The following is a 57030-nucleotide window of genomic DNA, read 5'->3' on the forward strand; positions in this document are numbered from 1 at the left end:
GGATCATGGGGCTGTGTCGTGGCCACAGGCAGAGCCTCCCATCACTCCATGATCAAGATCTAGCCCTGTAGTACTAGGTCTTCCGTCCTGGGTCGGGGCGTCTGAGACCATAGGCGATGTGAATGAGATTCGGCGCGGCACGCTTCAGGAGCAGACCTTCTACGAGCAGGTCGGCGGGGAGGAGACCTTCCGCCGCCTCGTCCACCGTTTCTACGAGGGTGTCGCCGAGGACCCGATCCTGCGGCCGATGTACCCCGAGGAGGACCTGGGACCGGCCGAGGAGCGCCTGACGCTCTTCCTGATCCAGTACTGGGGCGGCCCGACGACGTACAGCGAGAACCGCGGCCACCCCCGCCTGCGCATGCGCCACGCCCCCTTCACCGTCGACCGCGCGGCGCACGACGCCTGGCTCAGGCACATGCGGGACGCCGTCGACGAACTCGGCCTGTCCGAGGAGCACGAGCGGACGCTGTGGAACTACCTGACGTACGCGGCGGCGTCGATGGTGAACACGGCGAGCTGAGCGCGGCCTAGCGGGAGACGCTGACGTCCAGGACGCCAAGACCCGCCCGCCGTACGGCGATCGACCCGTACGGCGTGCGCAGCCGCAGCCACGCACCCGACGAGAACAACGCCGGATCCCCGGAGCCCCGCAGGAATCCCAGCGCCTGCGCCGCGTGCACCGCCCGTACCGGCAGCGGGGTGTCGCCGACGGTCCGGGACCAGATGTCCCGCCCGATCCGGTCGAGTTCGGCCCTCGTACGGCCCTCGGGGCCCAACTCCTCGGTGCGCGCCCGGAATTCGGCCACCGCCGCGCCGACCATCGCGCGCAGCGCGTCCGGTGCGGGCAGCCCCGGCTCGGAACGCCAGCCGCCGCGCGGCGGCAGCACCCCGGCCCAGGGCGGGCCGGTGACGGCGCCGGGGACGACGGCCGTGGCCGCCGACTCGTCCACCGCTTCCAGGAGTTCACCCGCGGACACGGTCAGGTCCAGGGTGACGTCGAGGCCGTTCTCGTACGGCTTGGCCAGGCGTGCCGTACGGATCGCCAGCACCTCGAAGGAGGGTGGGCGCCCGAAGACGGCGAGTGCGGTGCCGGCCGCCTGGAGGCGCACCGCGGCCGCACGGTCGTAGTGGAGCAACCGGGAGAGGAAGGCGACGAGATCCGCCGCCTCCCCTTCGTCGGCGAGGTGGAGCACCGTCATGCGGCGACGGCCTCCTCCTCTTCGTCGTCCCGGTACTCCGCGAGGAACTCCCGTTCCTCGGCGGTGATCCGACGGGGCCGCTGCGTCTCGAAGTCGAACGGCACTATCACCGTCGACGCCCGGACGTAGACGAGGTCGTCGTCCTTCACCTCGTAGGCGATGGTGAAGGACGCGGCCCTGATCTGCGTGACCCACAGCTCGATGTCCACGGGGTGGTGCCGGTGGACGAGCTGCCGCTTGTAGTCGATCTCATGGCGCGCCACCACGGACCCCTGCTGGAAATCCTTGTCCGGGCGGAACAGGAAGTCGATACGGGCTTCCTCCAGGTAGCGGAGGAACACCACGTTGTTGACGTGGCCGTACGCGTCCATGTCCGCCCAGCGCAGCGGGCAGCGGTAGATGTGCCGCAAGATCGATCAGCCCCGGGTCAGCTTCTTGTAGGTGGCTCGGTGCGGACGCGTGGCATCCGCACCGAGCCGCTCGATCTTGTTCTTCTCGTACGACTCGAAGTTGCCCTCGAACCAGAACCACTTGGACTCGCCCTCGTAGGCGAGGATGTGCGTGGCGACCCGGTCCAGGAACCACCGGTCGTGGGAGACGACCACGGCGCAGCCGGGGAACTCCAGCAGCGCGTTCTCCAGGCTGGAGAGCGTCTCGACGTCGAGGTCGTTGGTCGGCTCGTCGAGGAGCAGCAGGTTGCCGCCCTGCTTGAGGGTGAGCGCGAGGTTGAGCCGGTTGCGCTCACCACCGGAAAGGACACCGGCCGGCTTCTGCTGGTCGGGCCCCTTGAACCCGAAGGCGGAGACGTAGGCGCGGCTGGGCATCTCGACCTGACCGACATTGATGTAGTCGAGCTCGTCGCTGACCACGGCCCACAGGGTCTTCTTGGGGTCGATGTTCTCGCGGCTCTGGTCGACGTAGGAGATCTTGACGGTGTCGCCGACCTTGATGGTGCCGGAGTCAGGCGTCTCCAGACCCTGGATCATCTTGAAGAGGGTGGTCTTGCCGGCGCCGTTGGGGCCGATGACCCCGACGATGCCGTTGCGCGGCAGCGTGAACGAAAGATCATCGATGAGGACCTTCTCACCGAAGGCCTTGTTGAGGTTGTTGACCTCGACGACGATGCTGCCGAGCCGGGGACCCGGCGGGATCTGGATCTCCTCGAAGTCCAGCTTCCGCATCTTCTCGGCCTCGGCGGCCATCTCCTCGTAGCGAGCGAGACGGGCCTTGGACTTGGCCTGACGCCCCTTGGCGTTCGACCGCACCCACTCCAGCTCTTCCTTGAGCCGCTTGGCCCGCTTGGCGTCCTTCTGCCCCTCGACCTTGAGACGGGTCTGCTTGGTCTCCAGGTACGTGGAGTAGTTGCCCTCGTACGGGTAGGCGCGCCCGCGGTCGAGCTCAAGAATCCACTCGGCCACGTTGTCGAGGAAGTACCGGTCGTGGGTGATGGCGACCACGGTGCCCGCGTACTTGGCGAGGTGCTGCTCCAGCCAGTTCACGGACTCGGCGTCGAGGTGGTTGGTGGGCTCGTCGAGGAGCAGCAGGTCAGGGGCTTCCAGCAGCAGCTTGCAGAGCGCGACGCGGCGCTTCTCACCACCGGAGAGGTTGACGACGGGCCAGTCGCCGGGCGGGCACCCGAGCGCGTCCATGGCCTGCTCCAGCTGAGCGTCCAGGTCCCACGCGTTGGCGTGGTCGAGCTCTTCCTGGAGCTTGCCCATCTCGTCGAGGAGCGCGTCGGAGTAATCGGTCGCCATGAGTTCGGCGATCTCGTTGAACCGGTCGAGCTTGCCCTTGATCTCGGCGACACCCTCCTGGACGTTCTCCAGGACGGTCTTCTCCTCGTTCAGCTTCGGCTCCTGCATCAGGATGCCGACGCTGTAACCCGGCGACAGGAAGGCGTCACCGTTGGAGGGCTGCTCAAGCCCCGCCATGATCTTCAGCACGGTCGACTTACCGGCACCGTTCGGACCGACGACGCCGATCTTCGCCCCCGGCAGGAAGTTCAGGGTGACGTCGTCGAGGATCACCTTGTCGCCGTGCGCTTTGCGCGCCTTGCGCATGGTGTAAATGAACTCAGCCAAGAGAAACCGTCCGGCAGCTTGAAATCTGGCAGTGGGCAGATACACCCCATCTTGCCGTACCGCCACCCTCGGGAGGAAACCCGTTCCTTCCGGGGCCCCTGACCTGGGGTTTCGCAGCCGTACGGCGCCGCGCTCCGGCGGCCGGCCCCGAGTGGTCAGTCGCGCTCAGGAGTCTTCTTCCTCCGGACGATCAACAGAGACGCTCCGCCGATCAGCACCAGCCCGATCGCCACCCCCGCGATCACCGGGGTCGCGTCGGAGCTGCCGGTCGCCGCGAGGTTGGTGTCGGGGGACGTGCCGCCCACTGTCGCGGGGCTCGGTTCCGTCAGTGTCTGGGTCGAGGTGTTGTCGGCCTCCGCTGCCTGCGTCATGCAGTCCAGGACGCCGGTGAAGCGCTGGGCGAAGCCGCCGGGGCCCTCGATCGTGAAGTCGTAGGCCTGGTCCTCCTGGAGCGGGATCGTCACCGTCCGGGACTCGCCCGCGCCGATCGTGTACTCGGCGCCCAGCAGCTCGAAGGAGAAGCTCTCGTCGCCCTCATTGGCGGCCATGATGTCGACGCCGCCCTTGGCGCAGTTCTTCGCCGCCGACAGTGCCGGTATCGCGCCCTTCTTCGCCCAGGTCGCACGGGCCGTGGCCGACACCGTCGACTCGCTGGAGCCGGCCAGGATCTGCGTCTGGCTGCGGCTCTCGGAGGTGAAGGCGCGGCCCACGGGGACGGTCGTGGAGGCCTGCACCGTCAGCTCCGCCGTGCCGGCCGCCGCTTCCTCGGGCACGTCGACGTAGATCTGGCCGCCGTCGGAGGTCGAGGTCACGGGCTTGCCGGCCTTGTCGACGATCCGTAGACCGCTCGTGGCCGCGTCCGCCGGCGGCTTCACCGTCACGGCGGACGCCCCCGTGTGTACCGTCACCGGCCCGAGCCGCTCGCCGGGGCGCCCGGACAGCGCGGGCGGGTCCAGCGTCAGGGACGGCGCCGGCTCGGCCACGTCGCGGGCGCTCTCCTCCAGATAGTCGGCGAGCTTCTCGGCCTGCGGGTCGACAGCGTCGACGTCCGCGTCGTCCGAGTAGCGCCAGACGGCCACCTGCGTACCCGCCGCCGCGTCCTGCTCGGTGAGCCCGCCCTGGAGTCCCGCCTTCTCGGCCAGCGCCGCCAGATCGTTCACCTGCGGATAGGAGTTCTGCAGGATCCAGCGGATCTTGCCCGCGTTCTCGTTGACCCCGAGGGAGGTCCCGCTCCACGGTGTCTCGCGGTACTTGGCATCCTTCTGCGTGGGGTTGTACAGGTCCACGCAGTACGTCTGCAGGGTCCCGCCGCCCTCGACGGACATCTCGAACAGGCCCGCCGAGACCTCCTGGTCGCCGGCCTCGCCGTGTATGACCGCCGCGCCGTACGTCTTCAGGCCGCCTATCGTCGCGGTCGCCCCGCCCTGGTTCTGCGCCGTGCCGTCGGCGGCGGCCTGGCCGGCACCGGCCACCAGCACACCGGCGGCGACCAGCCCGGACACCAGCGTCGCGGCGGCGAGTCGGGCCGCCCCTCGTCCGCGCCCGGACAGCGCGGAGAAAGAAGAAAGCACAGAATTCCCCTTCGAGCAGGACCCGTTGACGTGGGGGGTACGGTCCCACCAGCAGAACTACAAGCCCCGAGAGCCTTGTTCGGCATCCTAAGGACCGGGCGTCCCACGCTTCCCAGGGATCCCGCGGGACAAGCGATCCGACTCGCAATCGTTATCGCGGGACCCGCTGCGAACAGGGCTTATCGACAAATCAACCCGGGGTGTTCGGCACTCATTCGCCGATAAGCCGCAGTTCGGTCAACGATCACGGGTGCCCTGACGTCACGTCACCGCCGCCGGTTCCGGTGCCTGTTGAGCCGCCGACTCCGGTGTCTCCCAGTCCGGCTCCGGACGCGGGGGCGCTCCGCTCACCGCAGGTTCCGGCCTGCCCGGGCGGCGGAAGGCCGAGGTGCCCCGCGCGAGATCGTGGCCGATCGCCACCGCGTCGATGTCGGCCGAGGTCCACGTCTGCTGCTCGCGCACCTCCGAGCGGACCTTCAGCCTGCCCTGCACCAGAACGGGGTCACCGACGGTCAGCGACGCCGCCGCGTTCGTGGCGAGCTGCCGATTGGCCCACACCGTGAAGAAGTTGGTGTGCCCGTCCGTCCACTCGTTCTTCTCGCGGTCCAGATAGCGGGCGGTCACCGCCAGCCGGAACCGCGCCGACGGTCCCGTCGCGACCTCCCGGTACACCGGCTGCGTCGCGACGTTCCCCACGACCGAGATGATCGTCTCGTTCATCCTGAACCCCTCCCGTACACGCCGACGGGCCCGTCCCGTACGGCTGCGTCTGTCGTGACGACCGCGTTCCTCGCGAATCGCCGCGAAGCCAGACTGCCTCCGCCGGGCCGAGCCCGCCGCGCGCTGTGGATCAGCCCTGGGTCTGTGGATAACCTCGCCACTCGAACGGGGCGCTCCGCATCACCCCACGCCCACCCCCGTGACGCGGCTGTACTGCTCCCGGACCTCCCGGTACCGCAGCAGCTCCGCCGCCAGCGGATCCAGCACCCGCGCCCTCCCGCACCCCGCGGCCGCCTCCCGCAACCGCCGTTCCGCCTCCATGCCGTATCGCCGCGCCGGCCCCCGCGCCGCCATCCGGCAGCTCCACTCCACCAGCGGCCCGCCGATGATCCCGGCCGCCATCAGCAGCACCGGCACGCCCAGATTCGGCGCCATGACGCCCACGATCTGGCCCGCCAGCCACAGGCCGCCCACCACCTGCAGCAGCGTCATCGACGCCTGCACCAGCACCGCGGCGGGCCACCACCCCGGCCGCGGCGGCCGCCCCGGCGGCAGCCCCGCCCGCGCGGCCAGGTCGTCCAGCGCCTCAGGCAGCCCCTGCGAGCCGCGTACCGCCGCCTCGCGCACCGCCTGGGCCCACGGCGCCGGAAGCCCGCCGGACGCCCGCTCGGCGACCGTGCGCACCGCCTGCTCCACACGCTGGCGCGCGGTGGCCTCCTCGTCCGCCTGCGCGCGCAACGGGAGCCGTCCCGTGGGAGGTTCGCGCCGGTCCTGGTACCAGCGCCACAGCCGTAGCCAGGGCGTCCCGCACGCGCGGTTGGCGTTGCGCAGCCACGCGCGCTCGGCGGCCTCGCCCGCCGCGGTGGCGCCCACGGCGTCCGCGAGCCGGGCGGCGAACTCGTCCCGGGCCTCCTCGCTCAGCCCGGTCCGCCGGGAGGTGGCGTAGACGGGCCGCAGCCCCCACGCGGCGGCGTCGACGTCGGCGGAGATCCGGCGCGCGGCGGCCCCGCGCTCCGCCACGAACTGCCCGAGCGCCTCGCGCAGTTCGCCGATGCCGTCCCCGGTGAGCGCGGACAGCGCGAGCACGGTCGCGCCCGGTTCGCCGTACTCGCCGAGCGCGATGCCGTCCTCGTCCAGCAGCCGCCGCAGATCGTCGAGGACCTGCTCGGTCGCCTCGCCGGGGAGCCGGTCGGTCTGGTTGAGGACGACGAACATGACCTCGGCGTGGCCCGCCATGGGCCGCAGATAGCGCTCGTGCAGGACGGCGTCGGCGTACTTCTCGGGGTCCACGACCCAGATGACGGCGTCGACAAGGGCAAGGACCCGGTCCACCTGTTCGCGATGCGCCACGGCCGCGGAGTCGTGGTCGGGCAGGTCGACCAGGACGAGGCCGCGCAGCTGTCCCTCGGCGTCCGTGTGCTGGGCGGGGCGCCGGCGCAGCCGGGGCGGGATGCCGAGCCGGTCGATGAGGCTGGCCGCGCCGTCGCTCCAGCTGCACGCGATGGGCGCGGCGGTGGTCGGCCGGCGGACGCCCGTCTCCGAGATCGTCACCCCGGCCAGTGCGTTGAACAGCTGCGACTTGCCGCTGCCGGTGGCGCCCGCGATGGCGACCACCGTGTGCTGCCCGGAGAGCCTGCGCCGCGCGGCGGCCTCGTCGAGCACCCGTCCGGCCTCGGCGAGGGTGCGGCTGTCGAGCCGGGTCCGGGACAGCCCCACCAGCTCGCGCAGCGCGTCGAGCCGCGACCGCAGGGCGCCGTCGTACGCCAGCGTGGTCGCCGTCTGCGGGGCGGAGGCCCGGCTCTCCACGACCGGTGCGGGCTGCTGCTCCCCGGCGGTCTCGTTCACCCGCCGCGCGATCAGCCCGTCGTCCCAGGCGGTCCCGGAGTCGGTGTCAGGAACGGCGTCGTCGGGGTCGTCGGCCTTCTCGGGTTCCACGGCCTTCTCCTCGTCGGAACCCGTGGGACTCGCGCCGGAGGCCTCGGTCTCCTCGGGAGGGCTCTCGGCGGCGCCGTCCTCGGCGGGTTCCGGGTGTCCCTGGTCGTGGTCCTGGTCAGTGACGGCGGTCACCGGTCACCTCTCCTTCTGCAGTACGGACAGCGCGGCGATGAGTTCGGCCTGTGGCTCCGGGTGGACGTCGAGGGCGTCGAGGGGGGCGAGCCGGCGCTCGCGTTCGGTGTGCATGACCCGGTCGAGATGGTCGGCGAGCAACCGCCCGCCCCGGTCGCGCAGCCGCAGCGCGCCGTGGGCGCCGATGCGCTCGGCGAGCCCCTCACCCGCGGAGCGGGCCCTGCGGCCGCCCAGGAGCGCGGTGGCGACCAGGGCGGCGACCACCTCGGGGTCGGGCGCCGCGCTCCGGTCGAGGTCGCGGACCTCGTCCTCGGCGTACTCCTCCAGCTCGCGCCGCCATCGCCGTACGGCCAGACCGATGCGGTGCTCGGCGCTCTCCAGGGTGGTGTCGCGGGCCCGGAGGGTGGGGGCGGCGGCCGCCGGTTCGCGGCGCCAGGCCTCGTCGACGCGCTCGTCGGCGGCCGTGACGGCGCACAGCAGCAGGGCCGCGAGGCTCTCCACGAGGGCGTCCAGGAGCTCGGCGGCCGTGCAGTCGAGGGGGAAGGCGCGCCAGCGTTTGAGGGCGTCGCCGGCGAGGACGGCGCCGGACTGGAGACGGCCGCGTACGCGCGCGTGCTCGCTGTCGTACGCCGAGTCGACGGCGGCGGTGAGCCGGAGCGCGGCGGCGTACTGGGCGGCGGCGGCGCTGGCCAGCTCGGGCATCCGGGACTTGAGGGAGTCGAGGACGCCGTAGGCCGTGCGGGCCATGACGTGCTGGCGGGCGGCCGGGTCCTGGGCCTGGTGGACGAGCCAGGTGCGCAGCGGTGCCACGGCGGTGGCGGGGAGGAGGCCGCCGCCCCAGGCCGACTCGGGCAGCTCGGGGACGGTGAAGCGGGGGACGTGGCCGAGGCCGGCCTTGGTGAGCAGGGCGCCGTACTGCCGGGAGACCTCGGAGACGACCTGGTGGGGGACCCGGTCGAGGACGGTGACGAGGGTGACGTCGTACTCCTTGGCGGTGCGCAGCAGGTGCCACGGGACGGCGTCGGCGTAGCGGGCGGCCGTGGTGACCATGACCCAGATGTCGGCGGCGCAGATCAGCTCGGCGGCCAGGACGCGGTTGTCGGCGACCAGGGAGTCGACGTCGGGCGCGTCGAGGAGGGCGAGGCCGCGCGGGAGGGTTTCGGCGGTCTCGACGCGCAGCACGCGCGTGGGGTCCTCGCCGGGCAGCAGGAGCTCGTCGCCGGCGTCCTGCTGGGGCACCCAGACGCGGGTGAGGTCGGGCAGGACGCGCATCCCGCTGAACCAGTGATGATCCTCCGGATGGCAGACCAGCACCGGCGTCCGGGTGGTGGGCCGCAGCACCCCCGCCTCGCTGACCCGCTGGCCCACCAGGGAGTTGACCAGCGTCGACTTTCCGGCCCCGGTGGAACCTCCCACGACGGCCAGCAACGGTGCTTCAGGTTCTCTCAACCGGGGCACCAAGTAGTCGTCGAGCTGCGCGAGGAGTTCGTCGCGGTTGGCACGCGCGCGTGGCGCCCCCGCCAGGGGCAGCGGAAAGCGTGCGGCTGCGACACGGTCGCGCAGAGCGGAGAGTGCGTCGATCAGCTGAGGCCGTACGTCCAAGGTCACCACATGCGAAGAATGCCCAATTTTAGGGGAATTCTGAAGCATATGAGCATGTCTGCGCGCCGACGGAACGCAAGGGACGGAAGGGACGACTGGGACACCGGCACAGTCCAGGCATAACGAGTGCACAACACCCGGTGCGCCAGACGCCAAAAGCGGTGCACGATTCGTACCTGCCTGCGATTATCAGGACCGCTTCACCGAACCTCCACATCGAGCCACGGAGGCGAAGCAACAGAGACAAGGACGCGGGAGCCCCTATCCTTGTCCCGGCAACGTCACGGATCAGCCCACACCCGGGCACCACGACAGAGGCCACCACACCGGCCCCCGTAGCTCAGTGGATAGAGCAGGCGCCTTCTAAGCGCTTGGCCGCAGGTTCGAGTCCTGCCGGGGGCGCCCAGTCTCCGCCCTCCCCTCGGGAGGGCGTTTTTGCTGTTCGGGGCGGGTTCAGAGACCGAAGAAGCCGTATTCCGCCGGGCGTAGAGTCGAGAACCCCTGCCCCGCGGAAAGGACTTCACCGTGCCGCTGCGCTGTGCCGTGCTCGACGACTTCCAGCAGGTCGCGACGGAGCTTGTCGACTGGTCGCCGATCGCCGAGGACGTGGAGGTGGTCTCCTTCGGCTTCCACTTCGCCGACGAGGACGCCCTGGCCGCGGCGCTCGCCGAGTTCGACATCGTGATCACGCTGCGCGAGCGCGTCCCCTTCCCGGCGTCCCTGTTCGCCCGCCTCCCCCGGCTGCGCCTCCTCGTCGCCTCCGGTATGCGCAACAGCGTCATCGACTACGCCGCCGCCGAGGCCCACGGCGTCACCGTCTGCGGTACGGCCAGCTCCTCCACCCCGCCCGTCGAACTGACCTGGGCCCTGTTGCTGGGCCTCGCCCGTGGTGTGGTCGAGGAGCACAACCACCTGCGCGGCGGCGGCCCTTGGCAGTCCACCGTCGGTGCCGACCTGCACGGCCGCCGCCTCGGTCTGCTCGGACTCGGCAAGATCGGCGGCCGGGTGGCGCAGGTGGGCCTCGCCTTCGGCATGCACGTCAGCGCCTGGAGCCAGAACCTCACAGAAGAGCGGGCGGAGGAGGTGGGCGTCGAAAAGGCCGCGACCAAGGAGGAGCTCCTCACCCGCAGCGACGTCGTCTCCGTCCACCTCGCCCTCGGCGACCGCACCCGCGGCCTGCTCGGAGCCCCCGAGCTCGCCCTCCTCAAGCCGACCGCCTACCTGATCAACACCTCCCGCGCCGCCATCGTCGACCAGGACGCCCTGCTCGCCGCCCTCCACGCGGGCCGGATCGCCGGCGCGGCCGTGGACGTCTTCGACACCGAGCCGCTCCCCGCCGACCACCCGATGCGCACGGCCCCCCGTCTGCTGGCCACCCCCCACCTCGGCTATGTCACCCAGGCCAACTACCGCACGTACTACGGCCAGGCCGTCGAGAACATCAAGGCCTTCCTCGCGGGTTCGCCCGTACGGCAACTCCCCTGATACCACCGGTTGGGTTAAGGAACCGGGTGATCCCCGTGACCAGCCGCAGGCACCGGCGTTGAACGGGAGTGCGGCGGCGCACCCTGCCGCCGAGCTCACCGAGTCAAAGGAGAACGTGATGTCGCGCATCGCGAAGGCAGCCGTTGTCGCCGTCGGCACCGGTGCCATGGTGGTCGGCGGAGCCGGACTGGCCCTGGCGGACGCGGGCGCCAACGGCAAGGCCGTCAAGTCGCCCGGCGTCGGTTCGGGCAACCTCGTCCAGGTCCCGGTCCACGTGCCCATCAACCTGTGCGGGAACACCGTCAATGTGATCGCCCTGCTGAACCCGGCCTTCGGCAACACCTGCGCCAACGTCGACGACAAGGACAACGACGACAAGAACGGCGGCTACGGCAACGGCAAGGGCGACCACGGCAAGGGCGGCAAGGGCGGCAACGGCGGCAACGGCGGCTACGGCGACTGACGCCCCCTCCGTCTCCGCACGCCCGTACTTCCCCGTACGGAACGAGCCCCGGCACCTCCGAGCGCCGGGGCTCTCCCCATGTCCCCTCACGCGTACCGGTAGATCCGGCTCACGTCCTCCAGCTGGTCCGGCGTCACATCCCACGGCGGCAGCTTCTCGTGCCGGGCGACGATCCGCCCCCGCTGCTCGTCGCCGATCGCGGGCGGCTTCGCCGGAAGGTAGCGGTGTACGCGGTGCCGCCGCTGCCAGCGGGTCCAGCACAGGTCGATGAAGGCGTGGTGCATCCAGAACACCGGGTCGTTGACGGAGGCGCCGCCGACCATGTCGCCGCCGACCCAGCGGTGCACCCGGTTGTGGTTGCGCCAGGACACCGGACCGCGCCCCTCGCCCCACCCCTCCAGCTTGTTCCGGAACCCCTTGCGGGCGGTCGAGTCCCACGGCGAGGCGTCGTAGACCGGATCGGCCAGCGCCCCCTCCAGATCCTTCTTCGTCGGCAGCGCGATCGGATCGCGCGCCCGGCCGAGGTCCCGGGTGAGGAACTTCCCGTCCCTCACGCTCTCCTTGATGGTCCAGTTGCCCTCCGCGTAGGCGAACGGCCCGGTCATCACCTGCCGGTCCACCCGCCGCCCGGTGCCCCCGAGCAGATCCGCGGTCCAGGGCGCGGCGGCCGCCGTACGGTCCTTCGTCCAGTCCCAGTACGGCAGCGTCACCGAGGAGTCCACCCGGCGCAGCGCCCGCTCCAGCTCCAGCAGGAACTGCCGGTGCCAGGGCAGGAAGGAGGGTGTCATATGGGCCGTACGCAGTCCGCCCTCGCCGTCGGAGACGTAGTACTCGATGTGCGTCCGCACGAACTCGTCGTACACGCCCCGCCGTTTGAGCTCCAGCAGCGCCTTCACCAGCCGCCGCCGCTCGGTCCGGGTGAGCGTGCTGACGTCCTTACGCGTGTACGCCATGGTGGTCCCCCCTGTCCGTCTTCCGGTCCCGCAGCCGCTCCCCCGGCCCCAGTTCGTCGACCGCCGCCCGGGCCGCGTCCAGCGGGGTGTCGTACGAGCTGTAGTGGTCGAGCATGCTCAGCCAGGTGCCGTCCGCCCGGCGCATCAGATGCAGTCGTACGCCGTCGACCGTGACGTACCACTGCGCGGCGCCGAAGGCGCGGCCCGCCGAGGTCCGGATGCCGCGGAGGCGCCGGCCGCGGTAGGTCTCGTCGAAGGTGACCTCACCGGGGTTGTCGCGGCCCTGCGCCGGGGCCGGCGGCCGGGAGGCCGCGACGATGGGGGCCAGCGCGAGGGCGCCCGCCGCCGCGAGCAGCCCGCGCAGGACGTCCCGCCGCCCACCGGGTCTCGCCTTTCGCTGTGCTCCCGGCTCCGCACCCACTGCCACTGTGCCGACGCTGACGACCATCGTGTGCTCCTCATCCGGTTCGCTTGTCACAGCGGTAACCCCCGGCCGGCCCGCCCGGTCACCGCGCGTGCCCCGGAAAGCCGAAGGGCCCGGTCGGCGGCGCGCGCCCCGGGCCCTTGCGAAGTCGCGGCTACAGGCCGGGCCCCGCCACCAGATCGGCACCCGTCACCGTCTGCACGACCGGGGCCAGCACGCCCGCCTCCGGCAGCTTGAGCTCGGGCAGACCGAAGTTCTCCGGGTTCGGCGGGGTGAGCGGGGCGTCCAGGGTCAGGCCCGGCGCCAGGGTGCGCAGGTCGGAGGCCGGGGCGTTGACGCCGACGTGGTCGAAGTCGTCGCCGAGGATGTGCGGCAGCGGAGCGCGCAGGCCCACGCCCGGCAGCCCGCCGGTCACCGGCAGCTGCGGGATGACCCGCTCGGGGATGAGCCGGCCCTCGACGTACCGCGGGCCCTCGGGCGCGCCCGGCATCGGCACCGGGATCTCGCCGCCGAGCTTGGGCAGTTCGATGTTGAGGGACTTCTCGACGCCGTCCAGCGGCACCGGGACGGGGACCGTGCCGACCGCGGCGGCGGGGGCGGCGCTGGCCACCGCGGCCGCGACGCCGGTGACGACGGCGGCAAGGGTTCCTCGGGTGGTCGACTTCATCTCAGCTACGGTCCCTTCCAGGGGTTCGGTGGATCGAGGTCCGTACCGCACAACGACTCCGGGATCACCACCAGCGCACAATTCGCCCGACTGCCGCAGTAGTACGACCTACGTCCTGTCAGCTCGTCCAGAAGTCCCACCAGCGGGTCAGGATCAGCATCCCGACGATTCCGATGTGCAGCACCGCGACCACCCAGGTGAACTCGCCGAAGAAGGACGCCAGCCAGCCCGGGGCGGCCACCAGCTGAGAACGCACGACGAGCGAAGTGACGTACCAGAAGAGGATGATCGTGGCGATCCATGCCAGACAGCACCACAGGCACAGGGCGTTGATCCGGTACAGCGACTCGAACTGCAGCCACGACACGAACCCGACGCCGAACAGACAGCCCGCCCAGAAGGTCAGCCAGTACCAGCGCGGGAATCGGGCGCCGGCCAGCAGGCTGACGCCGACGCAGATGACGATGGCGTAAGTGACCAGGCCGAGCATCGGATTGGGGAACCCGAAGGCCTCGGCCTGGTCGCTCTCCATCACGCTGCCGCAGGACAGCACCGGGTTCAGACTGCAGCCCGGGGTGAAGTCCGGGTCCTCCAGCAGCTTGAACTTGTCGAGGGTGATGACCCAGGAGGCCAACAGCCCGGCGGCGCCGGTGAGCACCAGCAGCAGGACGAACCCCCGCCCCGCGCCCACGGTCCGCGTGGCCCGCCCCGCGGTGGCGGCCATCAGCCGCGCAGGCTGCGGGCCGGCAACACGATGTGCGCGGCGGCGTTCAGGGTCTCGTCGGCGCCGGCGAACACGGCCAGGGCCTCCGGCTCGATCGGCTTGCCCGGCTCGGCCTCGGGCCAGGGACGGCTGGTGAACACGAAGTAGGCGAAGCCGCGTTCGGCGACGGCCTCCAGCCACTCCGGGGGCGGGGTGCACTGGGCGTTGAAGCCCGGCATGCTGACGACGGCATGTCCGGCCTCGACGAGCAGACTGACCGGGAGGCTGGGCCGGGCGGCACCGTCGACGAGGTCGCCGCCGATCGGCAGGTCGTTGCTCTCCAGCAGCGCTTCTACGGCCTTGATCGAGCCCTCCGGGCCCTCGGCGCCGTCGCCGAGGGTGTAGGCGAGCAGATAGGGCATGTCGCCGCCGGGGGCCTCGCCGCTCCAGGCCATCACGACGAGCGTGCCGAGGTCGGCGGCGCGGAAGGCGCGGTTTTCGCTTGAGGTTGAGGTCACCGCGCGACCTTATCGACGCACCGCAACGGCCCCGCGGTCCTTCTCACCCGACCGGGCGACGCCCCGCGTCCTGTCCACACGAACGAGTTACCGTGCCTCGAACAGTGCCCAACCGGCAGACCCCGAGGGCCGATTCCGTGCGTCACGGAATCGGCCCTCTCGGCGGGAAATCGCGGAATTCAGCTCTGGAGAGGGAGGCCGCCGAGCAGTCCGCCGCCCTGGTTCAGCGCGGTGGTGGCGCCTTTCACGGTGTTGAGCACGGAGTCCTTGTTCTCGGTGTCGAGCGCGTCCGACTGTTGCTGCAGCGGCATCGCGTCGGCGGGTGTCAGACGGCCACTGGTGAGCGTGTTCACGGCGCCGTTGAGGCTGGTGGGCGTGAGGTCTGCGGCGTTGTGGGCGAACGCGGGCGCGGCGGCACCGGCGACGACCAGGGAACCGGCAACGACAGCGGCGGCCTTCAGGGACTTCATCGTGTTCCTTTCTTCGGCAACTCACAGTCACCACGGGGAATTCTGACGCCGTGCCTAACGACCTTGTGCCGGACCGGAAACCCCGGGTCCGCATCCTCATATGAGATCCAAGAAAGACGTGGAGAAATTCAGAAGGCCGTCGCACCGGCCGAATCGACCGGCACGACGGCCCTTTGAGGCCGCGTGTCCTACGACGTGGGCAGCAGGCCGCCCGTCGGCAGCGACGGCAGCGCGGGCAGGCCCGCCAGGTTCGGGGCGGGCAGGCCGCCGCCGAGCAGGGTGGCGGCGAGCGCGTTGACCAGGCCGGTCAGCGCACCGGTTACGGCCGGGACCACCTGGCCGACGTCCCCGGAGGTGATGGCCGTGAGCAGGGTGTTGACCGCCTTCTGGAGGGCGGCGAGGGCGTCGGCGACGAGGTCGGCGGGGAGCTGCGCGGACGGCGCCTTGGAGTCGTCGCTCTTGGTGAGGGCCGGCAGGGCCGGCGCGGCGGGCAGCGTGGGGGCAGCGGGCGCGGTGGGGGCGGCCGGCGTCGTGGGCGTGGTCGAGGTCGAGGTCGAGGTCGAGGTCGAGGTCGCCGGGAGGTTCGCCGACGGGGCGGCCGGGGCGGCGGCCGAGACCTTGGCGATGGCGTCCTTCACGGCCTGGCCGAGCTTCTCCGCGTCCGCGGCGGGCAGCTGGCCGTTGTCGGCCTTGAGCACGGCGTTCAGCAGGTCGGTGACCGGGGTGAGCACACCACCGAGGTCGCCCAGGGCCTTGGTCTGTTCGAGAAGCCCGTCCGCGCCGGGGACGGGCGCGGAGGACGCCGCATGAGTGCGCTCACGGGCGGAGTCGTCAGCGGCCATCGCGGCTGGCCCGGCGATCCCGAGCAGAAGGGTGGCGCAGAGCGCGGAGGACGCAATACGCCGTGCGGGCAGAGCACGCATGGGTGTTCCTTTCGGTGGTGCGTCGGATCTTGTGCCCACCGTGAAAGCGCTCACCGCGCTCTGCAACCGTTCGAACGCCCGCTGTCACCACCCGTACATCGTATCGCCGGCGTCGTGCCTGGTGAGGGGCGTGTCAAGGCGCCCTGCCCGGATCGCCGCGAGCATGCCCCATTCGGGGCAACGCGAACCGGCCGCCCCGCCGTGGCGAATCCACGGAAGGGCGGCCGGTCAGAGGGTCTCGCGGTGACGTCAGTCGTTGACGCAGGTGTTGCCGAACGCCGGGTTCAGCAGACCGATCACGTTGACCGTGTTGCCGCAGACGTTGACCGGGATGTGGACCGGAACCTGGACGACGTTGCCCGACAGCACGCCCGGGGAGTGGGCGGCGGCGCCGTTCGCGCCACTGTCGGCGGCAGCGATGCCGGCGCCGCCCGCAACGGCCGCAGCGGCAACAGACGTAAGGACCAGGCCCTTCGCGATACGCGACATGGAGAGGTGCTCCTTGGGGTTGACACAAACACCCGGGCGGGGATGCCCCGGCGCTGTGTCAACGCGCGATGCGCACCGGGGTTGTGCCGCCAATGGAGTGATCTCGCGACAGGCCCGGATTCACCATTCCGACACACTTGCCGGGTTTCGCCGGATTAATACGGATAGCGACTAGAGTTGCGGACCTTCCGACGCGCCCCTATTGCCAGCACATCGCACCTTCCCATCGCAGCCTTTCCGAAAGGGCATCGCCGGTGATGCGCCATTGTCCGGGCCCGCTGTTGCGCCGGGGGAGCGTACGCCCGCGTACGCGAACACCCTCGGCCACGACTCCGACGTGTTCGAACCGGACAAGGCCCTGCGAGCCGGTGGTGACCAGCTGGCCTTCCGGCTCGTTTCCCAGCGGGACGCAGTGTGGGCAGGCGTGTTCTTCGTCGCCGTCGACGCCCAGAGCCGAGGCGCGATCCCGCCCGTCCCGAGCGACACCCGTGAGCGAGGAAACCGCGCAATGCACCTGTCAGCCACCGACCCTCCGCCTCGGGTCCTGCATCTGACCCAGCCCGTGGACGGCGGGGTCGCCCGCGTCGTCACGGACCTGGTACGCGCCCAGCTCGCGGCCGGACTGCACGTCACGGTCGCCTGCCCGGACAGCCCCCTGACCGCGGAACTGACGGGGCTCGGCGCCGACGTACGCGCCTGGTCCGCGCGCCGCGCGCCGGGCCCGACACTCGTTCGAGAGGTACGGCGTCTTGCGCGGGTGATCGAGGACGTACGGCCCGATCTGGTGCACGCGCACAGCGCGAAGGCCGGTCTGGCCGGGCGGCTCGCGGTGCGGGGGCGGATCCCGACGGTGTTCCAGCCGCACGCCTGGTCCTTCGAGGCGGTCGGCGGCGCCATGGCGGCGTTCGCGCTCAACTGGGAGCGGCAGGGCGCGCGTTGGGCCTCACGCGTGGTGTGTGTGAGCGAGGCCGAGCGGGTGACCGGAGTGCGCGCCGGGATCCGCGGCCGGTTCACGGTGATCCCCAACGGCATCGACCCCGAGCGCTTCCACCCCGCCGCCGTCGGCACCGTACGCACAGGGCTGCTGCCGGACGTCGATCCCGGGGCGCCACTGGTGGTGTGCGTGGGGCGGCTGTGCCGGCAGAAGGGCCAGGACGTGCTGCTGCGGGCGTGGGCCTCGGTGGCGGAGCGGGTGCCCGGGGCCCGTCTGGTGCTGGTCGGTGACGGACCGGACGCCGGCTCGCTGCGGGCGCGGGCGCCGAAGTCGGTGCTGTTCGCGGGGCCCGTGGCCCATGCCGCCCCCTGGTACCAGGCCGCCGATCTGGTCGTGCTGCCCTCGCGCTGGGAGGGCATGGCGCTCGCCCCGCTGGAGGCGATGGCGTGCGGGCGCCCGGTGGTGGTGACCGACGTGGACGGCGCCCGGGAGAGCCTGCCGCCCTCGCTCGCGCCGCACTGTCTGGTGCCGCCGCGCGATCCGGCACGTCTTGCCCGGGCCGTCACCGAGCTGCTGCGCGATCCGCTGCTGCGCGAGTCCCTCGGCCACCAGGGGCGCCGGCACGTCCTGTCCACGCACGACGTGCGGCACACCGCCGAGGCGGTCGCGAAGGTCTACGGCGACCTGCTGGCGCACCAGGTGCCCACCGAGTACAGGGAGTCCATCCACTCGTGACCGCCGACAGCACCGTCCCCCCGCCCGGCGGGCAGCCACGGGATCCCGGACTCTCGCCCGTCTCCCTCATGCCGCCGCGCGGCTCGGCCGCCGGCTTCCGCTTCCCGGCCCGCAGACCCCGCCGACGCCCCGCCTCCCCCGTACCGCTGCTGGCCGCCGACACCGCCGCCGCCCTGCTGGCCGCCCTGGCGCTCACCGGCACCCAGCGCCGCCCGCTGCTGGTCGCGCTGCTGGTGGCCGCCTCGCTGCTGCTGCGCCCGCATCCGTCCAGGACCGCGACCGGTGTCCTGGACGAACTGCCCGCCGTCTGCGGCCGGATCGCGGTGGCCTGGCTGGCGCTCGCGACCGCGCTCGCCGCGTACGCCCCCGGCCAGGCGCTCTCCCCGCACACCCTCGCGCTCGGCTTCCTGATCCAGTCTGCGGCGAGCTGCGCGTGCCGCGGCCTTGTGCACCGGCGGCGGGCCACCGTACTGCTCGCCCGTCCGCGCGCCGCGCTCGTCATCGGCCCGGCGGCGGCCGCGCAGCGCGTGGCCGCCGGGGTGCTGCGCCATCCGCGGTGCGGGGTGCGGCCGGTGGGCATCGTCGCCGAGGACCCGGACGGCACCGAGGGCCTGCCCGTGCTGACCACGGGCGAGGAGGTCGAGCGGGCGCTGATCCAGAACGGCGTCCGTGACGTCCTGGCCGTGCACCCCTCCGTACGGTCCGAACGGGCCCCGCTGCTACGGGCGCTCGCCGAGTCGGGGTGCGCGGTGTGGGAGGTCGACGCGGACTCCCCGACGTACGCCACCCGGGGCCAGCTCGCCGGGTTCGCCTGCCGGCGCCTCGACATGGGCACGATGCGGCGGCGCGGCAGCGCGGGCAAGCGGGTGCTGGACGTGACGGTGTCCGGGACGCTGTTGCTGCTGGTCAGCCCGCTGCTGCTGGTCTGCGCGGTGGTGCTGCGGCTGACCGACGGGCCCGGGGTGGTCTTCCGGCAGGAGCGCATCGGCAAGGACGGGCGCCCCTTCACGCTGCTGAAGTTCCGCACCCACCGCCCGGTCGACGAGCACGAGGCCGCGACCCGCTGGAGCGTGGCCGACGAGGTGCGCATGTCGTGGTTCTGCCGCTTTCTGCGCCGCTCCTCGCTGGACGAGCTGCTCCAGCTGTGGAACGTGCTGTGGGGCGACATGAGCCTCGTCGGCCCGAGACCGGAACGCCCGTACTTCGTCGCGAAGTTCAGCCAGACCTACCCCGGCTACGCGGCCCGCCACCGCATGCAGACCGGCATCACCGGGCTCGCCCAGATCCAGGGGCTGCGCGGCGACACCTCCATCGAGGACCGGGCGCGGTTCGACAACGCCTACATCGACAACTGGTCGCTGTGGCAGGACATCTGCATCCTGCTGCGCACGGCCGCCGCCCTCGTCCGCCCGACGGGAAGCTGACCGGTGACCAGCCTCGCCCTCACCCCGCCCCGGGCCCGCCCCCTCTCCCCCGCGCTCCCCCTGGTGGCCGTCGTCGCCCTGCTCGCCCTGCCCATCGGGCCGGGCGGCGAGGGCGGCGCGGGTCCGGCCGACGCGCTCTCGGCGCTGGTGGTGCTGTACTGCGCGGTCCGTCTCGTACGGGACCGCAGCCGCCCCCTGTCGCGCACGGCCGCCGTGGTGCTGGGCCTGCCCGTGCTGGGGCTCGCGGTCGCCGCGATGGGCGCGGTCTCGCCGGGCGCCGGGCTGACCGGCATGGGCCGCTACCTCCAGGTCTTCGTGCTGGTCCCGGCGGCCGTCCTGCTGCTGCTGCGGGACCGGTCCGACTTCCGGCTGCTGGCCTGGTCGTTCGTCGCCCTCGCGGGATGGCAGGGGGTTATCGGCGTCCACCAGTACGTCACCGGCACCGGCGCCTCCTACCGGGGCGAGCAGATCCGGGCCGTCGGCACCTTCGGTGCACAGGACGTGATGGGGATGGCGACCGTCGTCTCCCTCGGTCTGGTCTGCGCGGTGGGGCTGGCGCTCGGCCGCACTCCGGTACGGCAGCGGGCGATCGCCACCGTCTGCGCTCTCGCGCTTCTCCTGCCGCTCGCGCTGTCCTTCAGCCGGGGCGCCTGGATCGCGACCGCGGTGACCTGCACGGTGCAACTGGCGCTCGCCGGGCCCCGGCGGGCGCTGAAGGTGGGGGCGGCGGTGGCCGCGGCGGCCGTGGTCCTGGTCGGCGGGTTCGGCGTCGGTACGGCGATGCTGCAGGAGCGCATCAGCAGCATCACCCAGGTCACCGACGCCCCCGACCAGTCCGTCACCGACCGGTACACGATGTGGGCGGCCGCCGCCGGCATGTGGCGCGACCAGCCGCTGACCGGCGTCGGGTTGAAGGGCTTCCCCGAGCACCGGGACACGCACGCCTCGCTGGCCCTGTCCGCCGGGAGCGACACCGAGGGCGCGGGCACCGCGTTCCGCAAGCAGCCGCTGCTGTCCCCGCACAACATGTATCTCCTCGTCCTCGCCGAGCAGGGCCTGATCGGGCTGCTGGCGCTGGCGGGCGGCTGGCTGGCACTGCTGGTGTGCGCGCTGCGCAGGCTCAGGCGCATGCCCGGCGCCGACTGCGGGATCGTCGCCTGCGGGCTGCTGGTGTGGCAGCTCACCGACTTCGCGTACGCCGACATCGGCGGGCCCTCGACCGTGCTCACGGCCGTCTGCCTGGGCCTGGTGGCGTGGTGGGGAGTCGGCAGTACAGCTCCGGGGGACCGATGACGGTGACGCCTCCTCGGACCGGCGCCGACGGCTCGGTGACGCTGCCCCCGGCGCGCTCCGGTGACGCCGGGCCGGTCCAGGACGGCATCGGACTCGCCCCCGTCTCCCGGAAGTTCCTCGCCCGCGCCACCCTGATCACCGCCGTGCTGTCCATCGCCGGTGCCCTGCTGGGTCTGGCCCGCGACCAGGCGCTGGCCCGGCTGTTCGGGGCGGGCAGCGAGACGGACGCCTTCCTTGTCGCGTGGACCGTGCCGGAGTTCGCCTCGACCCTGCTGATCGAGGACGGACTGGCCTTCGCCCTGGTCCCGGCGTTCAGCCTGGCGCTGGCCCGCCGCGCCCGGGGCGCCCCCGGCGACCCGGTCCGCGCCCTGGTCGCCACCACCCTGCCGAAGCTGACGCTCACCCTGGTCGGCGCCGCCGCACTGGTCGTCGCGACCGCCCCCTACCTGGTCGAAGCCCTGGCCCCCGGCCTGCCCGACCGTTCCCTCGCCGTCGACTGCACCCGCCTGACCGCGACCTGCGTCCTGAGCTTCGGGCTCGCGGGGTACTGCAGCGCGGCCCTGCGGGCGCACCGGCGCTTCCTGGCGCCGGCCGCGATCTACGTGGCGTACAACACCGGCATCATCACCGCCATGTTCGTCCTCGGCGGCCGCTGGGGGGTGCGCTCGGCGGCGGTCGGGGTGGCGGTGGGCGGCGCCTTGATGGTCGTACTCCAACTTCCTTTTGTGTTGAGGCAGTTGTGGCGGAAGGCGGCCGTGACCGAGGAGGCGGGGCCCGGCGGGGGACAGGCCGTGTCGCTCGCGCTGGTCGCGTCCGTGCTGCTGTTCGCGCTGTGCCGTCAGTCCCAGGTGCTCATCGAGCGCTTCCTCGCCTCCACGCTGCCCGCCGGGTCCATCTCGCATCTGAACTACGCGCAGAAGGTGGCCCAGATCCCGATGACGCTCTCGCTGATGCTGTGCACGGTCACCTTCCCGGTGGTGGCGCGGGCGGTGGCCGAGGGCGACATGGAGCGGGCGCGCAGCCGCGTGGAGCGGGATCTGGCGCTGGCCGCCTGCGTGGTGCTGCTCGGCGCCTCCACGGTCATCGCCTGCGCCCCGCAGATCATCGAACTCCTCTTCCAGCGCGGCGCGTTCACCGCCAAGGACACGGCGGCCACGGCAGGCGTCATGCGGGTGTACGCCCTCGGACTGCTCGGCCAGACCCTGGTCGGCGCCCTGATCCGCTCCTACTTCTCGGCGGGCCGCCCCACCTGGTACCCGCTCGCGATGATGGCCGTGGGCATCGTCGTCACGTCCTGGCTGGGCGCCTTGACCGTACGGCCCTGGGGCGTGGCCGGGATCGCCGCCGCCAACGCCGCCGGCATCACCGTCACCGCGCTGCTGCTGCTCGCGGGGATGCGCGGGCGGGCCGTCCCGGTCGGCACCCGGCGGGTGCTGCACGAACTGAGCAAGCCGGTGCGGGCGGCGGTGCTCGCGACGGTCGCGGGCGCGCTCGTCGCGAGCCGGTTCACCACGGCCCTGCCCGGTCTCACCGCCGGCGCCGCGACCGTGACCGTCGTGTTCCTCCTGCTCGGCCGGTTCCTCGACGCCGAAGGCCTCACCCCCGTCCGTACCGTCACACGAAGGCTCAAGGATGTCCGTTTCCGTTGACACCGGCCCGCGCCTCGGGCCCCGCCAAGGACCGGTCCCGTGGGTGGCGATGTACCACTCCGTGGGCGACTGCTCGGACGACCCCTACCGGATCACCGTCACGCCCGAGCGCCTCGACGAACAGCTCGGCCGGCTGCGCCGCCGGGGTCTGAAGGGCGTGTCGATGACCGAGCTGCTCGCCGCCCGCGCCCGAGGCGAGGGGAGGGCGCTGGTCGGGCTCACCTTCGACGACGGGTACGCCGACTTCGTCGACCACGCTCTGCCCGTGCTGCGCCGCCACGACTGCGGCGCCACCCTCTTCGTCCTGCCCGGCAGGCTCGGCGGCGACAACGCCTGGGATCCGTTCGGCCCGCGCAGACCGCTGCTGACCGCCGAGGGCATCCGATATGCGGCCGAAGCAGGAGTGGAGATCGGCTCGCACGGGCTGACCCATGTGGACCTGACGAAGGCCGACGACGAGGTGCTGAACGCCGAGACCGCCGAAAGCAGAGCAGTGCTCTCGGAGTTGATCGGTGCTCCGGTCGACGGATTCTGCTACCCGTTCGGCACCGTCGACCGACGCGTCATCGACGCCGTCCGCGCCGCCGGCTACACCTACGCCTGCGCCATCGACCCCGGCCCGCTCACCTCCCCGCACGCACTCCCCCGCGTCCACGTCGGCCAGAACGACACCGCCGTACGCCTCTATCTCAAACACCGTCTCCACTGGCTGCGCCGACGCCCCGTGGCGGGCCTGCGATGAAGGCCCTGCACATCATCACCGGCCTCGGCGTGGGCGGCGCCGAGCAGCAACTGCGGCTGCTGCTTCGGCACTTGCCCGTCGACTGCGAGGTCGTCACGCTCACCAACCCGGGCACGGTCGCCGACGGCCTGGTGGCCGACGGAGTGCGCGTCGTCCACCTCGGCATGGCCGGCAACCGCGACCTCGCCGCCCTCCCTCGCCTGACCAGCCTGATCCGCACCGGCGGCTACGACCTGGTCCACACCCACCTCTACCGCGCCTGCCTCTACGGCCGTCTCGCCGCCCGGATGGCCGGAGTCAGGGCGGTCGTCGCCACCGAACACTCCCTCGGCGACTCGCAGATGGAGGGCCGTCGGCTCAGCGCGGGAGTGCGCGCCCTGTACCTGGCGGGCGAGCGGCTCGGCCGGATGACCGTCGCCGTCTCCCCGACCGTCGCCGACCGCCTCAAGCGCTGGGGCGTGCCCGCGCCCCGGATCGAGGTCGTCCCCAACGGCATCGACCTGGACCGCTTCCGCTTCGACCCGGTCCAGCGCCTGCGCACCCGCCGCCGCCTCGGCCTGCCCGAGGACGCCTATGTCGTCGGCGGCATCGGCCGCCTCACCGCGGGCAAGCACTTCGGCACCCTCGTCCACGCCCTCGCCCAGCTTCCCGACGACCACTGGCTGCTGCTGGTCGGCGGCGGCCCCGAGGAGAGCGTCCTGCGTCGCACCGCGCACGAGGCCAAAGTCGCCGACCGGGTCCTGTTCACCGGCGAACGCCCCTACGTCCCCGACGGCTCCCCGGGCCCCGACCTGCCCTCGCTCACCGCGGCGATGGACGTCCTCGCCTCCCCGTCCCCGGAGGAGGCCTTCGGACTGGCCGCCGTGGAGGCGCTGGCGAGCGGACTGCCCGTCCTCTACAGCTCCTGCCCGGCGATCGAGGACCTCCCCGCCCGCACCGCGCCAAGGGCCCGCCGAGTCCGGGGCGGCCCCGAGGAGTTCGCGCACGCCATCGCCGTGACCCGAGCCGAGGGCCCCCGCCCACGCACCGTTCCCGAGGCCGCCCTGCACTACGGCATCACCCGCAGCGCCACCCGTCTGGTGGACGTGTACGCGGCCATCGCCTCCCCTTCGTCCCCGTCACCCCAGGAAGGCAGCTCCTCATGACCGAGCACCTCACCGGCCCCCGCCGCCCCACATCCCCCCTGGCCCGCGCCAAATCCCTGCCGCCCTGGTCCCTGATCGCGGCCGGCGCCCTCGCAGGGGGGCTGCTCGGCGGCGCGTACGGCCTGGTCAAGCCACCGACCTACACGGCCACCAGCTATGTCGTCGCCGTCCCGAACGAGAAGTCCGACCCCGCCTCCGCGCTCGGCTTCGCCCAGGCCTACGGCCGGGTCGCCACCCAGCTCGCGGTGCTCGGGGACGCCCAGGTGTGGGCGGGCGTCCCGGTGTCGACGCTGAAGGAGAGCGTGCGGACCGCGACCTCCCCGGACGCCCCGATGGTCGCCGTCACCGCCACCTCCCCACGCGCCGACCTCGCCGCCGACATGGCCAACGCCGTCTCCCGCGCCCTGACCCGGCACGCACAGGACGCCGAGAAGGCCACCAACGTCGAGCTCCGGCAGTTCGCCCGCGCCACCAAGCCCACCGCCCCCTCCTCCGCGTCCTCCGCGCTGACCGGCCTGGTCGGCGCGAGCGCGGGCGGTCTGCTCGGCGGACTGGCGCTGCTGGTCCGGCCCCGACGGGGCGCCGAGGAGCCGAGACGCCCGGCCGTGCCGGGACCGGCTCCCGCCGCCGACGTCCACGGGCAACTGTGACGTACACGACGGAACTCGTCACCGACGAGCGCGCCTTCGCCGCCCTGTCCCCCGACTGGTCGCGGCTCTACGGCAGTTGTGCGACCGCGACCCCCTTCCAGAGCCACCCCTGGCTGCACTCCTGGTGGCTGTCGTACGGCGATCCCGGCCGGCTCCGTCTGGTGCTGGTCCGCGACCGGGGCGAACTCGTCGCCGCCGCCCCGCTGATGCGGGTGCACCGCCCGCTGCCCGCGCTGGTCCCGCTCGGCGGGGCGATCTCCGACTACGGCGACGTCCTGCTGGACGACGAGCGTGGCGAGCGGGCGGTCGCCGCGCTCACCGAGGGTCTCGTGGCGGCCGCCCGCACCGCCCTGATCGACCTGCGCGAGGTCCGCCCGGGCGGCGCGGCCGAACGGATCTACGACCACTGGCCGGGCCCGCGCGGCCGGGTGGCCGACTCCCTGTGCCTGGAGCTGCCCGCGTTGCCGATGCCCGAGCTGATCACCCGGCTTCCGTTGGCGAAGACCCAGCAACGGGCGCGGGCCAAGCTGCGCAAACTGAACGCGCTCGGGATCCAGCGGCATGTCGTAGAGCCGGACGAGGTCGACAAGGCGCTGCGGCGGCTGCTGGAGCTGCATCAACTCCAGTGGCAGGGCCGGAAGGTGACCTCCGAGCACCTGCGCCCCCGCTTCCGCGACCATCTGGTGCGCTCGGTCGGTCCGATGGTGGCGTCCGGAGACGCGGTCGTCACCGAGTTCCGGCTGGACGACGACGTGGTCGCCGTCGATCTGACGCTGCTGTCCCGGCACCTGGCGGGCGGCTATCTGTACGGCGCCCATCCGTGCCTCAGGGAACGGAAGGCGGACGTGGCGGTGATGCTGCTCGACGCGTCCACCGAGTACGCGCGGGGCACGCTGAGCCTGCTGCGCGGCAACGAGCCGTACAAGCACCACTGGCGGCCCGAACCGGTCGAGAACCGGCGGCTGTTGCTGGCCCGGCGGCGCACCGCCCCGCTGCTGGCGGCGGCGCTGTGCTCGGTCGCCGCCCGGCGGCGGGGCAAGGACCTGGTGCGCCGGTGGAAGGAGCGCGACGGTGGCGGCAGGCACTGAGGGGCCCGCCGCCACCAGGGGCTCACCGGTTGCGCGAGAACCAGTCGAAGCGCAGGCACAGCTTCCCGCCGAGCCAGTACTCCACCCAGTCGCCCAGATCCAGCGGCGAACAGTTCGGCGGCGTGGTGGGCTCCACCGGGGTCGGGGTGGGCTTCGGCTGGTCGGTACGGCCGGACAGCACCGAGCGGTAGACCGCGGAGGACTCGGGGTTGTCCGCGCACTGCCACACACCGTGCGGGCAGTAGTCGGTCACCGTGTTGTACACCGGCTTGTACTCGTCCATCCAGGCCAGCATCCGCCGCATGTACTCGGCGTTGTCGCCGTTGCGGAAGAGTCCCCACTCGGGATAGGAAATGGGCTTGCCGTGGGATTTGGCGAAGTTCACGTGTTCCTGAAGTCCGTAGGGCTCTTTCACCTGTTCGTCGAACGACATTCCGCGCGGTTGGTCGTACGTGTCCATTCCGATGATGTCGACCGTGTCGTCCCCCGGATAACACTCCGTCCAGGGCACGGCGTCCCGCCCCCGGTTCGGGGTGAAGTCGAACCGGAATTTCTGACCCGGCACCGAACGCATGGTGGTGACGATCCTGTTCCAGTACTTCTTCCAGGCCTCCGGGTCGGGGCCGCAGCGATGGGTGTACGTGGCGCCGTTCATCTCCCAGCCGAGCGCGATCACCGTGTCCGGCACCTTCAGTTCCACCAGCCGTTCGGCGAGGGCGCGGAAGTGATGGTCGAAGGCGCCGGCCGCGCCCTGGCGCAGCAGCAGCCGGACCTCGGCGTCGGAGACACGGTCCTCGTTGCGCTCCAGCATGGGGACGTTGAGGACGAACATCCGGTCGTCCCGCTCGCGCCGCCAGTCGGCCCACGCGCCGAGGAAGCCGGGGGTGCCCTCGATGTTGCTCCACCGGTCACCCGGCAGATAGGTGTGCCCGACGCGCAGGTCGGCGCCGCCCAGCCAGCGGCTGAGCTCGGCGATCCGGTCGACGCCCCGGGCGCCGTAGTCGAGGTAGGCGCCGAAGGCGGGGACGTCCTTCTTCGGCTCGGCGGCCACGGGCCCGATGACCGCGGTGGGCGCCTGGGGTGCCGCCGCCGGGGTCTGCGCCGCGCTTGCCGTGGGTGTCGGAGACGGAGGGTCGGCGACCCGCACCACCCCCGCACCCGCGGCGAATCCAGGACCGGATGCCAGGGCGGCGGACGCGGCGACGATCACCGCGACACACGCCAGCCGCAGGCGGGACCGGGCCGGTCGCTGCTGAGGGGTCATGCCTGCTCCTTTCTCCACACTCGCGGGACTGCCCATGACTGACACTCAGTCATATGAACAGGAATTACGCCACCGTCGTTACGGCTTTCGAGTGCCCCGCTCGCCCGACAGAAGGAATTGAGTCCGTGTCGCTGTTCGACACCCGGGTGCCCGCGGTATTGCTGCGGATCGACCGGAATCCCTTTCACCACGGAACGCTGGGCGCCGTGCGCTCACTCGGCCGCGCGGGCGTGGACGTGCACTTGGTCGCCGACTGCACGGCGTCCCCCGTACGCGCGTCGCGTTTTGTGACCCGGCTGCACCCACCGCCGCCGCCCGGCGCCGCCCCGGCCGACATCGCGGTGGCGCTGCGCAGGGTGGCCGCGGGGATCGCGCGGCCTGCGGTGTTGATCCCCTTGGACGACGCGGGCGCGGTGGCGGTGGGCCGGCTCGGCGCGGAGCTCTCCCCCGCCTATCTCCTGCCGCAGCAGCCCGGTTCGCTGGCCGAGCGGGTGGCCGACAAGGCCGAGCTGGCCGCCCTGTGCGCGGCGGCGGGCGTACCGCACCCCCGGACGGTCGTCCCGGCCGACGCGTCAGAGGCCGCCGCGCAGGCCTGGCGGCTGGGCCTGCCGGTGATCGCGAAGTGGAGCCGCCCCTGGCTGCTGCCGCCCGGCAGTGGGCTGCGCAGCACGGTGGTGATCCGCTCGGCCCAGCAGGCAAGGGAGTTGTACGCGCGCACGGCGGAGGCGGGCAGCCGGCTGCTCCTCCAGGCGTTCCTGCCTCCGGGCCCCGACCTGGACTGGTTCTTCCACGGATACGTCGACCGTGCGGGCGTCCTGCGGGCGGGCGGGGCCGGGGTGAAGCAACTGTCCTGGCCCCGGGGCGCGGGCCTGACGGCGGTGGGCCGCTGGACCACCAACCCACAGGTGCGGGCGCTGGCCGAACAGTTGGTGTCGCGGCTGGGCTACCGAGGGATCCTCGACCTCGACTTCCGCCGCTGTGCGACCACGGGTCAGTACCACCTGCTCGACTTCAACCCGCGCCCGGGCGCCCAGTTCCGCCTCTTCACGGACAGCGCGGGCCTGGACGTCGTACGAGCTCTCCACCTGGACCTGACCCACCGCCCGCTGCCGGAGGGGGCGGAGCGCCCGGGCCGGCTCTTCGTGGTGGAGAACTACGCGCCGCTGACGGCACTGCGCCCCGCGCGAAGCGGTCGGGAGTCGGCGTGGCACGCCACGGACGACCGCTTCCCCGGCTGGGCGATGTGGGTCCTGTGGACCAGGCATGTGGCGCATCGCGTCGTGGACCGTCTGCGCCGTCTGTGCAAGCGCTCCGGCGCTCCGGCGGAGGCGCGGGTGGTCCGTCAGGCGAATGCGCTGGTGACCGACGACGAGAAGGCGAGCAGTCGCTGAGGGGCGACCCGCTGGTGGTGGGCGCGGGTGCCGGACGCTGTGGACGTCCGGCACCCGTCGCTCGTCTCACCGACGGGACGCGGCTCGGCCTCGTCGGTACAGGACGGCCCCGCCCGCGATCAGCGCGGCACTGGCACCGGACGCGGCCAGCATGGCCTCACCGCTACCGGTGTCGGGCAGGCTGGGCGGCGGGCCGGTGTGACCCCCGTTGGGCGGAGGGGTGTGGCCACCGCCGTTGGGCGGAGGCGTGCTGCTGCCCCCACCGTTGGGCGGAGGCGTGCTGCTGCCCCCACCGTTCGGCGGAGGCGTACTGCCGCCCCCACCGTTCGGCGGAGGCGTACTGCCGCCCCCACCGTTCGGCGGAGGCGTACTGCTGCCACCGCCGTTGGGCGGCGGCGTGCTGCCGCCCCCACCGTTCGGCGGAGGCGTGTGGCCCCCTCCCGGGGGTGTCGTGGGCGGCTTGGTCGGAGGCGTGTCCCCGTACCCGTCGTCCTCCGGTGGCGAGTCCTCGTGACCGCAGTCGTTGCCGAACACCGGGTTCAGGCCACTGATCACATCGGCGGTGTTCCCGCACAACTGCACCGGCACATCGGCCGGAGCCGACACCCCGTTGCCGGCCCCGGCACCGGGCGACCCCTCGGTCATCGAGTGCGCCGAGGCACCGGAACCGTCGTCGTCGCCGTCGTCGTCGCCGCCGTCGCCGTACCCGGAACCGTCGTACGGCGCCCCGAACGAACCACCCTTCACCGCGTCGTCGTCCCCCGTGGCGCAGTCGTTGCCGAAGGAGGGGTTGAGCGCGGAGACCACGTCGGCGGTGTTGCCGCAGGCGTTGACCGGAACCTCGACCGGCGCCGACACATCGTTGCCGGCCAGCATGCCGGGCGAATCCGCGGCGGCCACGTTCGCGCTCGTGTCGGCGAGGGCGGAGGTGCCGCACAGGGACAGAATGCCTGTCGCGGCGGCGGCCGCGACCATTCCCCTACTCAGGGTCTGTCGCAATCTCGTTGTCTTCCTGCTTGAAGAAGTAAGAAAAGCCGGCCTCGGAACGGGGAGAAGGCGTCCAAGGCCGGCCGTGGCACAAGCCGAGCGGCTGGTGCGTTACGTCGTCAGTCGTTGACGCAGGTGTTGCCGAACGCCGGGTTCAGCAGGGCGATGACGTTCACGGTGTTGCCGCAGACGTTGACCGGAATGTGGATGGGAACCTGGACCACATTGCCCGAGAGGACACCCGGGGAGCCGACAGCCGCCCCGTTCGCACCCGCGTCGGCGAACGCCGGGGTGGCCATGCCCATGGCCAGAATCGCGCCTGCGACAACAGCAACGGTCTTCTTCATGAACTATCCCTTCTCTGCGGTCATGACTCTTTGTAGGCCGAAGCCGAGCGAGCACAGCTGGAACGGCTCGCACCATGACCGGCAGGCTGTAGAACGAGGGATAGACAGATGAAGAAACTACGGAACGCGAGTCGCCGGTTAATTCACTCTAACGCCTTCACGGAATTGACACCGGAGATCCACAGGCGCCTCCCGCCGGAGATGAAACGCTTCGCCTGGGTGAAGGAATGTGACAGGGCGTCAATGCGCCGAAACCGCCCGGCGGTCCACTGCGAATGCGGGACCGGCCGGGCGGTTTCCTTGATCGGCTTTCTTGATCGGCGAAATCGTCAGCCGTTCTTGGCTCCGTTGCCGGACAGCGCCGAGATGTCGCTGAGGATGTGCGACAGCGGCTCGTCACCCTTGGCCTGGGTGGAGTTGTCGGCGCACTGCTGGTTCTGCGGGGCCGACAGGATCGGCACGTCCTGGGCCACGCCGACAGCGGCGATGATGCCGAGGATGGCCTGGAGGTTCGCCTTCACGGGCACACCCGCGCAGAGCTTGTTGACCGAGCCCTGGACCAGCGTGGCCTGCGGGCTCATCTTGCCCTTGGTCACCTGGTTGCCGAACCGCGAGTGGGCGCCGTTGCCGCTGGCGGAGGTGGTGCCGCTGTCGTCACCGATGGCAAGCGCCTGGGGGGCGGCCGCGGCCGAAGCGCCGACTACGGACGCGGTGACCGCGACGGCGGCCATTGCCTTCTTCAGCATGTCGCTTTCCTTTCCTGGGCAGGAGGCGTCGCGGGTCCGGACGCACCCTGGGGCGAGACGCATGTTCCTGCCCTCGCATCAACCCGGTGGGCGGGGATTGGTTTCGACGCTTCACCCGATCGGGCCGTTCGGCACCCGGAATTCACGGAATTGGCAGGCACGGCAAAGTGCCGCCATTCCTTCGGCGTGTGCGCCATCGGAGTGAATGACAGCAACCAAGCAGACCAGGGGCAGTTGACCAGAGCGCTCCGGTGGACGGGGTTTCTCCAGAAGGGACTAGCAAGTGATCAAGAAGGTTTTGGCCTCCGCCGCGGTCGCCGCGTCCGTCGTCGGGGCCGCCTCGCCGGCCATGGCCATCGGCAACGACGACGGCACCACGTCCTACAGTGGCAACGGTTCGATGCAGTCGTACGGCAACTCGGCCACGTACGGGAACATGAGCCCGCAGATGGCGCTCATCCAGGGCTCGTTCAACAAGCCCTGCATCGGCCTGCCGGCCAAGGCGAACCTCCAGGGGCTGCTCGGCGTCGTCGCCGTCGGCGTCCTCCAGGACGTGCCGATCCTCTCGGCGCCGCAGAACCAGCAGTGTGTCGAGAACTCCACCCAGGCCAAGGGCGACGAGCCGCTGTCGCACGTCCTGGACGACATCTCGGTCCTCGCCGGCAACGGCACGGGCAACCGCTGAGTCACCGGGCTGCTTTCTGAGCCCCCGTCAGCGGGCCGCCGGATCACCGGCGGCCCGCTGACTTACGTTTCGTCGGGTGACGACGAAGAGAACCTTTTCTTCCCTGGTGGTGTCCGGACTCGTCCTGGCGGCCGGCGCCACGCTGCTCGGCAGCTCCGCGCTCCCCGACCGGCAGCGGACCCCGTACGGCCTGAACATCCTGGTGATGGGGACCGACGGCCGGGACACCATCAGCGCCGCCGAGAGACGCGAGTTCCACGCGGGCGGCGTCGCCTGCGACTGCACGGACACCCTGATGCTGGTGCATCTCTCGGCCCGGCGTGACCGGGTGAGCGTGGTCAGCCTGCCGCGCGACTCCTACGCGGAGATCCCGCCGTACCGCGACAAGGTCACCGGCGAGGAGCGGCCGTCGCAGCCGGTCAAGCTCAACGGCGCCTACGCGGAGGGCGGGCCCGAGTCCACCGTGCGCACGGTCGAGGCGATGACCGGGCTGAGTGTGGACCGGTATCTCCAGATCGACTTCCGGCGGTTCATCGACGCGGTGAACGAGGTCGGCGGGGTGGAGGTGTGCACCTCGCGGACGTTGAAGGACGAGGTGACCAAGCTGCATCTGAGGCCCGGCACGCATCGGCTGGGCGGCGGGCCCGCGCTGCAGTACGTCCGCTCGCGGAAGGTGGACGGGGCGGCCGATCTCGGGCGGATCCAGCGTCAGCAGCGGTTCCTTGTGCAGGCCTTGCGCGGGATGCAGGCGCGCGAGCTGCTCGCCGATCCGGTGGCGATGGGGAAGGTGGCCGATGCCCTGCTCGGCCCGGGGCGGGTCGAGCAGGGCATCGGCGCCCTGGAGCTGGTGGAGCTGGCGGCGGCGCTGAAGGCGGTACCGGCCAGGGCGACGGAGTTCGCGACCGTCCCGGTCGCCGGGTTCAACCCGGTCCGGGAGGACGTCGGTTCCACGCTGGCCTGGGACGGGCCGAAGGCGCGGTCGATGTTCAGCAAGCTGCGCGAGGACCGTCCGCTGATCAAGGCCGGGGCCGATCCGCGCCCCTACGACCCGCCGCGGATGACCCGCGCGGTCACGGTGCGCGGGAGCGCGTACGCGTGCCGGTGAGGGCTCTCGCGCGGGCGGTACGCGCTGGGCCAATCGGGGCAAAGCCCGCAACCCCGCCCGGGGTGGGGGCGTTGACGATCATGCAGCTCCTCCCCCGGAGTCCGCTTTTCGAAGGGAACGAACATGAAGAAGCTGTGGGCAACCGCGGCTGTCGCCGCCTCCGTCGCCGGTGTGACGGCTGCCGCCGCCCCTCAGGCGCTCGCGATCGGCGACGACAACGGCACCACCTCCGCCAGCGGCAACCACGCCAAGCAGGAGTTCGGCAACTCGGCCACGTTCGGTGACATGAGCCCGCAGCTCTCGCTGGTCCAGGGTTCGCTGAACAAGCCCTGCATCGGCCTGCCGGCGAAGCTCAACGCCCAGGGACTCCTCGGTATCGTCGCCGTCGGCGTCCTCCAGGACGTGCCGATCCTCTCGGCGCCGCAGAACCAGCAGTGTGTCGAGAACTCCACCCAGGCCAAGGGCGACGAGCCGCTGTCGCACATCCTGGACGACATCTCGGCGCTGTCGGGCAACGGCACGGGCAACGGCTGAGCCTCCACTCCGCCGCGGCGGGTCACCGGGTTTCCCCCGGTGACCCGCTTTTCGTCGTCGTCGGCCGTCGTACGTCAGCCGCGGTAGAGGGCCTCGATCTCGTCCTCGTACGCGCGGATCACCGTGTGCCGCTTGACCTTCAGGGACGGGGTCAGCATGCCGTTCTCCTCGCTGAACTCGCCCTCCACCAGGGCGAAGGCGCGGATCGACTCGGCGCGGGAGACGGCCTCGTTGGCGTAGTCGACGGCCTTCTGGACGTCCGCGCGCATCCGTCCGTCGCGGACGACCTCGGACATCGGGGTGTCCGCGGGCAGTTTGCGGACCGACAGCCAGTGGGCGACCGCGTCGGGTTCGAGGGTGATCAGGGCGGCGACGAAGGGCCGGTTGTCGCCGACGACGATGCACTGGCCGATGGGGGCGCGGCTGCGCAGCCGGTCCTCCAGGACGGCCGGGGAGACGTTCTTGCCGCCGGAGGTGACGATGAGGTCCTTCTTGCGGCCGGTGATGGTGAGGTAGCCCTCCTCGTCCAGCGAGCCCAGGTCGCCGGTGGCGAACCAGTCGTCCTGGAGGACGGCGTCGGTGGCGGCCGGGTTGTTCCAGTACGACGCGAAGACGATGCCGCCCTTGATCAGGACCTCGCCGTCGTCGGCGATGCGCACCGTGGTGCCGGGGACCGGGGGGCCGACCGTGCCGGGGCGGGGCTTCAGGGGCGGGACGATCGTGGCGGCGGCGGTCGTCTCGGTCAGGCCGTAGCCCTCGTAGATGATGATGCCGGCGGCGTAGAAGAAGAGGTTGAGGTTGCGGTCGAGGGGGGAGCCGCCGCTGATCGCGTAGCGCATCCGGCCGCCGAGCTCCTTGCGGACGCGGCGGTAGACCAGAAGGTCGTACAGGGCCCATGCCGCGTACAGGCCGGGGCCCGGGCCCTTGCCGGTGCCGAGGAAGCGGTTCAGGTAGGCCTCGCCGAAGCGGACGGCGATGCGGTCGGCGCGGTCGAAGGAGGCGGCCCGTCCCATCTTCTCCGCGGTGGCGCGGCCGGTGTCGTGGATCTTCTCGAAGAGATACGGGACACCCACCAGGAAGGTCGGGCGGAACTCCTTGAGCGCCGGGCGGAGTTCGTCGGGTTTCACGCCCGGGCAGTGGCCGATCTCGATGCGGGCCATCATGCAGGAGATCTGGAGGCTGCGGCCCAGGATGTGCGCGAGCGGGAGGAAGAGCAGGGTCGACGGGGTCTGGCGGGTGACCTCCCGGAACACCGGCAGCAGCAGTTCCACGGTGTTGGCGGCCTCGGCGCAGAGGTTGGCGTGTGTGATCACGCAGCCCTTGGGGCGGCCGGTGGTGCCCGAGGTGTAGCAGACCGTCGCGATGGTGTCGGGGGTCAGTGTCGTACGGCGCTTGGTGACCTCCTCGTCGGGGATGTCCTGGCCGAGCGTGGTGAGGTCGGCGAGGGCGCCCGCGTCCAGCTCCCAGATGCGGGGGGTGTGCTGGTGGGCCGCGGTGCCTGTGGTGACCGTGGCGGTGTTCTCGGGGGTTTCCGTGATGACGTGGTGGGTGCCGGAGTCGCGGACGATCCACTCCACCTGTTCCGCGGAGGAGGTGGGGTAGATCGGTACGGACTGGCCGCCGGCGGCCCAGATCGCGAAGTCGAGCAGCGTCCACTCGTAGCGGGTGCGGGACATGACCGCTACTCGTCCGCCGGGTTCCAGGCCGGCCGCGATGAGGCCCTTGGCGATGGCTGTGACCTCGGTCGCGAAGGCGGCGGCGGTCACGTTGTGCCATCTGCCGTGGGTTGTGCGGCGGGCGACCGTCGCCGTCGGGGCCTCGGTGGCGTTCGTGAAGGGGATGTCGGCCGTGGTGCCGGTGGGGCGTTGCGTCGCGAGGGGCGGGACGCGGGCATCGCGGACTGTGCCGTTGTCGTCCTTGGTGATCTCGACCCTGGTGCGGGTGAGGAGGTCGGTGCGGTGCTTTGCTCGCTTCAGGTCCTTGCGTACGCCCATGACGGCTCCCGGTCGCGGCGGCTCTGCGGCTCGGACTTGCGGGTTCTGCTGGCTTACTGGAGAGTCAACTTACTCGTGCGTAGCCGTAGGTCAATGGGTGCGGCTGCTCGTAGCTACGTCAGGCGTTCCGCCTGGTCTATCGCCTCCGAGAGTTCGTCTACCGCCTTGTCCTGCGTGGCCTCTGCCAGTTCGTCGGCCCTGTCCCCGAGTTCGCTCAGGCCCGGTGCTCCCGGCAGGGAGTCCCAGCGGTCGTCTCCCCTGCGGAGGGCGTCGGCGAAGTAGGCGGCTGTCGCCGTCACCTGGAAGCGGGGGCCCGCGCTCCAGATCGAGTCGTCCAGGGAGTCCGTCTCCAGTTGGCCGGACTCCTCGTGCGGGGTACGGGAGTTGGGGTCCTGCCAGCGGACTGTCGCGGTGGCCAGGCGGCCTTCGGCGTTCGGGGTGGTGCGGACCGCGTACAGGGCCGTGACCGTGTGGCCGGGGCCCGTTTCGCCGCCGTCCACCGAGTCGTCGCGGAAGTCCTCGTCGGCCACCTGGCGGTTGTCGTAGCCGATCAGGCGGAACTCCTCGACCGTTTCCGGGTCGAAGGCGACCTGGGCCTTCGCGTCCCGTGCCGTCAGATCGATGTTGCGCGGGAGTTGTTCGCTGAAGACCTGGTTGGCCTCCTCCTCGCCCGAGACGTACACCGTGTTGCCGTCGCCCTTGTCCGCGAGGCGTTCCATCAGGGCGTCGCCGTAGTCGCTGCCCACGCCTACGCCGAAGAGGGTGATGCCGTACTCCTGCCGGGCGCCCGCCACTCGTTCCAGGATCGTGTCCGCGTCCGTGTCGCCCGTGTTGGCCAACGCGTCGGAGATCAGGACCACCCTGTTCGTCGCGCCCTCGCGCAGGCCCTCCACCGCTGTCGCGTAGCCGGTCTCCACGCCCGCGCCCAGGTTGGTCGAGAGGGTCGGCTCCAGGCTGTCGATCGCCTCGTGGATGTCGTCGCGGTTCTCGCCCAAGCGTGTCATCGGCAGGACCGTCTCCGCCTCGTCGCTGAAGGTCACGATCGCGATCGAGTCGTCGTTGCGCAGCCGGTCCGTCATCACGCCCAGCGACTCCTGGGCCAGGTCGAGGCGGCCCTCCTCGCTCATCGAGCCGGAGATGTCGATGACGAAGGTGAGGGCGGCCGGCGGGCGTTCCTCTTCGTCGGCCGCCGCTCGCGTCGCCAGGCCCACGCGGACCAGCGACCAGTCCTCGCGGTTCGTGCGGGCGCCGTCGACGGTGACCGAGAACCCGTCGCCGTCGGGGCGGTCGTAGTCCTGGCGGAAGCTGTTGACGAACTCCTCGGGGCGGATCGTCGAGGGGTCGGGCAGGCGGCCCTCGGCGAGGGTGCGGCGGGCGTAGCCGTAGGAGGCGGTGTCGACGTCGAGGGCGAAGGTGGAGAGGTGGTCCGGGGACGGGGCGACTTCCCGGGAGCTCTCGCCGTCGTCCTGGTCGTACTCGCCGCTGTCGGGGGCCGGGGCAGGGTGGTAGCCCCCGCCGCTGTTGTCCGAGGAGTCCGTCGCGCTGTTCTCCGACCCGGCGCCGCAGCCTGTCAGCAACAGGCCCGCCGCTGTGAGCGCGAGCATCGCGCCCCGCAGGTACCGTGCCATCTTCCGTGCCCCCTTGGTCCGTTGACGTCGACTTCTGTGACTGTGACGGGGCAAGGGGGCGGATCGTGCGGTACGGAGCGTTGCGGGTGGGTCTCGAAGTGGGCACGGCGGGGGGCCTTCGAGACCGGTGGGTGATCTTCCGTTGACCTACGACACCACGTCCTTGCGGGCGAAACCGCGGAAGGCCAGCGCGAACAGGACGACGGCGTACGTTACCGAAATCGCGGTGCCCTGGATCATGCCCGACCACTCGGGGGTGGGCTGAACGGCGTCCGCCCAGGCGAACTGCCAGTGCGCGGGCAGGAAGTGGCGCCAGTCGCCGAGGGCGGTCACCGCGTCCAGGACGTTGCCGACGATCGTGAGACCCACCGCGCCGCCGACCGCGCCGAGCGGGGCGTCGGTCTTCGTCGACAGCCAGAACGCGAGCCCCGCGGTGACCAGTTGGGAGACGAAGAGGTACGCCACGACGACCACCAGGCGCTGGGCCGCGGTACCCGCGTCCAGCGAGCCGCCGGTGGGGATGGCCAGCGGGCCCCAGCCGTAGGCGGCGATGCCGACGGCCAGCGCGACCACCGGAAGCAGCACCATCGCGGCGAGGCTGAGGCCGAGTCCGACGACGAGCTTGGACCACAGCAGCCGGGCCCGCGGCACGGGCGCCGCGAGCAGATAGCGCAGGGAGGACCAGCCGGCCTCCGAGGCGACCGTGTCCCCGCAGAACAGGGCGACCGGGATGACCAGCAGGAAGCCGGCGGAGACGAACAGGTTCACCGCGGCGAAGTTGGCGCCCGAGGCGGTGGCCGTGTCCAGCAGGGTGATGCGGTCACCGCCCTCCGGTTCGCCGCCGATCGCGAAGGCGATGAGCAGGACGAAGGGCAGTGCGGCCAGGATCGCGCCCATGACCAGGGTGCGGCGGCGCTTGAGCTGGCGGACCAGTTCGACGCGCAGCGGCAGGGTCCGGCCTGCCTGGTAGCCGGAGGCGACCTCGGTGAGCGTGCTCATGCGGAACCTCCGATCAGGGTGAGGAAGGCGTCTTCCAGGCGGCGGTGCGGGCCCACCGACCGGACGGGCACTTCGAGGCGTACGAGTTCGGCGACCAGCCGCTCCGCGCTGCCGTCGGCGCCGAGGCGGATCAGGAGGCCGTCGTCGGTCCGTACCGCCGAGGCCACGCCCGGCAGGGCGGCGACCTTTTCGACGACGGGCTCCTCGACCGGCGAGGCCGTGCCGACGAGCAGGGTGTCGCCGGAGCCGACGATCTCGCCGACCGGGCCCGCCTGGACGAGCCGTCCGCGGTCCATGACCACGAGGTGGGTGCAGGTCTGTTCGACCTCCGCCAGCAGATGGCTGGAGACGATCACCGTGCGTCCGGCGGCCGCGTACCGGATCATCACCTCGCGCATCTCGCGGATCTGGGGCGGGTCGAGACCGTTGGTCGGTTCGTCGAGGATCAGCAGGTCCGGCAGGCCGAGCATGGCCTGGGCGATGGCCAGGCGCTGACGCATGCCCTGGGAGTACGTCCGTACCGCGCGGGCCAACGCGTCGCCGAGCCCGGCGATGTCGAGGGCCTCGTCCAGGTGGGCGTCCTCGGCCGGGCGGCCGGTGGCGGCCCAGTACAGCTCCAGGTTCTCCCGGCCCGACAGATGCGGCAGGAAGCCCGCGCCCTCGACGAAGGCGCCGACGCGGGACAGGACCGGGGAGCCGGGGCGGATGGCGTGGCCGAAGACGCGGATCTCGCCGCCGTCGGGCCGGATCAGGCCCATCAGCATGCGCAGGGTGGTCGTCTTGCCGGCGCCGTTCGGGCCGAGCAGGCCGAGGACCTGGACCTTCTCGACGCGGAAGGTGAGGTCGCGGACGCTGTAGCGGTCGCCGCCCGCGTACTTCTTGCTCAGGTCCGTGATTTGGAGCGGGACCTCGGCCAGTTCCGGGTCGGGGGCGGGTGCCGCGGTGCGGCGGCGGGCGGTCAGCAGCAGGGCCGCGGCGACCAGCACACCGGCGACGGGCAGCCACCAGACCCACGCGGGCAGCGGGGCGGCGGCCGTGGTGACGCCGGGGGCGGTCGGCACGTTCAGGTCGCTCTTCAGGGAGACCTTGTAGGTCGCCGGGGCGGCCGGGGAGGCGTAGCCGAGGTCCGTGGAGGAGAGGACCAGGCGCAGGCGGTGGCCCTTGTCGATCTCGTGGTCGACGGCGGGGAGCGTGATGGTCACGTCCTTGCCGGACCCCGCGTCCTCGACGCGCAGGGGCGTGACCAGCTGGGAGGGGAGCACCTGCTGGGTGCCGTCGGCGCCGACGTCGTACACCTTGGCGAAGAGGACGGCGTCCTCGCTGGTCGACTCGACATGGACGGTGACCGTCGGGGAGCCGGTGATGCGCAGGTCGTCGGTGACGGGGGCCGAGTCGAAGCGGGCGTACTGGCCGGGGAAGTCGAGGGAGACGCCGACGCCGAGGGAGGAGAGCTGGGCGAGTCCTCCGCCGCCGAGTCCTGGCAGGGCGGAGACGGCGGGCGGGCCGGCGCCGGCCGGGTTGGCGAAGGTCTGCTCGCGGCCGGTCAGGGCGACTTCGCGCTGTCCGCTCTCCAGGCCGGGGTAGCGGTCCCCGCCGGCGCCCCTCAACAGGGCCTGGCCGTCGGTGGAGTCGACGCCTCCGGTGCGGCTGACACGGAAGGCCGGGCCGGTGTCGGCGGCCTTGTCGTCCTTGAGGTAGCGGTCGAACCAGGCCTGTACGCGCGCCCGGACCCGGTCGCCCTCCAGGTCGCCGCCGTCATGGCCGCCCGCGATCCAGTCGACGTCGACGGGGGCGCCGTTGGCACGGATCGCCTTCGCCGCCGCGTCGGCCTGGCCGAGCGGGAAGAGGGAGTCGGTCTGGCCCTGCACGAGGAGCGTGGGGACCTTGATGCGGTCGGCGACGGCCGAGGGGGAGCGCCGTTCCAGCAGTTCGCGCGCCTCGGCGTCCGGGGTGCCGGACTCGGCCACGCGGTCGTACATCCGGCAGATCCGGGCCTCGAACCGGTCGCAGCCGCCCGCGGTGTTGACGAAGATGCCGGCCCAGAGCTTCTTGAAGACGCCGTTCGGGAAGAGGGCGTCGGCGAGGTTCCAGTAGGTGATCGCCGGGGCTATGGCGTCGACGCGGTCGTCGTACCCGGCGCCGAGCAGGGAGATCGCGCCGCCGTAGGAGGCGCCGGCCATGCCGACGCGCGGGTCGCCGGTCCGGTCGAGCTGGACCTGGGGTTGCCGCGCGAGCCAGTCGATCAGCTTGGAGACATCGGCGACCTCGGCCTTCGGGTCGTTGAGACCGACCTTGCCGGTGGACTCGCCGAAGCCGCGGGCCGACCAGGTCAGCACCGCGTACCCGTCGGCGGCCAGATCCTCGGCCTGCTCGCGCACGTCGTCCTTGCTGCCGCCGAAGCCGTGGCCGATCAGGACGGCGGGGCGGCGCTCGCCCCCGGCGGTGGTGAAGTACGAGGTGTCCAGGCGGGCGCCGCCGACGTCCATGACCCGGTCGGCGCGGTGCACCGCGGGCCCGTCGTCGGAGGCTACGGCCGTCCAGGTGCCGGCACCGGCGAGCACGACGACGGCGGCCCCGGCGGCCAGCAGACGCCGGGGCCGCCGGAACGGCCCTCGCAGTCGAAGATCCATGATTCAACGGTACGGGGTGAACCTGTCGTCGAGTTATCGACCGGAGGCCGAACCGGCCCACCTCCCTGGGGCGTACGGCGGCCCCTCCGCATACCGCACCCGCGGTACGGGGACCGCTGTTCGAGGGGCCACCCGATCCGCTGAAACCGGGGGAAACCGTATGCTCCGGTTCGGGGTGCGGCAGACCGTAGAAGGTCCGCCCCCCTGCGAAGGAGACGCCCCGTGCGTATCACCGACATCCAGCGCTGCGAGGTCCGGCCCGGACAGCTCGTCGAGTGGACGCTCAGTCCGGCGACGGTCGAGGCGGCCGCGGAACTGCCGGACGACGCCAGGCCACCGGCATACATCCAGGAGTCACACATCAAGACGGCCCGGTCCGTGCGCGAGGACGGTCTGTTCGTGCCGACCTGGCTCGGTACGGCCTTCGACATCCCGGGCCGGATCGACCTCGACGCGCTGGAGGACGCCCTGCGGGCGTGGACGCTCCGGCACGAGACCCTGCGCAGCGGCTTCCGCCAGGACGGCGACGAACTGCGCCGGTTCACGCTCGACCCCGGGTCCGTGTCCCTGCACCGCGAGGTCGTCGGCGACTTCACCGACGCGACGGAGCTGGTACGGCACCTTCAGGACCGCTTCGACGTCGCCGCGGACGCGCTCGGCTGGCCGAACCTGATCTACTCGGCGGTCGTCCGGGACGACGGCGCCAGCGTGTACATGGCCTTCGACCACAGCAATGTCGACGCCTACTCGATCAACCGGATCCCCGCCGAGATCCACGAGCTGTACGCGGGCCGTACGGTCGAGGAGGCGCCGGTGAGCAGCTACATCGACTTCTGCCGGATCGAGCGGACCGACGCGGACGGGATCGACGCGAGTCATGAAGTCGTCGGCCGCTGGCGGGAGTTCATCCGGCGGTGCGACGGTATGCTGCCGGGCTTCCCCGTCGACCTCGGCCTGACCCCCGGCGGGCCGCTGCCCCCGCAGAAGCTCATGCGCGAGCCGCTCGTCGGCGCGGAGGACGCCGCCGCGTTCGAGGCGTACTGCAGGCCGTACGGCGGAAGCCTGGTCGGTCTGCTGGCGGCGACCGCGCTCATCGTGCGGGAGATCGGCGGGCAGTCCGTGTATCGCACGGTCGTGCCCTTCCACACGCGGGTGAAGTCGCGGTGGTCGGAGTCGGTGGGCTGGTACGTCGGCGGGGCTCCGATCGAGGTGCCCGTCCCAGCGGACTTCCCCGCCGCTCTGAAGGCCGTCCGCGCCCAGTTGCAGGCCGCCAGGCCGCTGGCGCGGATGCCGCTCGCCCGGGTGCTGTCCCTTTTGGGCACCGACTTCCGGCCCACGTCGCCTGATCTGTACTCGATCGTGTCGTACGTCGACGCGCGGGGGTTTCCCGGGGCTGAGGACTGGGCCGGGCTTTCGGCTTACGGGCTGATCAGGGTGTCGTACGGGGATCAGGTGTGCGTGTGGGTGAACCGGCTGCACGAGGGGTTGTGGTTCGCCGGCCGGTACCCGGACACGGACGTCGCCTACAAGAACATGCGGCTCTATGTGGAGCGGTTGCGCGACATCGTGGTGGGGGTCAGGGCTATGCCTGAGCGTCCTGCGGCAGTGTCACCAGCCACCGCGTGTCCCGGCGGGGCCGGAGGTACAGCGCCCAGTACAGCGTCGCTACGGCCGTGATGCCGCCCGTCCACAGCAGATACTCCGTCTCCTGCTGGGTCAGGATGTAGGTCAGGACCACGATCAGCAGGACCGGCATCGCCGGCCACAGGGGCATGCGCCAAGCCGGGGTGTGCTGGTGGCCGCCGCGGCGCGCGAGCAGTGCCGCCACCGCCACCAGCAGGTACATGCCGGTCACCGAGACGCCCGTCACGCCGTACAGGGTGTCCAGGTTGACGAAGCACAGGGCGGCGCCGGGGACGCCGACCGCCAGGGTGGCGACCCACGGGGAGCCGAAGCGGCCGAGCTTGGCGAAGACGGTGTTGACCGGCCGGGGCCAGGCCTTGTCGCGGGCCGAGGCGAACAGGACGCGGGAGTTCTGGATGACCATGACGATGCCCGCGTTGATGATCGCGAGGGCCACGCAGAGGCTGACGAAGGTGCCGACCGCGGAGTTGGACCAGGCCGTGACCATGGTGCCGATGTCGCCGCCGGTCAGTTCGGAGAGGTCGGAGGCGCCGAGGGTGATGCCGATGACCGGGACCAGGATGATCACGGCGGAGATGCCGAGGGTGGCCAGGACGGTACGGGCGACGTTCTTGCGCGGGTTCTCCAGTTCCTCGGAGAGGTAGACCGCGGTGGAGAAGCCCTGGGTGACGAAGAGGGCGATGGCGAGCCCGGAGACGATCAGCATGGCCGTCACGGTGTCGACGCCGCCGTCGGTGCCGGCCACCTGGAGCGAGACCAGGCTGTCCGGGCCGCGCTCGGCGTGGGCGAAGCCCAGCACGGCGACCACGGCCGCCGCCACGACCTCCAGGACCAGGAAGACACCGGTGATCCAGGCGTTCGCGCGCAGGTCCAGCAGACCGGCGAGGGTGGCGAGCAGCATCACGCCGGCGCCCGCCATCGACGGGTCGAGGTCGACGATCGGGGCGAGATAGTCGGCCGTGCCCATCGCGATCACGGGCGGCACGATCATCACGACCAGCAGGGAGAGGACGAAGACCAGCCAGCCCGCGAGCCGTCCGGCCATCGTGGTGACCATCGCGTACTCGCCGCCCGCGCTGGGGATCAGGGTGCCGAGCTCGGAGTAGCAGAACGCGACGGCGATACAGAGCAGGGAGCCGATCGCGATGGTGAGGGCGGTGGCGGTGCCGAGCGAGCCGAAGAGGTCGGGGACGACCACGAAGAGGGTGGAGGCGGGCGTCACGCAGGAGAGCGTGAGCAACGTACCGCCGACGACTCCGATCGAACGCTTCAGTTCCGGTGTGGGGGCCGGTACGTCATCGGTGACGAGGGACTTCTCCAGCGTGTCGGTCATGCGGCGGTTCCGATCGACTCGTGCGGCGGTGGTTCGGACGGGAGCGCTATCGCCTCCGGCGGCTTCGGTCGTACGTTTTCTGTCCGCCCCCGGCGCTGCATGGAACACCGACGAAAACCAACACGTCAATGGGTGTTTGCCTACGAAATTCGCAGCTCGAGAGGCCTCTTGATCGCGTTTTCGGCATAAGAGGCAAGCCGTTCCGCTTTTTGTGGCTGTGCGGGAACCGCAACGTGAAGGTCGAAAAAACTGCCGAGGTCCGGCATACGGACGTGTCAGTGGGTCCCGCTAGAGTCCCTTTCTCACAGCGAAGACACAGCGATGGGGTGGGGGCAACATGAAGCTGAGGCACACCACGGCCTGGGTGGGGCTCACGGCGGCGGCGCTCGTGGCGGCCACCGGGTGCGGGTCCGAGGCGGCCAAGGAGACGTCGAAGAAGGCCGCCGAAGCCGCGGTCAGCAACACGGACAAGATCATGGCGGCGCTCGGCCGCGCCACCGACCGGACCGAGGAGCTGGGTTCGGCCGAGGTGAAGATGACGACCGACCTGGGCACCGGCACCCCGATAGCCATGGACGGCACGTACTCGTGGGGCGACGGCATGGCCTACGACGTGCAGATGGACACCAAGGCCGCGCAGATGGAGGCGCTCCAGGACGCCCCGACGATCCGTACGCTGCTCGTCGACGGCGTCTACTACTACGACGTCGACCCGCAGCCCTCCGGCCCGATCGCGGGCAAGGAGTGGATAAAGGTCGACTCCTCCGCGGTGTTCGGCGACAGCGGCAGCCAGGCCTACAAGAACGGCGGCGACGCCGGTAACCCGACGGCCTCGCTGAAGGGCCTGAAGTACGCGAGCGATGTCGAGAACCTCGGCAGGCAGACCGTGAACGGCCAGAGCACGACCCACTACCGCGCCGTGCTCGACGAGAGCGACATGGGCCAGTTCCAGGAGGCCTACAGCGGCGAGGGCAGCATGCTGGGCGACATGACCGGCGGCGCCACCACCATGGCCATGGACATCTGGGTCAACGACAAGGACCTGCCGGTCCGGATGAAGCAGGTCATGGGGAACATGAAGATCTCCATGGACTTCGCCGAGTTCGGTGCCACCAAGGCCATCGACGCCCCGCCGGCCGCGCAGACCGCGGACCTGACCGAGGCACTCAAGGAGCAGAACGGCCAGTGACACGAGAGAGCCCGGGCACCTGGGGTGCCCGGGCTCAGCTGGGTCTCAGTGACTCAGTGGTTGCGCGGGAAGCCCAGGTCGACGCCCGCCGGAGCCTCCGACGGGTCCGGCCAACGGGTCGTGACGACCTTGCCGCGGGTGTAGAAGTGCGTGCCGTCGTTGCCGTAGATGTGGTGGTCGCCGAAGAGCGAGTCCTTCCAGCCGCCGAAGCTGTGGTAGCCGACGGGGACCGGGATCGGGACGTTCACGCCGACCATGCCGGCCTCGATCTCCAGCTGGAAGCGGCGGGCGGCGCCGCCGTCCCGGGTGAAGATCGCGGTGCCGTTGCCGAACGGCGAGTTGTTGATGAGGGCCACGCCGTCCTCGTAGGTGTCCACGCGCAGCACGCACAGCACCGGGCCGAAGATCTCGTCCTGGTAGGCCTTCGCGCTGGTCGGCACCTTGTCGAGGAGCGAGATGCCGATCCAGTGGCCGTCCTCGTGGCCGTCGACCGTGTAGCCGGTGCCGTCCAGGACGACCTCGCAGCCCTCGGCCGCCGCGCCCGCCACGTAGGACGCCACCTTGTCGCGGTGGACCTTGGTGATCAGGGGGCCCATCTCGGAGGTGGGGTCGTTGCCGGGGCCGATCTTGATCTTCTCGGCGCGCTCGCGGATCTTCTCCACCAGCTCGTCGCCGATCGCGCCGACGGCCACGACCGCGGAGATCGCCATGCAGCGCTCGCCCGCCGAGCCGTAGGCGGCGGAGACGGCCGCGTCGGCCGCCGCGTCCAGGTCGGCGTCGGGGAGGACCAGCATGTGGTTCTTGGCGCCGCCGAGGGCCTGGACGCGCTTGTGGTTGGCGGAGGCGGTGGTGTGGATGTAGCGGGCGATCGGGGTCGAGCCGACGAAGGAGACGGCCTTGACGTCGGGGTGCTCCAGCAGGCGGTCGACGGCCACCTTGTCGCCGTGGACGACGTTGAAGACGCCGTCGGGCAGACCGGCTTCCGCCAGCAGCTCGGCGATCTTGAGGGAGGCCGAGGGGTCCTTCTCGGACGGCTTGAGCACGAAGGTGTTGCCGCACGCGATGGCGATCGGGAACATCCACATCGGGACCATCGCCGGGAAGTTGAACGGCGTGATGCCCGCGACGACACCCAGCGGCTGCCGGATCGAGGAGACGTCCACGCGGCTGGCGACCTGCGTGGACAGCTCGCCCTTCAGCTGCACGTTGATCCCGCACGCCAGGTCGACGATCTCCAGGCCGCGCGCGACCTCGCCGAGGGCGTCGGAGTGCACCTTGCCGTGCTCGGCGGTGATCAGCTCGGCGATGGCGTCCCGGTTGGCGTCCAGCAGCGCCCGGAACTTGAACAGGATCGTGGTGCGCTGGGCCAGCGAGGACTGACCCCAGGTCACGAAGGCCTCCCGCGCGGCCTGCACCGCGGCGTCGACCTCGTCGACCGAGGCGAACGCGACCTTCGTGGTGACGGCGCCGGTGGCCGGGTCGGTGACCGGCCCGTAGTGACCCGACGCGCCTTCGACGGTCTTGCCGCCGATCCAGTGGTTGACGATCTTCGTCATGACCAAGAACTCCTTCACAGATGGCGGCGTCGGGTAGAGACGTGCCGGTCGTACTCCTCGCGGGCCTTCACCGCCGACGGTCGGGTCGCGGTCTCGGCCACAGGAACATCCCACCAGGCCTGCGCCTCGGGCGCGCCCGACACTGTGTCTGCCGTTTCGGTCTCCACGTAGACACATGTGGGAGTGCCGGCGGCCCGCGCCTCGGCGAGCGCCGCGCGCAGGTCCCGGACGGTCTTCGCGCGCAGCACGCGCATGCCGAGGCTGGCCGCGTTGGCGGCGAGATCGACGGGGAGCGGGGTGCCCGTATAGGTGCCGTCGTCCGCCTGGAAGCGGTAGGCGGTGCCGAACCGCTCGCCGCCCACCGACTCCGACAGGCCGCCGATGGACGCGTACCCGTGGTTCTGGATGAGCAGCACCTTGATGGCGATGCCCTCCTGCACGGCGGTGACGATCTCGGTCGGCATCATCAGATAGGTGCCGTCGCCGACCAGCGCCCAGACGTTGCGCTCGGGGGCGGCGAGCTTCACGCCGATCGCGGCCGGGATCTCGTAGCCCATGCAGGAGTAGCCGTACTCCAGGTGGTACTGGTCGGCCGAGCGGGCCCGCCAGAGCTTGTGCAGATCGCCGGGGAGCGAGCCGGCCGCGTTGATGATCACGTCCGACTCGTCCACGATCGCGTCCAGCGCGCCGATGACCTGCGGCTGGGACGGCCGTACGTCCGGTTCCAGCGCCTCGAAGCAGGCGTCGACGCGATGCTCCCAGGCGTCCTTGTCCTCGGTGTACTCGGCGACGTAGGCGTCCGTGACCCGGTGCCCGTGCATCTGGAGCGCCTCGGTCAGCTCCATCAGGCCGCTGCGGGCGTCCGCGACCAGGGGGGTCCCGGCGAGCTTGTGGCCGTCGTAGGGCGCGATGTTGAGGTTGAGGAAGCGGACGTCCGGCCGCTGGAAGAGGGTGCCGGAGGCGGTGGTGAAGTCGGTGTACCGGGTGCCGACGCCGATCACCAGGTCGGCGGTGCGGGCCAGTTCGTCGGAGGTCGCGGTGCCGGTGTGGCCGATGCCGCCGATGTCCTGGGGGTGGTCGTGGCGCAGGGAGCCCTTGCCGGCCTGGGTGGAGGCCACCGGGATGCCGGTGGCGCTCGCGAACTCGGCGAGAGCCTCCTCGGCGCGGCTGTGGTGGACCCCGCCGCCGGCGACGACGAGGGGCCGCTGTGCCGTACGGATCGCCGTCACGGCCTCGGCCAGCTCGGTCGGGTCGGCGCCCGGCCGCCGTACGGCCCAGGTGCGCTCGGCGAAGAACTCCTCCGGCCAGTCGTACGCCTCCGCCTGCACGTCCTGGGGCAGGGCGAGGGTGACGGCGCCGGTCTCGACGGGGTCGGTGAGGACGCGCATGGCCTGGAGAGCGGCCGGGATCAGGGCCTCGGGGCGGGTGACGCGGTCGAAGTACCTGGACACCGGGCGCAGACAGTCGTTGACGCTGATGTCGCCCGCGTAGGGGACTTCCAGCTGCTGGAGGACCGGGTCGGCGGGGCGGGTGGCGAAGATGTCGCCGGGGAGCAGCAGGACCGGGAGGTGGTTGACGGTCGCGAGGGCGGCGCCGGTGACCAGGTTGGTCGCGCCCGGGCCGATCGACGTCGTCACCGCGTGCGTGGACAGCCGGTTCGCCTGGCGGGCGTAGCCGACGGCCGCGTGCACCATGGACTGCTCGTTGCGGCCCTGGTGGTACGGCATGACATCGGCGTACTCGACGAGCGCCTGGCCGAGCCCGGCGACGTTCCCGTGGCCGAAGATGCCCCAGGTCGCGCCGATCAGCCGCTGCCGCACGCCGTCGCGCTCGGTGTACTGGGCGGACAGGAAGCGTACGAGCGCCTGCGCGACGGTCAGCCGGGTCGTCATCGGTAGCCCTCCGTGTGGTCGGGGTGGAAGCAGATCCGCCACTCGCGGGTCTCGCCCGGGCCCGCCATGACGTTCAGGTAGTACATGTCGTGGCCGGGCTGGGCGATCGACGGGCCGTGCCAGCCGTCCGGGACGAGGACGACATCACCCGAGCGGACCTCGGCGAGCACGTCCGAGCCGCCCTCCCGGGAGGGGGACACCCGCTGGTAGCCGAGGCCGTGCGGGCCGTCGATCTCGAAGTAGTAGATCTCCTCCAGCTCCGACTCCTCGCCCGGCCGGTGCTCGTCGTGCTTGTGCGGCGGGTACGAGGACCAGTTGCCGCCAGGAGTGATCACCTCCACGGCGATCAGCTTGGCGCACTCGAAGGCGTCGGCGGAGGCGAAGTTGCGGACATGGCGCAGCCGGTTGCCGCTGCCGCGCTCCTCCGTGGGGACCTCCGGCGCGGGGCCGTAGCGGGCGGGGAGTCGTCGCTCGCACCTTGCTCCTGCCAAAGCAAAGCGGCCACCCGCGCCGGAGGCGATCTGTGCCCGGGCGTCTCGGGGTACGTACGCGAAGTCGGTGACCGACGCGAACACGCTTTCCCGGCCCAGGAGTTGGAACTCGTCCTGTTCTGTTTGCACCGTACAACCGCCTTGCAGCGGCAGGACGATCCATTCGCTGTCCCCGGCGGTGAAGGTGTGCGTACCACCCGGCGCCAGCTCGACGATCCGCAGACTGCAGTGGCTCCAGCCGGCCCGCTTGGGGTCGATGTCGAGCGTGTAGTCGGCGTCGCCGGTCGCGCCCTTGGGGACGTACAGCTCACTGTTCGTCGTCATGCGGCCCTCACAGCAGTCCTACGGCGGTGTCCACGGCGGCGGCCACATCGCCGTCCGCCGGATACAGCAGCGAACGGCCGACGACCAGGCCGCGCACGGTGGGGAGTTGGAGGGCGCCGCGCCACTTCTCGTAGGCGGCGACCTGGTCCTCGGCGGAGTCCCCGATGTCGCCGCCGAGGAGGACCGCGGGCAGCGTGGATGTCTCCATGACCTGGGCCATGTCGTCCGGGTTCTCGGTGACCGGGACCTTGAGCCAGGTGTAGGCCGAACTGCCGCCGAGGCCCGAGGCGATGGCGATGGAACGGGTGACGGCGTCGGCGGAGAGATCGTTGCGGAGTTTCCCGTCGGGGGTGCGACGGCTGATGAACGGCTCGACGAACAACGGGAGTTGGCGGGCGGCCATCTCGTCGACGGCTCGGGCGGTGGACTCCAGGGTGTTCAGGGAGCCCGGGTCGTCGTAGTCGATGCGGAGGAGGAGCTTTCCGGCGTCGAAGCCCAGGCGCGCGATGTCCTCGGGGCGGTGGCCCGTGAAGCGGTCGTCGAGTTCGAAGGTGGCGCCCTGGAGTCCGCCGCGGTTCATCGAGCCCATGACGACACGGTCGTCCAGGGCACCGAGGAGAAGCAGGTCGTCGAGGATGTCGGCGGTGGCGAGGACTCCGTCCACGCCGGGGCGGGAGAGGGCGAGACAGAGGCGTTCGAGGAGATCGGCTCGGTTGGCCATGGCGAACTTGCGGTCGCCGACGCCGAGCGCTCCGCGGGCGGGGTGGTCGGCGGCGACGATCATCAGGCGGCCGGAGTCGCCGAGGAGGGGGCGTCGCCTGCGGCGGGCGGCTGCCTCGGCGATGGCCTCAGGATGCCTTGTGCGGGTGCGGACCAGCTCCGCCACGTCGACGGTCACTGTTCGGCCTCGGCTTCGCCTTCGGCCGTTTTCGTGTTCCCACCCGCACCACCCGTGCGGCTTTCGTTGCCGGGTGCGGGTGGCCCCTGTGGGGTGGTCTCGCCGTCGGCGGGTGCGGGTACGGCCCCGGCGGTGAGGGCGGCCGTGATCTCCTCGGGCGTGGGCATCGCCGAGGAGCATTCCAGGCGGGAGGCGACGATCGCGCCCGCCGCGTTGGCGTGGCGCATGGTCGTCTCCAGGTCCCAGCCGTTGAGCAGGCCGTGGCAGAGGGAGCCGCCGAAGGCGTCGCCGGCGCCGAGGCCGTTGAGGACGGTCACCGGGAGCGGGGGGACCTCGGCCTGGTCGCCGTCGCGGTGCACGGCCAGTACGCCCTTCGGGCCCTGTTTCACCACGGCGAGTTCCACTCCGGCATCGAGCAGGGCGCGAGCGGCCGCGTGCGGGTCGCGGACCCCGGTGGCGATCTCCACCTCGTCGAGATTGCCTACGGCGACGGTGGTGTGCTTGAGGGCTTCCGCGTAGAAGGGGCGGGCCGCGTCCGGGTCGGTCCAGAACATGGGCCGCCAGTCGAGGTCGAAGACCGTGGTGCCGGACTTGGCGCGGTGGGCGAGCGCCGCGAGGGTCGCCGTACGGCTGGGCTCCTCGCTCAGGCCTGTGCCGGTCACCCAGAAGATACGGCCGTCGCGGATGGCGTCGAGGTCGAGTTCATGGGCGTCGATCTCCAGGTCGGGCGCCTTGGGCTGCCGGTAGAAGTACAGCGGGAAGTCGTCCGGCGGGAACACCTCGCAGAAGGTGACCGGGGTGGGCAGGCCCTGGACCGGGGTCACCCAGCGGTCGTCGACGCCGAAGTCCCGCAGGGCCTCGTGCAGATAGACGCCGAAGGGGTCGTCGCCGGTGCGGGTGATGACGGCGGTGTTCCGGCCGAGACGGGCGGCGGCGACCGCGACGTTGGTCGCCGAGCCGCCGAGGAACTTGCCGAAGGAGGTGACCTGCGGCAGGGGGACGCCCGTCTGCAGCGGATAGAGGTCCACCCCGATCCGCCCCATGGTGATCAGGTCGTACGCCATCGCGTTCCCTTCGTATCGGCTCTCCCCGGCTTTCTAGCCCTGTGGACGGAGGCCTGTCAATGTTTTGTCCGGACATTCGGACCAGACCTTGAGGGCGCTGGGAGGTTTTGCGGAGTTGTGGGGTATAAGCGGGCCTGAGGGTGTTGTTCCCGTCCTGCGGCTGTAATGCTCTGTGCGTGCTTGTTCGGTCCGGGCACGGGCCCGGTGGTTCCTGGGAAGTCGCCTTCGGCCGGCCCCATCCCCGGTTGCGGCCGGGCTTGATCAGCTACCGCGGGATCCGGCTCGGCTTCGAGCGGCCTCGGCGGCGGCTGGAGACGCCGATCGGGGCGGCGACCTTGCTGCTCGGGTTCGGTGAGCCGGTGCGGGTCCTGCGGCCGGGGCGGGAGCCCGAGACGCTCGTGTCCTTGTACTGCGGGCCCACCACCACCCCCGCCGTCGGCGAGCACAGCGGCCGGCTGGCCGGGATCGAGGTGCTGCTCGCCCCCTGGGCCGCGTTCACGCTGCTCGGCACGCCGCAGTACGAACTCGCCGATCGCACCGTCGATCCCGACGAACTGCCGCACGCCTTGGACATCGGCGTCGGCGAACTGTCCGGTGCGCTGGCCGCGTTGCCGTCCTGGGAGGCGCGGTTCGGGCTGCTGGACGAGGTGTTCACGCGCTGGTACGCGGCCGGGGTGCCCAGTTCGGGGCGGGTGGTGCGGGCCTGGGCGGAGCTGGTGCGCAGCGGTGGCGCGATCCCGGTGCCGCGGCTCGCGGAGAAGGTCGGCTGGAGTCCCCGGCACCTGGAGAGCCGGTTCCGTGAGCAGATCGGGCTCGGCCCGAAGGCGGCGGCCCGGGTGCTGCGGTTGCAGCGGGCCCGGCGGCTGCTGGCGGCCGGACGCGGGGCCGCGGAGACGGCGGCCGTCTGCGGGTTCTACGACCAGGCCCATCTCAGCGGTGAGTTCAAGGCGATGACGGGGTGCACACCCCGGGAGTTCATGGCCGCCCGGCGGTTGCCGGTTCAGCAGGTCGGCGCCGCGGACCGGCTGGCGGGCGAGGCGACCAGTCTCGTACTCGCGTCCGGGGCCAGTTCGGTTTTTTCCAAGACCTGACGGGATCTCCACCGGCACGCTGTGCGCCTGGCCTTGGGCCGATGAGCCGATGCCGGCGGGGGAAACGGCGGGCCGGACCTGACGCAGCGGGTCCGGCCCGCCCTGCCGTCCCACATCCCGGGACGGACGTCAACGCGCCGCGCCCATGCGCCCGCGCACTCCTTTGCGTCACCTGTGTCACAAACACCCCCCTTGTGTCACACATGTCGCACGTACGCGGGTCTTGCGTCACACCCGGCGCACAGCCCCTGCCCTCCGGTCACCGGGCGTCGTTCACGGGGCACATGGCTTTGTGATCGCCAGCGCAGCGCCCGGTACCCCCGACGGCCGTTCCCGGCCGCCGCCGCGGCGCGCGCGGGGAGGTGCACCTCATGACCGACCGAAGGCTCTGGTCCTACAAGGAGATCGCGGCGCACATCCGTGTGCAGCCCGACACCGTGCGGTCCTATCGCAAGCACGGGCTGCTGCCTCCGCCCGACCATGTGGAGGGCGGCAAGCCCTACTGGTACGCCGAAACCGTCCGGGCCTGGGTCGCCTCCCGCCCGGGCAACCGCGGCCGAAGAGAGATCTGATGTCGCGAGGGTGTCCCCCCGGGGCACCCTCCTCAGCTCCAGGGCTCGATGACCGTCACCCCCGAGCCCGGCGCCGTGCCCATCGCCGCCAGCGCGGCCGGGGTCTCCTCCAGGGTGACAGCGGCGGTGACCAGGAGGCCGGGGCGCAGGACACCGGATCGTACGAGCTCCAGCATCGGCGGGTAGGTGTGCGCGGCCATGCCGTGGCTGCCGAGGATCTCCAGCTCCCAGCCGATGGCACGGGCCATGGGGACGGGCGTCGTACCGTCGGGTGAGGGCAGCAGGCCCACCTGAACGTGCCGGCCGCGGCGGCGCAGACCGTTCACCGAGGCGGCGCAGGTGGCGGGCGAGCCCAGGGGGTCGAGGGACAGATGGGCACCGCCACCGGTCAGTTCACGGACCGCCTCCGCCGGGTCCGGCACGCTCACCGCGTCCACGCAGTGGGCCGCTCCGAACTTCCTTGCCAGGTCCAGTGCCTGAGGCGAGATGTCGACGGCGACGACCCGCGCGCCCGACGCGGCCGCGATCATCACGGCCGACAGGCCCACTCCGCCGCAGCCGTGCACCACGACCCACTCCCCCGCCGCGACCCGGCCCTGCTGGACCACCGCCCGGAACGCGGTGGCGAACCGGCAGCCCAGCGAAGCCGCGGTGGCGAAGGACAGGTCGTCCGGTATCGCGACCAGGTTCACATCGGCGTGGTCCAGGGCGACGTACTGGGCGAAGGACCCCCAGTGGGTGAAGCCGGGCTGGGTCTGCCGCTCGCACACCTGCTGATCGCCCGCCGCGCAGGCGGGGCAGCTTCCGCAGGCGCAGACGAAGGGGACGGTGACCCGGTCGCCGGGACGCCGGCCGGTGACCCGGTCGCCGGGACGCCGGCCGGTGACCCGGGAGCCCACCGCCTCGACGACACCGGCGAGTTCATGGCCCGGGACATGCGGCAGGGTGATGTCGGGGTCGTGGCCCTGCCAGCCGTGCCAGTCGCTCCGGCACAGGCCGGTGGCCTCCACGCGTACGACCACACCGTGCTCGGCGGGGCGGGGATCGGCCAACTCACGTACCTCGGCGGGTTCGCCGTACTGCTCGAAGACCACGGCTCGCATGGCGGCTCCTTTCCTTCTGCGCGCAGGCTAAGCGCTCCGCTTGAAGGGCCGCGACGGGCGCCTCCGGCACCCTCACCACGACTCCGGCTCCCGTTCCTTGAGCGGATCCCTGTGCGCCGCCCGCCCACCCCGCAGCCGCAGCGCCGCCAGCGGGAACACCAGGACCGACAGCATCGCCGCGCCGACCAGGGCCGCCGCCTCGTCGGTGCGCAGTTCGCCCTCGCCGACGCCGATCGTCGTGATGGCGACGACCAGGGGGAGGGCGGTGGCGGCGAAGAGGGTGAGGGCCTTGCGTTCGCGGGCGCCCAGGTCGCGTGGGGCCAGGGCGTACACCGGCAGGCCGCGGACGACGAGGAAGAGCACCAGGAACAGCGGCAGGAGCAGCAGGGCGCGGCCGCCGGACAGCAGGGAGTCCAGGTCGAACTCGATGCCGGTGACGACGTAGAAGACCGGCACCAGGAAGCCGAACCCCATCGCCTCGACCTTCTCCATCACCGGTTCCGCGCTCTGCGGCGCCGACCCGTGCAGCAGCAGCCGCGCGATCACCCCGGCCGCGAAGGCGCCGAGCAGGGTGTCGAGGCCCAGCGCCCGGGAGATGCCGAGCATGGCCGCGAGGAGCAGCACCACAAGGCGTACGGCGAACTGGCCACTGGTGTGCAGCGTCACCTCGACCACCTTGGCGAACCACGGCGGCCGCGGCCGCGTGGCCCACCACACGGCGACCGCCGTCAGCAGCGCGAACGCGGCCAGCACCACCGTGGAGCGACCCGGCGAACGGCCGCTCAGCAGCAGGGCGATGGCGATGATCGGCCCGAACTCCCCCACCGCGCCGAACGTCATCATCACCGAGCCGAACCGGGAGCGCAGTTGCCCCGCGTCACGCAGGACGGGCAGGACGGTGCCGAGAGCGGTGCTGGTGAGCGCCGTACCGATGTAGACGCCCCGGTCGAACCCGGACAGCAGGGTGGCCAGGCCCAGACCCACCGCGAGCGCGATCAGCCACGCCCGCACCGAGCGGCGCAGGGTGGAGCCGCGGACCTTGTCGAACTCGATCTCGTAACCCGCGAGGAAGATCAGCATCGCCAGACCGAGGTCGGCGAGGGTGTCGATGACCTCGCCCTCCCCCGCCCAGCCCAGCACGTCCGGGCCGACCAGGACGCCGAGCGCGATCTCGAAGATGACGAGCGGAACCGGCAGCCACCGGCCGGCTCCCTGGGCGAGCAGCGGCGCCAGCACCGCGATGGACAAGATCAGAATGAGCGTCCCGGCCTGCGACATAGGGCGTACCTACCATAGAGTGCAAACAAATCAGCCCAATCAGGGGGATTTGCCGTGACCCACACTCCGCCGCCCGGCTCCCCAGGCCCGTATCCCCGGTTCCAGGTCAACTCGCCAATCCTCGGCACGTACCTCGGGCGGTCGCCGGCCCACAGAGACCCTTCTTGGAGAAATACCCCGTAGGGGTATACGGTGGGTAGTACGGGGACTCTCGTGGAACCCGTCAGCCCCACATGCCTCGACGAGGAGAACAACATGAGCGTGAGCGCCGTCTACAAGGTCAGCGGGATGAGCTGCGGACACTGCGAAGGCGCCGTCTCCGGCGAGATCTCCGAGCTCCCCGGCGTCAGCTCCGTGAAGGCCGTCGCGTCGACCGGCGAGGTCACCGTGATCTCCGAGGCCGCCCTGGACGAGGAGGCCGTGCGCGCCGCCGTCGACGAGGCCGGCTTCGAGCTCGTCGGCACCGTCGCGGTCTGACCGCCGTACGGCCATGACCAGCACCGCCACCGCGTCGAAGCCGATAGCCCCCACCTCCGAGGTCGAGCTGCTCATCGGTGGGATGACCTGCGCCTCCTGCGCGGCCCGCGTCGAGAAGAAGCTCAACCGGATGGAGGGGGTCAGCGCCACGGTCAACTTCGCCACCGAGAAGGCGAAGGTCAGCTACCCCGAGGGCATCGCGGTCGCCGATCTGATCGCGACGGTGGTGAAGACCGGGTACACGGCCGAGGAGCCGGCCCCGCCGGTGGCCGACGAGGCCGCCGCGCAGGAGCCCGAACTCGCCGACTACCGGCAGCGCTTCACCGTCTCCGCGCTGCTCGCCGCGCCCGTGGTCCTGCTCTCGATGGTCCCGGCCCTCCAGTTCGACAACTGGCAGTGGCTCGCGCTCACGCTCGCCGCACCTGTCGTCGTCTGGGGCGGCCTGCCCTTCCACCGGGCCGCATGGACCAACGCCCGGCACGGGGCCGCGACCATGGACACGCTGGTCTCGATCGGAACGCTGGCCGCGTTCGGATGGTCGCTGTGGGCACTGTTCCTCGGGGACGCGGGCATGCCCGGGATGCGGGACGAGTTCCGGTTCACCGTCGGCGGGATGGAGGGCGCCTCGACGATCTATCTCGAAGTGGCCTCCGGAGTCGTCGCCTTCATCCTGCTCGGCCGTTATCTGGAGGCCCGCGCCAAGCGCCGCGCGGGAGCCGCGCTCAGGGCGCTGATGGAACTGGGCGCCAAGGACGTGGCCGTGCTCAGGGACGGACGCGAGCGGCGGATCCCGGTGGCCGAACTGGCGGTCGGGGACCGGTTCGTCGTACGGCCCGGGGAGAAGATCGCCACCGACGGCATCGTCGTCGAGGGCGTCTCGGCGGTGGACGCGTCGATGCTGACCGGGGAGTCGGTGCCGGTGGATGTGACGGCCGGATCCTCCGTGACCGGCGCCACCGTCAACGCCGGTGGCCGGCTCGTCGTCGAGGCCACGCGGGTCGGCGCCGGCACCCAACTCGCGCGGATGGCGCGGCTGGTGGAGCAGGCCCAGAACGGCAAGGCCGAGGTGCAGCGGCTGGCCGACCGGATCTCCGCGGTCTTCGTGCCGGTCGTGCTCCTCATCGCCGTAGCCACCTTCGGCGGCTGGCTCGGCGCCACCGGGGACACCGTCGACGCGTTCACCGCGGCCGTCGCCGTCCTGATCATCGCCTGCCCGTGCGCCCTGGGTCTCGCGACCCCGACCGCGCTGATGGTCGGCACCGGGCGGGGCGCCCAGCTCGGCATTCTGATCAAGGGCCCGGAGGTGCTGGAGTCCACCCGCCGGGTCGACACCGTCGTCCTCGACAAGACCGGCACGGTGACGACCGGACGGATGACCCTGCACGAGGTGTACGTCGCCGAGGGCACCGACGAGAAGCTGGCACTGCGGCTGGCGGGCGCCCTGGAGCACGCCTCCGAGCACCCCGTCGCCCGGGCCGTCGCCGCGGGCGCGGAGGAGCGGGCCGGGGAGCTGCCGGTGGCCGAGCACTTCGAGAACGTGCCCGGGCGGGGCGTACGCGGGCGGGTGGAGGGCCATGAGGTCGCCGTGGGGCGGCTTTTCCGCGCGCTTCCCGAGGAGCTGGCCCGCGCGCGGGACGAGGCCGAGCGGGGCGGACGTACGGCCGTCGTCGTCGGCTGGGACGGGGCCGCGCGTGCCGTCCTCGCGGTCGCCGACACGGTCAAGGAGACCAGCGCCGAGGCCGTGCGCGAGCTGCGGGCCCTCGGGCTCACGCCGGTGCTGCTGACCGGGGACAACCGGGCGGTGGCCGAG

General features: G+C 71.6%; 52 protein-coding genes and 1 tRNA gene (1 of these 53 only partly in view). 22 read left to right on the plus strand and 31 right to left on the minus strand.

Features of this window, described 5'->3' with window-relative positions:
- Window positions 1-109 precede the first annotated feature (109 nt).
- The gene (locus RMT89_RS30990; RefSeq protein WP_315887092.1) at window positions 110-523 is read left to right on the plus strand and encodes a globin; all 414 of its coding nucleotides are present in this window, start codon (window positions 110-112) and stop codon (window positions 521-523) included.
- A gap of 7 nt (window positions 524-530) precedes the next feature.
- Here RMT89_RS30990 and RMT89_RS30995 read toward each other — a convergent pair whose 3' ends face one another.
- The 7 genes from RMT89_RS30995 to RMT89_RS31025 form a co-directional block, all read right to left on the minus strand.
- A complete protein-coding gene (locus tag RMT89_RS30995) occupies window positions 531-1202 on the minus strand; it encodes a hypothetical protein (protein ID WP_315887042.1) in 672 nt (223 codons plus the stop codon).
- On the minus strand, window positions 1199-1612 hold the full coding sequence (locus RMT89_RS31000; RefSeq protein WP_315887043.1) for a thioesterase family protein: 414 nt from the start codon (window positions 1610-1612) through the stop codon (window positions 1199-1201). Before RMT89_RS31000 ends, RMT89_RS30995 begins: the two co-directional genes overlap by 4 nt.
- Window positions 1613-1618: 6 nt before the next feature.
- Complete coding sequence (gene ettA / locus RMT89_RS31005; protein WP_315887044.1) at window positions 1619-3283, minus strand: energy-dependent translational throttle protein EttA; 1665 nt, start codon at window positions 3281-3283, stop codon at window positions 1619-1621.
- Window positions 3284-3438: 155 nt separating this feature from the next.
- The gene (locus RMT89_RS31010) at window positions 3439-4854 is read right to left on the minus strand and encodes a Cys-Gln thioester bond-forming surface protein (protein WP_315887045.1); all 1416 of its coding nucleotides are present in this window, start codon (window positions 4852-4854) and stop codon (window positions 3439-3441) included.
- 261 nt (window positions 4855-5115) lie between these two features.
- Window positions 5116-5574 (minus strand): single-stranded DNA-binding protein, encoded by a 459-nt coding sequence (locus RMT89_RS31015; RefSeq protein WP_315887046.1) that lies wholly within the window; start codon window positions 5572-5574, stop codon window positions 5116-5118.
- 180 nt (window positions 5575-5754) lie between these two features.
- Window positions 5755-7641 carry a YfjP family GTPase gene (locus RMT89_RS31020; protein WP_315887047.1) on the minus strand — a complete coding sequence of 629 codons (1887 nt, stop codon included), beginning with the start codon at window positions 7639-7641 and terminating at the stop codon, window positions 5755-5757.
- A gap of 3 nt (window positions 7642-7644) precedes the next feature.
- Window positions 7645-9252 (minus strand): dynamin family protein, encoded by a 1608-nt coding sequence (locus RMT89_RS31025; RefSeq protein WP_315887048.1) that lies wholly within the window; start codon window positions 9250-9252, stop codon window positions 7645-7647.
- A gap of 320 nt (window positions 9253-9572) precedes the next feature.
- On the opposite strand from RMT89_RS31025, the gene RMT89_RS31030 reads away from it, so the two are divergent.
- The 3 genes from RMT89_RS31030 to RMT89_RS31040 all read left to right on the plus strand — a co-directional run bounded on the left by RMT89_RS31030 (window position 9573) and on the right by RMT89_RS31040 (window position 11191).
- A tRNA-Arg gene (locus tag RMT89_RS31030) sits at window positions 9573-9645 on the plus strand.
- A 123-nt stretch (window positions 9646-9768) separates the two neighbouring features.
- Window positions 9769-10728, plus strand: coding sequence for a D-2-hydroxyacid dehydrogenase family protein (locus RMT89_RS31035; protein WP_315887049.1), 960 nt, complete (start codon window positions 9769-9771; stop codon window positions 10726-10728).
- 118 nt (window positions 10729-10846) lie between these two features.
- Complete coding sequence (locus RMT89_RS31040; RefSeq protein WP_315887050.1) at window positions 10847-11191, plus strand: chaplin; 345 nt, start codon at window positions 10847-10849, stop codon at window positions 11189-11191.
- A gap of 86 nt (window positions 11192-11277) precedes the next feature.
- Here RMT89_RS31040 and RMT89_RS31045 read toward each other — a convergent pair whose 3' ends face one another.
- The 8 genes from RMT89_RS31045 to chpG form a co-directional block, all read right to left on the minus strand.
- Window positions 11278-12144, minus strand: coding sequence for a tyrosinase family protein (locus tag RMT89_RS31045; RefSeq protein ID WP_315887051.1), 867 nt, complete (start codon window positions 12142-12144; stop codon window positions 11278-11280).
- A complete protein-coding gene (locus tag RMT89_RS31050; protein ID WP_315887052.1) occupies window positions 12128-12592 on the minus strand; it encodes a tyrosinase cofactor in 465 nt (154 codons plus the stop codon). The genes RMT89_RS31045 and RMT89_RS31050 overlap by 17 nt, the downstream gene beginning before the upstream one ends.
- 130 nt (window positions 12593-12722) lie before the next feature.
- Window positions 12723-13235 (minus strand): hypothetical protein, encoded by a 513-nt coding sequence (locus RMT89_RS31055; RefSeq protein WP_315887053.1) that lies wholly within the window; start codon window positions 13233-13235, stop codon window positions 12723-12725.
- Window positions 13236-13353: 118 nt separating this feature from the next.
- Entirely contained in the window at window positions 13354-13959 is a 606-nt protein-coding gene (locus tag RMT89_RS31060; RefSeq protein ID WP_315887054.1) for a vitamin K epoxide reductase family protein, read from the minus strand.
- Window positions 13959-14456, minus strand: a complete 498-nt coding sequence (locus tag RMT89_RS31065; protein WP_315887055.1) for a DUF5949 family protein — start codon at window positions 14454-14456, stop codon at window positions 13959-13961. Before RMT89_RS31065 ends, RMT89_RS31060 begins: the two co-directional genes overlap by 1 nt.
- Window positions 14457-14635: 179 nt before the next feature.
- Window positions 14636-14926, minus strand: a complete 291-nt coding sequence (locus RMT89_RS31070) for a hypothetical protein (RefSeq protein ID WP_315887056.1) — start codon at window positions 14924-14926, stop codon at window positions 14636-14638.
- Window positions 14927-15114: 188 nt separating this feature from the next.
- On the minus strand, window positions 15115-15849 hold the full coding sequence (locus RMT89_RS31075; RefSeq protein WP_315887057.1) for a hypothetical protein: 735 nt from the start codon (window positions 15847-15849) through the stop codon (window positions 15115-15117).
- A 249-nt stretch (window positions 15850-16098) separates the two neighbouring features.
- On the minus strand, window positions 16099-16338 hold the full coding sequence (gene chpG / locus RMT89_RS31080; protein WP_315887058.1) for a chaplin ChpG: 240 nt from the start codon (window positions 16336-16338) through the stop codon (window positions 16099-16101).
- Window positions 16339-16846: 508 nt separating this feature from the next.
- Between chpG and RMT89_RS31085 the strand changes: the two genes are divergently transcribed.
- Genes RMT89_RS31085 through RMT89_RS31120 form a run of 8 tightly spaced genes read left to right on the plus strand, consistent with a single transcriptional unit; the run spans window position 16847 to window position 25998 of the window.
- Window positions 16847-18007 (plus strand): glycosyltransferase, encoded by a 1161-nt coding sequence (locus tag RMT89_RS31085; protein WP_315887093.1) that lies wholly within the window; start codon window positions 16847-16849, stop codon window positions 18005-18007.
- Entirely contained in the window at window positions 18004-19431 is a 1428-nt protein-coding gene (locus RMT89_RS31090) for an exopolysaccharide biosynthesis polyprenyl glycosylphosphotransferase (RefSeq protein ID WP_315887059.1), read from the plus strand. Before RMT89_RS31085 ends, RMT89_RS31090 begins: the two co-directional genes overlap by 4 nt.
- 3 nt (window positions 19432-19434) lie before the next feature.
- The gene (locus RMT89_RS31095) at window positions 19435-20724 is read left to right on the plus strand and encodes an O-antigen ligase family protein (protein WP_315887060.1); all 1290 of its coding nucleotides are present in this window, start codon (window positions 19435-19437) and stop codon (window positions 20722-20724) included.
- Window positions 20721-22373: a lipid II flippase MurJ gene (gene murJ, locus RMT89_RS31100; protein ID WP_315887061.1), complete on the plus strand. Its 1653-nt coding sequence runs from the start codon at window positions 20721-20723 to the stop codon at window positions 22371-22373. The genes RMT89_RS31095 and murJ overlap by 4 nt, the downstream gene beginning before the upstream one ends.
- A complete protein-coding gene (locus RMT89_RS31105) occupies window positions 22357-23115 on the plus strand; it encodes a polysaccharide deacetylase family protein (RefSeq protein WP_315887062.1) in 759 nt (252 codons plus the stop codon). Before murJ ends, RMT89_RS31105 begins: the two co-directional genes overlap by 17 nt.
- The gene (locus tag RMT89_RS31110) at window positions 23112-24260 is read left to right on the plus strand and encodes a glycosyltransferase (protein WP_315887063.1); all 1149 of its coding nucleotides are present in this window, start codon (window positions 23112-23114) and stop codon (window positions 24258-24260) included. Before RMT89_RS31105 ends, RMT89_RS31110 begins: the two co-directional genes overlap by 4 nt.
- Window positions 24257-24910, plus strand: coding sequence for a lipopolysaccharide biosynthesis protein (locus RMT89_RS31115; RefSeq protein WP_315887064.1), 654 nt, complete (start codon window positions 24257-24259; stop codon window positions 24908-24910). Before RMT89_RS31110 ends, RMT89_RS31115 begins: the two co-directional genes overlap by 4 nt.
- Window positions 24907-25998 carry a GNAT family N-acetyltransferase gene (locus RMT89_RS31120; protein ID WP_315887065.1) on the plus strand — a complete coding sequence of 364 codons (1092 nt, stop codon included), beginning with the start codon at window positions 24907-24909 and terminating at the stop codon, window positions 25996-25998. The genes RMT89_RS31115 and RMT89_RS31120 overlap by 4 nt, the downstream gene beginning before the upstream one ends.
- 22 nt (window positions 25999-26020) lie before the next feature.
- On the opposite strand, the gene RMT89_RS31125 is transcribed toward RMT89_RS31120, so the two are convergent.
- A complete protein-coding gene (locus RMT89_RS31125; protein ID WP_315887066.1) occupies window positions 26021-27262 on the minus strand; it encodes a glycosyl hydrolase in 1242 nt (413 codons plus the stop codon).
- Between the two features lie 125 nt (window positions 27263-27387).
- Between RMT89_RS31125 and RMT89_RS31130 the strand changes: the two genes are divergently transcribed.
- Window positions 27388-28653, plus strand: coding sequence for an ATP-grasp domain-containing protein (locus RMT89_RS31130; protein WP_315887067.1), 1266 nt, complete (start codon window positions 27388-27390; stop codon window positions 28651-28653).
- A gap of 66 nt (window positions 28654-28719) precedes the next feature.
- On the opposite strand, the gene RMT89_RS31135 is transcribed toward RMT89_RS31130, so the two are convergent.
- The 3 genes from RMT89_RS31135 to RMT89_RS31145 form a co-directional block, all read right to left on the minus strand.
- Window positions 28720-29628, minus strand: coding sequence for a chaplin family protein (locus tag RMT89_RS31135; protein WP_315887068.1), 909 nt, complete (start codon window positions 29626-29628; stop codon window positions 28720-28722).
- A gap of 131 nt (window positions 29629-29759) precedes the next feature.
- Window positions 29760-29987, minus strand: coding sequence for a chaplin (locus RMT89_RS31140; RefSeq protein WP_315887069.1), 228 nt, complete (start codon window positions 29985-29987; stop codon window positions 29760-29762).
- A 329-nt stretch (window positions 29988-30316) separates the two neighbouring features.
- Window positions 30317-30733: a rodlin gene (locus RMT89_RS31145; RefSeq protein WP_315887070.1), complete on the minus strand. Its 417-nt coding sequence runs from the start codon at window positions 30731-30733 to the stop codon at window positions 30317-30319.
- 283 nt (window positions 30734-31016) lie between these two features.
- On the opposite strand from RMT89_RS31145, the gene RMT89_RS31150 reads away from it, so the two are divergent.
- The 3 genes from RMT89_RS31150 (at window position 31017) to RMT89_RS31160 (ending at window position 33057) form a co-directional block, all read left to right on the plus strand.
- A complete protein-coding gene (locus RMT89_RS31150; RefSeq protein WP_315887071.1) occupies window positions 31017-31418 on the plus strand; it encodes a rodlin in 402 nt (133 codons plus the stop codon).
- A 76-nt stretch (window positions 31419-31494) separates the two neighbouring features.
- Window positions 31495-32523: an LCP family protein gene (locus RMT89_RS31155; RefSeq protein ID WP_315887072.1), complete on the plus strand. Its 1029-nt coding sequence runs from the start codon at window positions 31495-31497 to the stop codon at window positions 32521-32523.
- A 123-nt stretch (window positions 32524-32646) separates the two neighbouring features.
- A complete protein-coding gene (locus RMT89_RS31160) occupies window positions 32647-33057 on the plus strand; it encodes a rodlin (RefSeq protein WP_315887073.1) in 411 nt (136 codons plus the stop codon).
- Between the two features lie 74 nt (window positions 33058-33131).
- Here RMT89_RS31160 and RMT89_RS31165 read toward each other — a convergent pair whose 3' ends face one another.
- From RMT89_RS31165 to RMT89_RS31180, 4 genes are all read right to left on the minus strand, one after another.
- Window positions 33132-35051 (minus strand): AMP-dependent synthetase/ligase, encoded by a 1920-nt coding sequence (locus RMT89_RS31165; protein ID WP_315887074.1) that lies wholly within the window; start codon window positions 35049-35051, stop codon window positions 33132-33134.
- A gap of 113 nt (window positions 35052-35164) precedes the next feature.
- Window positions 35165-36679, minus strand: coding sequence for a von Willebrand factor type A domain-containing protein (locus RMT89_RS31170; protein WP_315887075.1), 1515 nt, complete (start codon window positions 36677-36679; stop codon window positions 35165-35167).
- 147 nt (window positions 36680-36826) lie between these two features.
- Complete coding sequence (locus RMT89_RS31175; RefSeq protein ID WP_315887076.1) at window positions 36827-37678, minus strand: ABC transporter permease; 852 nt, start codon at window positions 37676-37678, stop codon at window positions 36827-36829.
- Window positions 37675-40308, minus strand: coding sequence for an alpha/beta fold hydrolase (locus RMT89_RS31180; protein WP_315887077.1), 2634 nt, complete (start codon window positions 40306-40308; stop codon window positions 37675-37677). Before RMT89_RS31180 ends, RMT89_RS31175 begins: the two co-directional genes overlap by 4 nt.
- A 222-nt stretch (window positions 40309-40530) precedes the next feature.
- On the opposite strand from RMT89_RS31180, the gene RMT89_RS31185 reads away from it, so the two are divergent.
- On the plus strand, window positions 40531-41985 hold the full coding sequence (locus RMT89_RS31185; protein WP_315887078.1) for a condensation domain-containing protein: 1455 nt from the start codon (window positions 40531-40533) through the stop codon (window positions 41983-41985).
- On the opposite strand, the gene RMT89_RS31190 is transcribed toward RMT89_RS31185, so the two are convergent.
- Window positions 41891-43285, minus strand: coding sequence for an APC family permease (locus RMT89_RS31190; protein ID WP_315887079.1), 1395 nt, complete (start codon window positions 43283-43285; stop codon window positions 41891-41893). The genes RMT89_RS31185 and RMT89_RS31190 overlap by 95 nt on opposite strands.
- Window positions 43286-43622: 337 nt before the next feature.
- Between RMT89_RS31190 and RMT89_RS31195 the strand changes: the two genes are divergently transcribed.
- Window positions 43623-44474, plus strand: a complete 852-nt coding sequence (locus RMT89_RS31195; RefSeq protein WP_315887080.1) for a hypothetical protein — start codon at window positions 43623-43625, stop codon at window positions 44472-44474.
- Between the two features lie 53 nt (window positions 44475-44527).
- Here the strand turns inward: RMT89_RS31195 and mmsA are convergent, their stop codons facing one another.
- Genes mmsA through iolC form a run of 5 tightly spaced genes read right to left on the minus strand, consistent with a single transcriptional unit; the run spans window position 44528 to window position 50699 of the window.
- A complete protein-coding gene (gene mmsA, locus RMT89_RS31200; protein WP_315887081.1) occupies window positions 44528-46030 on the minus strand; it encodes a CoA-acylating methylmalonate-semialdehyde dehydrogenase in 1503 nt (500 codons plus the stop codon).
- A 14-nt stretch (window positions 46031-46044) separates the two neighbouring features.
- The gene (iolD, locus tag RMT89_RS31205; RefSeq protein WP_315887082.1) at window positions 46045-47922 is read right to left on the minus strand and encodes a 3D-(3,5/4)-trihydroxycyclohexane-1,2-dione acylhydrolase (decyclizing); all 1878 of its coding nucleotides are present in this window, start codon (window positions 47920-47922) and stop codon (window positions 46045-46047) included.
- Entirely contained in the window at window positions 47919-48737 is an 819-nt protein-coding gene (gene iolB / locus RMT89_RS31210) for a 5-deoxy-glucuronate isomerase (protein WP_315887083.1), read from the minus strand. Before iolB ends, iolD begins: the two co-directional genes overlap by 4 nt.
- A 7-nt stretch (window positions 48738-48744) precedes the next feature.
- A complete protein-coding gene (locus RMT89_RS31215) occupies window positions 48745-49635 on the minus strand; it encodes a deoxyribose-phosphate aldolase (RefSeq protein WP_315887084.1) in 891 nt (296 codons plus the stop codon).
- Complete coding sequence (gene iolC, locus RMT89_RS31220) at window positions 49632-50699, minus strand: 5-dehydro-2-deoxygluconokinase (protein WP_315887085.1); 1068 nt, start codon at window positions 50697-50699, stop codon at window positions 49632-49634. The genes RMT89_RS31215 and iolC overlap by 4 nt, the downstream gene beginning before the upstream one ends.
- A 257-nt stretch (window positions 50700-50956) precedes the next feature.
- Here iolC and RMT89_RS31225 point away from each other — a divergent pair, with 257 nt between their 5' ends.
- Both RMT89_RS31225 and RMT89_RS31230 read left to right on the plus strand, forming a co-directional pair.
- Window positions 50957-51790: a helix-turn-helix domain-containing protein gene (locus RMT89_RS31225; protein ID WP_315887086.1), complete on the plus strand. Its 834-nt coding sequence runs from the start codon at window positions 50957-50959 to the stop codon at window positions 51788-51790.
- Window positions 51791-52161: 371 nt separating this feature from the next.
- Window positions 52162-52362 carry a MerR family transcriptional regulator gene (locus RMT89_RS31230; protein ID WP_315887087.1) on the plus strand — a complete coding sequence of 67 codons (201 nt, stop codon included), beginning with the start codon at window positions 52162-52164 and terminating at the stop codon, window positions 52360-52362.
- A 32-nt stretch (window positions 52363-52394) separates the two neighbouring features.
- On the opposite strand, the gene RMT89_RS31235 is transcribed toward RMT89_RS31230, so the two are convergent.
- Window positions 52395-53465, minus strand: a complete 1071-nt coding sequence (locus RMT89_RS31235) for a zinc-dependent alcohol dehydrogenase family protein (RefSeq protein WP_315887088.1) — start codon at window positions 53463-53465, stop codon at window positions 52395-52397.
- A 72-nt stretch (window positions 53466-53537) separates the two neighbouring features.
- A complete protein-coding gene (locus RMT89_RS31240) occupies window positions 53538-54743 on the minus strand; it encodes a cation:proton antiporter (RefSeq protein WP_315887089.1) in 1206 nt (401 codons plus the stop codon).
- A gap of 255 nt (window positions 54744-54998) precedes the next feature.
- Here RMT89_RS31240 and RMT89_RS31245 point away from each other — a divergent pair, with 255 nt between their 5' ends.
- On the plus strand, window positions 54999-55220 hold the full coding sequence (locus tag RMT89_RS31245; protein WP_315887090.1) for a cation transporter: 222 nt from the start codon (window positions 54999-55001) through the stop codon (window positions 55218-55220).
- Between the two features lie 13 nt (window positions 55221-55233).
- Window positions 55234-57030, plus strand: the 5' portion of a protein-coding gene (locus RMT89_RS31250) for a heavy metal translocating P-type ATPase (RefSeq protein WP_315887091.1). Its footprint extends 432 nt past the window's final position; the window shows 1797 of its 2229 coding nt (coding positions 1-1797); it begins with the start codon at window positions 55234-55236; its stop codon lies off the right edge, out of view.

It is taken from the genome of Streptomyces sp. P17 (assembly GCF_032436805.1).
GTDB lineage: Bacteria > Actinomycetota > Actinomycetes > Streptomycetales > Streptomycetaceae > Streptomyces.

Bases quoted from the DNA above. Each gene is read 5' to 3' on its own strand.
- RMT89_RS30995 (WP_315887042.1), bottom strand. From the start codon at position 1,202: ATGACGGTGCTCCACCTCGCCGACGAAGGGGAGGCGGCGGATCTCGTC.
- RMT89_RS31015 (WP_315887046.1), bottom strand. From the start codon at position 5,574: ATGAACGAGACGATCATCTCGGTCGTGGGGAACGTCGCGACGCAGCCG.
- RMT89_RS31040 (WP_315887050.1), top strand. From the start codon at position 10,847: ATGTCGCGCATCGCGAAGGCAGCCGTTGTCGCCGTCGGCACCGGTGCC.
- RMT89_RS31045 (WP_315887051.1), bottom strand. From the start codon at position 12,144: ATGGCGTACACGCGTAAGGACGTCAGCACGCTCACCCGGACCGAGCGG.
- RMT89_RS31050 (WP_315887052.1), bottom strand. From the start codon at position 12,592: ATGGTCGTCAGCGTCGGCACAGTGGCAGTGGGTGCGGAGCCGGGAGCA.
- RMT89_RS31055 (WP_315887053.1), bottom strand. From the start codon at position 13,235: ATGAAGTCGACCACCCGAGGAACCCTTGCCGCCGTCGTCACCGGCGTC.
- RMT89_RS31060 (WP_315887054.1), bottom strand. From the start codon at position 13,959: ATGGCCGCCACCGCGGGGCGGGCCACGCGGACCGTGGGCGCGGGGCGG.
- RMT89_RS31070 (WP_315887056.1), bottom strand. From the start codon at position 14,926: ATGAAGTCCCTGAAGGCCGCCGCTGTCGTTGCCGGTTCCCTGGTCGTC.
- RMT89_RS31075 (WP_315887057.1), bottom strand. From the start codon at position 15,849: ATGCGTGCTCTGCCCGCACGGCGTATTGCGTCCTCCGCGCTCTGCGCC.
- chpG (WP_315887058.1), bottom strand. From the start codon at position 16,338: ATGTCGCGTATCGCGAAGGGCCTGGTCCTTACGTCTGTTGCCGCTGCG.
- RMT89_RS31085 (WP_315887093.1), top strand. From the start codon at position 16,847: ATGCACCTGTCAGCCACCGACCCTCCGCCTCGGGTCCTGCATCTGACC.
- murJ (WP_315887061.1), top strand. From the start codon at position 20,721: ATGACGGTGACGCCTCCTCGGACCGGCGCCGACGGCTCGGTGACGCTG.
- RMT89_RS31105 (WP_315887062.1), top strand. From the start codon at position 22,357: ATGTCCGTTTCCGTTGACACCGGCCCGCGCCTCGGGCCCCGCCAAGGA.
- RMT89_RS31110 (WP_315887063.1), top strand. From the start codon at position 23,112: ATGAAGGCCCTGCACATCATCACCGGCCTCGGCGTGGGCGGCGCCGAG.
- RMT89_RS31115 (WP_315887064.1), top strand. From the start codon at position 24,257: ATGACCGAGCACCTCACCGGCCCCCGCCGCCCCACATCCCCCCTGGCC.
- RMT89_RS31125 (WP_315887066.1), bottom strand. From the start codon at position 27,262: ATGACCCCTCAGCAGCGACCGGCCCGGTCCCGCCTGCGGCTGGCGTGT.
- RMT89_RS31135 (WP_315887068.1), bottom strand. From the start codon at position 29,628: ATGGTCGCGGCCGCCGCCGCGACAGGCATTCTGTCCCTGTGCGGCACC.
- RMT89_RS31140 (WP_315887069.1), bottom strand. From the start codon at position 29,987: ATGAAGAAGACCGTTGCTGTTGTCGCAGGCGCGATTCTGGCCATGGGC.
- RMT89_RS31145 (WP_315887070.1), bottom strand. From the start codon at position 30,733: ATGCTGAAGAAGGCAATGGCCGCCGTCGCGGTCACCGCGTCCGTAGTC.
- RMT89_RS31160 (WP_315887073.1), top strand. From the start codon at position 32,647: ATGAAGAAGCTGTGGGCAACCGCGGCTGTCGCCGCCTCCGTCGCCGGT.
- RMT89_RS31165 (WP_315887074.1), bottom strand. From the start codon at position 35,051: ATGGGCGTACGCAAGGACCTGAAGCGAGCAAAGCACCGCACCGACCTC.
- RMT89_RS31170 (WP_315887075.1), bottom strand. From the start codon at position 36,679: ATGGCACGGTACCTGCGGGGCGCGATGCTCGCGCTCACAGCGGCGGGC.
- RMT89_RS31175 (WP_315887076.1), bottom strand. From the start codon at position 37,678: ATGAGCACGCTCACCGAGGTCGCCTCCGGCTACCAGGCAGGCCGGACC.
- RMT89_RS31180 (WP_315887077.1), bottom strand. From the start codon at position 40,308: ATGGATCTTCGACTGCGAGGGCCGTTCCGGCGGCCCCGGCGTCTGCTG.
- RMT89_RS31190 (WP_315887079.1), bottom strand. From the start codon at position 43,285: ATGACCGACACGCTGGAGAAGTCCCTCGTCACCGATGACGTACCGGCC.
- RMT89_RS31195 (WP_315887080.1), top strand. From the start codon at position 43,623: ATGAAGCTGAGGCACACCACGGCCTGGGTGGGGCTCACGGCGGCGGCG.
- mmsA (WP_315887081.1), bottom strand. From the start codon at position 46,030: ATGACGAAGATCGTCAACCACTGGATCGGCGGCAAGACCGTCGAAGGC.
- iolD (WP_315887082.1), bottom strand. From the start codon at position 47,922: ATGACGACCCGGCTGACCGTCGCGCAGGCGCTCGTACGCTTCCTGTCC.
- iolB (WP_315887083.1), bottom strand. From the start codon at position 48,737: ATGACGACGAACAGTGAGCTGTACGTCCCCAAGGGCGCGACCGGCGAC.
- iolC (WP_315887085.1), bottom strand. From the start codon at position 50,699: ATGGCGTACGACCTGATCACCATGGGGCGGATCGGGGTGGACCTCTAT.
- RMT89_RS31230 (WP_315887087.1), top strand. From the start codon at position 52,162: ATGACCGACCGAAGGCTCTGGTCCTACAAGGAGATCGCGGCGCACATC.
- RMT89_RS31235 (WP_315887088.1), bottom strand. From the start codon at position 53,465: ATGCGAGCCGTGGTCTTCGAGCAGTACGGCGAACCCGCCGAGGTACGT.
- RMT89_RS31240 (WP_315887089.1), bottom strand. From the start codon at position 54,743: ATGTCGCAGGCCGGGACGCTCATTCTGATCTTGTCCATCGCGGTGCTG.
- RMT89_RS31245 (WP_315887090.1), top strand. From the start codon at position 54,999: ATGAGCGTGAGCGCCGTCTACAAGGTCAGCGGGATGAGCTGCGGACAC.